Annotated in this window: 52 protein-coding genes (2 of these 52 only partly in view); 24 read left to right on the forward strand and 28 right to left on the reverse strand. The window is 68.3% G+C overall.

Annotated elements, in window-relative coordinates; translation table 11 throughout:
* Positions 1-216 carry the 3' portion of a DUF2164 domain-containing protein gene (locus tag AC1Q6E_RS17550; RefSeq protein WP_152798438.1) on the forward strand. Its footprint begins 63 nt before the window's first position, so the window shows 216 of its 279 coding nt (coding positions 64-279); its start codon lies off the left edge, out of view; it ends in the stop codon at positions 214-216.
* A gap of 9 nt (positions 217-225) precedes the next feature.
* Here the strand turns inward: AC1Q6E_RS17550 and AC1Q6E_RS17555 are convergent, their stop codons facing one another.
* From AC1Q6E_RS17555 to dnaA, 4 genes are all read right to left on the reverse strand, one after another.
* Complete coding sequence (locus AC1Q6E_RS17555; RefSeq protein WP_152798439.1) at positions 226-477, reverse strand: hypothetical protein; 252 nt, start codon at positions 475-477, stop codon at positions 226-228.
* Positions 478-632: 155 nt separating this feature from the next.
* Positions 633-3,083 (reverse strand): DNA topoisomerase (ATP-hydrolyzing) subunit B, encoded by a 2,451-nt coding sequence (gyrB, locus tag AC1Q6E_RS17560; RefSeq protein ID WP_492573211.1) that lies wholly within the window; start codon positions 3,081-3,083, stop codon positions 633-635.
* A 275-nt stretch (positions 3,084-3,358) separates the two neighbouring features.
* Complete coding sequence (dnaN, locus tag AC1Q6E_RS17565; protein WP_296559384.1) at positions 3,359-4,465, reverse strand: DNA polymerase III subunit beta; 1,107 nt, start codon at positions 4,463-4,465, stop codon at positions 3,359-3,361.
* Positions 4,466-4,707: 242 nt separating this feature from the next.
* Complete coding sequence (gene dnaA / locus AC1Q6E_RS17570; protein ID WP_296559386.1) at positions 4,708-6,228, reverse strand: chromosomal replication initiator protein DnaA; 1,521 nt, start codon at positions 6,226-6,228, stop codon at positions 4,708-4,710.
* Between the two features lie 371 nt (positions 6,229-6,599).
* Between dnaA and rpmH the strand changes: the two genes are divergently transcribed.
* From rpmH to AC1Q6E_RS17600, 6 genes are all read left to right on the forward strand, one after another.
* Entirely contained in the window at positions 6,600-6,734 is a 135-nt protein-coding gene (gene rpmH / locus AC1Q6E_RS17575; RefSeq protein ID WP_124077582.1) for a 50S ribosomal protein L34, read from the forward strand.
* A 46-nt stretch (positions 6,735-6,780) separates the two neighbouring features.
* Entirely contained in the window at positions 6,781-7,149 is a 369-nt protein-coding gene (locus AC1Q6E_RS17580; protein ID WP_152792592.1) for a ribonuclease P protein component, read from the forward strand.
* 43 nt (positions 7,150-7,192) lie between these two features.
* Positions 7,193-7,498 (forward strand): membrane protein insertion efficiency factor YidD, encoded by a 306-nt coding sequence (yidD, locus tag AC1Q6E_RS17585; protein WP_296559392.1) that lies wholly within the window; start codon positions 7,193-7,195, stop codon positions 7,496-7,498.
* Between the two features lie 165 nt (positions 7,499-7,663).
* Positions 7,664-9,328 (forward strand): membrane protein insertase YidC, encoded by a 1,665-nt coding sequence (yidC, locus tag AC1Q6E_RS17590; RefSeq protein ID WP_296559393.1) that lies wholly within the window; start codon positions 7,664-7,666, stop codon positions 9,326-9,328.
* A gap of 192 nt (positions 9,329-9,520) precedes the next feature.
* Positions 9,521-10,891 (forward strand): tRNA uridine-5-carboxymethylaminomethyl(34) synthesis GTPase MnmE, encoded by a 1,371-nt coding sequence (gene mnmE / locus AC1Q6E_RS17595; protein ID WP_492573212.1) that lies wholly within the window; start codon positions 9,521-9,523, stop codon positions 10,889-10,891.
* A gap of 205 nt (positions 10,892-11,096) precedes the next feature.
* Complete coding sequence (locus AC1Q6E_RS17600) at positions 11,097-11,576, forward strand: YaiI/YqxD family protein (RefSeq protein WP_152794463.1); 480 nt, start codon at positions 11,097-11,099, stop codon at positions 11,574-11,576.
* Here the strand turns inward: AC1Q6E_RS17600 and AC1Q6E_RS17605 are convergent.
* Positions 11,568-12,803: an MFS transporter gene (locus AC1Q6E_RS17605; RefSeq protein WP_492573186.1), complete on the reverse strand. Its 1,236-nt coding sequence runs from the start codon at positions 12,801-12,803 to the stop codon at positions 11,568-11,570. The two genes, AC1Q6E_RS17600 and AC1Q6E_RS17605, sit on opposite strands and share 9 nt — an antisense overlap.
* Before the next feature lie 199 nt (positions 12,804-13,002).
* On the opposite strand from AC1Q6E_RS17605, the gene AC1Q6E_RS17610 reads away from it, so the two are divergent.
* On the forward strand, positions 13,003-13,581 hold the full coding sequence (locus AC1Q6E_RS17610) for an HD-GYP domain-containing protein (RefSeq protein WP_152792588.1): 579 nt from the start codon (positions 13,003-13,005) through the stop codon (positions 13,579-13,581).
* Positions 13,582-13,591: 10 nt separating this feature from the next.
* On the opposite strand, the gene AC1Q6E_RS17615 is transcribed toward AC1Q6E_RS17610, so the two are convergent.
* Both AC1Q6E_RS17615 and AC1Q6E_RS17620 read right to left on the reverse strand, forming a co-directional pair.
* Positions 13,592-14,179: a YiiX/YebB-like N1pC/P60 family cysteine hydrolase gene (locus AC1Q6E_RS17615; protein WP_296559408.1), complete on the reverse strand. Its 588-nt coding sequence runs from the start codon at positions 14,177-14,179 to the stop codon at positions 13,592-13,594.
* On the reverse strand, positions 14,176-14,580 hold the full coding sequence (locus tag AC1Q6E_RS17620) for a DUF4878 domain-containing protein (RefSeq protein ID WP_152792587.1): 405 nt from the start codon (positions 14,578-14,580) through the stop codon (positions 14,176-14,178). Before AC1Q6E_RS17620 ends, AC1Q6E_RS17615 begins: the two co-directional genes overlap by 4 nt.
* A 194-nt stretch (positions 14,581-14,774) precedes the next feature.
* Between AC1Q6E_RS17620 and AC1Q6E_RS17625 the strand changes: the two genes are divergently transcribed.
* The gene (locus AC1Q6E_RS17625; protein ID WP_492573187.1) at positions 14,775-16,106 is read left to right on the forward strand and encodes an NTP/NDP exchange transporter; all 1,332 of its coding nucleotides are present in this window, start codon (positions 14,775-14,777) and stop codon (positions 16,104-16,106) included.
* A complete protein-coding gene (locus tag AC1Q6E_RS17630; RefSeq protein ID WP_152792585.1) occupies positions 16,103-17,029 on the forward strand; it encodes an aldo/keto reductase in 927 nt (308 codons plus the stop codon). Before AC1Q6E_RS17625 ends, AC1Q6E_RS17630 begins: the two co-directional genes overlap by 4 nt.
* A gap of 13 nt (positions 17,030-17,042) precedes the next feature.
* Here the strand turns inward: AC1Q6E_RS17630 and AC1Q6E_RS17635 are convergent, their stop codons facing one another.
* Positions 17,043-17,678, reverse strand: coding sequence for an XRE family transcriptional regulator (locus tag AC1Q6E_RS17635; RefSeq protein ID WP_152792584.1), 636 nt, complete (start codon positions 17,676-17,678; stop codon positions 17,043-17,045).
* Positions 17,679-17,830: 152 nt separating this feature from the next.
* On the opposite strand from AC1Q6E_RS17635, the gene AC1Q6E_RS17640 reads away from it, so the two are divergent.
* The 3 genes from AC1Q6E_RS17640 to AC1Q6E_RS17650 are packed head-to-tail and all read left to right on the forward strand — an operon-like array spanning position 17,831 to position 20,787.
* The gene (locus tag AC1Q6E_RS17640; protein ID WP_152792583.1) at positions 17,831-18,802 is read left to right on the forward strand and encodes a tripartite tricarboxylate transporter substrate binding protein; all 972 of its coding nucleotides are present in this window, start codon (positions 17,831-17,833) and stop codon (positions 18,800-18,802) included.
* Between the two features lie 34 nt (positions 18,803-18,836).
* Complete coding sequence (locus AC1Q6E_RS17645; RefSeq protein ID WP_492573188.1) at positions 18,837-19,616, forward strand: aldolase; 780 nt, start codon at positions 18,837-18,839, stop codon at positions 19,614-19,616.
* Positions 19,617-19,635: 19 nt separating this feature from the next.
* Positions 19,636-20,787 carry a winged helix-turn-helix domain-containing protein gene (locus AC1Q6E_RS17650; protein WP_492573189.1) on the forward strand — a complete coding sequence of 384 codons (1,152 nt, stop codon included), beginning with the start codon at positions 19,636-19,638 and terminating at the stop codon, positions 20,785-20,787.
* Here AC1Q6E_RS17650 and AC1Q6E_RS17655 read toward each other — a convergent pair.
* Complete coding sequence (locus tag AC1Q6E_RS17655) at positions 20,784-21,728, reverse strand: LysR family transcriptional regulator (protein ID WP_492573190.1); 945 nt, start codon at positions 21,726-21,728, stop codon at positions 20,784-20,786. The two genes, AC1Q6E_RS17650 and AC1Q6E_RS17655, sit on opposite strands and share 4 nt — an antisense overlap.
* Positions 21,729-21,853: 125 nt before the next feature.
* On the opposite strand from AC1Q6E_RS17655, the gene AC1Q6E_RS17660 reads away from it, so the two are divergent.
* From AC1Q6E_RS17660 to AC1Q6E_RS17680, 5 genes are all read left to right on the forward strand, one after another.
* The gene (locus AC1Q6E_RS17660; RefSeq protein ID WP_296559433.1) at positions 21,854-22,843 is read left to right on the forward strand and encodes a Bug family tripartite tricarboxylate transporter substrate binding protein; all 990 of its coding nucleotides are present in this window, start codon (positions 21,854-21,856) and stop codon (positions 22,841-22,843) included.
* Positions 22,844-22,853: 10 nt separating this feature from the next.
* Entirely contained in the window at positions 22,854-23,975 is a 1,122-nt protein-coding gene (locus tag AC1Q6E_RS17665; protein ID WP_152792572.1) for a mandelate racemase/muconate lactonizing enzyme family protein, read from the forward strand.
* 23 nt (positions 23,976-23,998) lie between these two features.
* Positions 23,999-25,174, forward strand: coding sequence for a fumarylacetoacetate hydrolase family protein (locus AC1Q6E_RS17670; protein ID WP_492573192.1), 1,176 nt, complete (start codon positions 23,999-24,001; stop codon positions 25,172-25,174).
* A 204-nt stretch (positions 25,175-25,378) separates the two neighbouring features.
* Positions 25,379-26,368 carry a Bug family tripartite tricarboxylate transporter substrate binding protein gene (locus AC1Q6E_RS17675; RefSeq protein WP_492573193.1) on the forward strand — a complete coding sequence of 330 codons (990 nt, stop codon included), beginning with the start codon at positions 25,379-25,381 and terminating at the stop codon, positions 26,366-26,368.
* A gap of 26 nt (positions 26,369-26,394) precedes the next feature.
* Complete coding sequence (locus AC1Q6E_RS17680) at positions 26,395-27,363, forward strand: substrate-binding domain-containing protein (protein ID WP_152792569.1); 969 nt, start codon at positions 26,395-26,397, stop codon at positions 27,361-27,363.
* 8 nt (positions 27,364-27,371) lie between these two features.
* On the opposite strand, the gene AC1Q6E_RS17685 is transcribed toward AC1Q6E_RS17680, so the two are convergent.
* Genes AC1Q6E_RS17685 through AC1Q6E_RS17695 form a run of 3 tightly spaced genes read right to left on the reverse strand, consistent with a single transcriptional unit; the run spans position 27,372 to position 30,299 of the window.
* The gene (locus AC1Q6E_RS17685; protein WP_296559441.1) at positions 27,372-28,346 is read right to left on the reverse strand and encodes a Bug family tripartite tricarboxylate transporter substrate binding protein; all 975 of its coding nucleotides are present in this window, start codon (positions 28,344-28,346) and stop codon (positions 27,372-27,374) included.
* 34 nt (positions 28,347-28,380) lie between these two features.
* Complete coding sequence (locus AC1Q6E_RS17690; protein WP_492573194.1) at positions 28,381-29,160, reverse strand: SDR family NAD(P)-dependent oxidoreductase; 780 nt, start codon at positions 29,158-29,160, stop codon at positions 28,381-28,383.
* Positions 29,161-29,168: 8 nt separating this feature from the next.
* Positions 29,169-30,299, reverse strand: coding sequence for a Rieske 2Fe-2S domain-containing protein (locus AC1Q6E_RS17695; RefSeq protein ID WP_296559445.1), 1,131 nt, complete (start codon positions 30,297-30,299; stop codon positions 29,169-29,171).
* Between the two features lie 186 nt (positions 30,300-30,485).
* Here AC1Q6E_RS17695 and AC1Q6E_RS17700 point away from each other — a divergent pair, with 186 nt between their 5' ends.
* Complete coding sequence (locus AC1Q6E_RS17700; protein ID WP_152792565.1) at positions 30,486-31,028, forward strand: MarR family winged helix-turn-helix transcriptional regulator; 543 nt, start codon at positions 30,486-30,488, stop codon at positions 31,026-31,028.
* A 39-nt stretch (positions 31,029-31,067) separates the two neighbouring features.
* On the opposite strand, the gene AC1Q6E_RS17705 is transcribed toward AC1Q6E_RS17700, so the two are convergent.
* The 7 genes from AC1Q6E_RS17705 to AC1Q6E_RS17735 all read right to left on the reverse strand — a co-directional run bounded on the left by AC1Q6E_RS17705 (position 31,068) and on the right by AC1Q6E_RS17735 (position 39,007).
* Positions 31,068-32,045 (reverse strand): Bug family tripartite tricarboxylate transporter substrate binding protein, encoded by a 978-nt coding sequence (locus AC1Q6E_RS17705; protein WP_296559448.1) that lies wholly within the window; start codon positions 32,043-32,045, stop codon positions 31,068-31,070.
* Positions 32,046-32,083: 38 nt separating this feature from the next.
* The gene (locus tag AC1Q6E_RS17710; RefSeq protein WP_492573195.1) at positions 32,084-33,070 is read right to left on the reverse strand and encodes an ornithine cyclodeaminase family protein; all 987 of its coding nucleotides are present in this window, start codon (positions 33,068-33,070) and stop codon (positions 32,084-32,086) included.
* 29 nt (positions 33,071-33,099) lie between these two features.
* Positions 33,100-34,242 (reverse strand): M24 family metallopeptidase, encoded by a 1,143-nt coding sequence (locus AC1Q6E_RS17715; protein ID WP_152792562.1) that lies wholly within the window; start codon positions 34,240-34,242, stop codon positions 33,100-33,102.
* 20 nt (positions 34,243-34,262) lie between these two features.
* Positions 34,263-35,852: a gamma-glutamyltransferase family protein gene (locus tag AC1Q6E_RS17720; protein WP_492573196.1), complete on the reverse strand. Its 1,590-nt coding sequence runs from the start codon at positions 35,850-35,852 to the stop codon at positions 34,263-34,265.
* Between the two features lie 5 nt (positions 35,853-35,857).
* Positions 35,858-36,787, reverse strand: coding sequence for a branched-chain amino acid transaminase (locus tag AC1Q6E_RS17725; RefSeq protein ID WP_152792560.1), 930 nt, complete (start codon positions 36,785-36,787; stop codon positions 35,858-35,860).
* A gap of 55 nt (positions 36,788-36,842) precedes the next feature.
* On the reverse strand, positions 36,843-37,355 hold the full coding sequence (locus tag AC1Q6E_RS17730) for a MarR family winged helix-turn-helix transcriptional regulator (RefSeq protein ID WP_124692106.1): 513 nt from the start codon (positions 37,353-37,355) through the stop codon (positions 36,843-36,845).
* A 440-nt stretch (positions 37,356-37,795) separates the two neighbouring features.
* The gene (locus AC1Q6E_RS17735; RefSeq protein ID WP_492573198.1) at positions 37,796-39,007 is read right to left on the reverse strand and encodes an MFS transporter; all 1,212 of its coding nucleotides are present in this window, start codon (positions 39,005-39,007) and stop codon (positions 37,796-37,798) included.
* Positions 39,008-39,105: 98 nt separating this feature from the next.
* Between AC1Q6E_RS17735 and AC1Q6E_RS17740 the strand changes: the two genes are divergently transcribed.
* The gene (locus tag AC1Q6E_RS17740; RefSeq protein ID WP_152800061.1) at positions 39,106-40,050 is read left to right on the forward strand and encodes a LysR family transcriptional regulator; all 945 of its coding nucleotides are present in this window, start codon (positions 39,106-39,108) and stop codon (positions 40,048-40,050) included.
* Here the strand turns inward: AC1Q6E_RS17740 and AC1Q6E_RS17745 are convergent.
* From AC1Q6E_RS17745 to AC1Q6E_RS17765, 5 genes are read right to left on the reverse strand one after another with little or no spacing between them, the layout of a single operon-like run.
* Positions 40,037-41,002 (reverse strand): Bug family tripartite tricarboxylate transporter substrate binding protein, encoded by a 966-nt coding sequence (locus AC1Q6E_RS17745; RefSeq protein ID WP_152800059.1) that lies wholly within the window; start codon positions 41,000-41,002, stop codon positions 40,037-40,039. The two genes, AC1Q6E_RS17740 and AC1Q6E_RS17745, sit on opposite strands and share 14 nt — an antisense overlap.
* 32 nt (positions 41,003-41,034) lie before the next feature.
* Positions 41,035-42,075, reverse strand: coding sequence for a CobW family GTP-binding protein (locus AC1Q6E_RS17750; protein WP_492573199.1), 1,041 nt, complete (start codon positions 42,073-42,075; stop codon positions 41,035-41,037).
* Complete coding sequence (locus AC1Q6E_RS17755) at positions 42,072-42,449, reverse strand: hypothetical protein (protein ID WP_296554786.1); 378 nt, start codon at positions 42,447-42,449, stop codon at positions 42,072-42,074. Before AC1Q6E_RS17755 ends, AC1Q6E_RS17750 begins: the two co-directional genes overlap by 4 nt.
* Complete coding sequence (locus AC1Q6E_RS17760) at positions 42,439-44,190, reverse strand: hydantoinase B/oxoprolinase family protein (protein WP_492573200.1); 1,752 nt, start codon at positions 44,188-44,190, stop codon at positions 42,439-42,441. The genes AC1Q6E_RS17755 and AC1Q6E_RS17760 overlap by 11 nt, the downstream gene beginning before the upstream one ends.
* Complete coding sequence (locus tag AC1Q6E_RS17765) at positions 44,190-46,283, reverse strand: hydantoinase/oxoprolinase family protein (protein ID WP_152800053.1); 2,094 nt, start codon at positions 46,281-46,283, stop codon at positions 44,190-44,192. The genes AC1Q6E_RS17760 and AC1Q6E_RS17765 overlap by 1 nt, the downstream gene beginning before the upstream one ends.
* A 129-nt stretch (positions 46,284-46,412) precedes the next feature.
* Here AC1Q6E_RS17765 and AC1Q6E_RS17770 point away from each other — a divergent pair, with 129 nt between their 5' ends.
* Entirely contained in the window at positions 46,413-47,405 is a 993-nt protein-coding gene (locus AC1Q6E_RS17770) for a LysR family transcriptional regulator (protein ID WP_152800086.1), read from the forward strand.
* On the opposite strand, the gene AC1Q6E_RS17775 is transcribed toward AC1Q6E_RS17770, so the two are convergent.
* From AC1Q6E_RS17775 to AC1Q6E_RS17785, 3 genes are all read right to left on the reverse strand, one after another.
* Positions 47,311-48,498, reverse strand: a complete 1,188-nt coding sequence (locus AC1Q6E_RS17775) for a YeeE/YedE family protein (RefSeq protein WP_152800051.1) — start codon at positions 48,496-48,498, stop codon at positions 47,311-47,313. The genes AC1Q6E_RS17770 and AC1Q6E_RS17775 overlap by 95 nt on opposite strands.
* Positions 48,495-49,415 carry a sulfurtransferase gene (locus AC1Q6E_RS17780; protein WP_152800049.1) on the reverse strand — a complete coding sequence of 307 codons (921 nt, stop codon included), beginning with the start codon at positions 49,413-49,415 and terminating at the stop codon, positions 48,495-48,497. The genes AC1Q6E_RS17775 and AC1Q6E_RS17780 overlap by 4 nt, the downstream gene beginning before the upstream one ends.
* 117 nt (positions 49,416-49,532) lie before the next feature.
* Complete coding sequence (locus AC1Q6E_RS17785) at positions 49,533-50,444, reverse strand: LysR family transcriptional regulator (RefSeq protein WP_296554782.1); 912 nt, start codon at positions 50,442-50,444, stop codon at positions 49,533-49,535.
* Between the two features lie 106 nt (positions 50,445-50,550).
* Between AC1Q6E_RS17785 and AC1Q6E_RS17790 the strand changes: the two genes are divergently transcribed.
* Both AC1Q6E_RS17790 and AC1Q6E_RS17795 read left to right on the forward strand, forming a co-directional pair.
* A complete protein-coding gene (locus tag AC1Q6E_RS17790) occupies positions 50,551-51,507 on the forward strand; it encodes a Bug family tripartite tricarboxylate transporter substrate binding protein (protein ID WP_492573202.1) in 957 nt (318 codons plus the stop codon).
* Entirely contained in the window at positions 51,504-52,925 is a 1,422-nt protein-coding gene (locus AC1Q6E_RS17795; protein WP_296554780.1) for an MmgE/PrpD family protein, read from the forward strand. Before AC1Q6E_RS17790 ends, AC1Q6E_RS17795 begins: the two co-directional genes overlap by 4 nt.
* Here AC1Q6E_RS17795 and AC1Q6E_RS17800 read toward each other — a convergent pair.
* Positions 52,922-53,854 carry a LysR family transcriptional regulator gene (locus AC1Q6E_RS17800; protein ID WP_152800041.1) on the reverse strand — a complete coding sequence of 311 codons (933 nt, stop codon included), beginning with the start codon at positions 53,852-53,854 and terminating at the stop codon, positions 52,922-52,924. The genes AC1Q6E_RS17795 and AC1Q6E_RS17800 overlap by 4 nt on opposite strands.
* A gap of 171 nt (positions 53,855-54,025) precedes the next feature.
* Between AC1Q6E_RS17800 and AC1Q6E_RS17805 the strand changes: the two genes are divergently transcribed.
* Positions 54,026-55,267 carry the 5' portion of an amidohydrolase family protein gene (locus AC1Q6E_RS17805; RefSeq protein ID WP_296554779.1) on the forward strand. It continues 180 nt past the right edge of the window, so 1,242 of the gene's 1,422 nt are visible here — the first part of the coding sequence; the start codon lies at positions 54,026-54,028; the stop codon falls past the right edge of the window.

The following is a 55,267-nucleotide window of genomic DNA, read 5'->3' on the forward strand; positions in this document are numbered from 1 at the left end:
GACCAGAACATGGAGGAGTCCATCGGCAACGTCGCCGCCGGCGGGCTGCTCGCCTTCTTCATCGAAGAGATCGGGCCCGCGATCTACAACCGGGCGGTCGCCGACGTGCAGGAACGATTGCAGCTGCGCCTCTCGGAGATCGATCTCGAAGTCCACGAGGAAGAGTTCGCCTACTGGCGCAAGTACGACCAGGCTGGCAAAGGGCGTCGAAGCTAGGCGCGCGCGTCACCCACGGCGCGCTCGCCACCACAACGCCCAGGCCGCCAGCGCCGGAATGCCGAACAACGCCACGTGGATCGGCAGTTCTTCGGCCAGGGTGTAGCCGTGGGACAGCCCGGTGCGCAGGTTCCAGATGGACACGCCCAGCCAGGCCAGCGTGAAGAGGCTCGCGGTCCGGGTGCGATGCGGCGAGGGGGCCAGGCGCAGCAGCGCGATGGCCAGGATCAGTCCGACGGCGATGAAGATCAGGGTGCGCATGGGGGCCTCGCTGGGGGACCTCCAGCATAAGGCAAGCGGTGCGTCGGATAAACCCCGGCGGGAGAAACGGCGCGCGCCCCGCTGGAGGCGTTGCGGCGCGGAATGGACAAGGCGCGGGCGCCGGGCTGAACGCGCCGGCGCCCGGGGGCGCCACCTCAAACGTCGATATTCCCCGCCATCAACGCATGCGTCTCGATGAACGCCCGGCGCGGCTCGACGTGGTCGCCCATCAGCGTCGTGAAGATCTCGTCCGCCGAAATCGCGTCCTCGATCTGCACCCGCAGCAGGCGGCGCACGGTGGGATCCATGGTGGTTTCCCAGAGCTGCCCGGGGTTCATTTCGCCCAGGCCCTTGTAGCGCTGCTTGGACAATGAACGCTCGGCCTCGGCGCGCATCCAGTGCATGGCTTCGCGGAAATCGGCCACCGGCAGTTCCTTGCGCTTGTCGCCTTCGCCGCGCTCGATCTTGGCGCCCGGGCCGATCAGGCCCTGGAAGGTCTGGGCGGCGTTGCGCAGCACGCTGTAATCCGGACCCTCGACGAAATGCCGGTCGATCACGCTGACGCGGATGTTGCCGTGGTGGTTGCGATGGATTTCCAGCTTGGGCTGCTGGGTTTCCTCGTCCACCGAGACCTTGACCTGCACCACGCCGGGCATGGACGGGTCTTCCAGTTCGGCCTGCAGGCGCTGGCGCGACAACCCGGCCTGGTCCACGGAAGACAAGTCCGCTTCGAAGCCGCGCACGACGGCCGACAAGGTGGCGAGGTCGACGAAACGCGACAGGCGCTCGATCACGGCGTCGGCCAGGTTGTACTGGCGCGCCAGTTCCTTCAGCGCATCGCCGGCGATGGGCTGGGCGTCGGCCGACGGGACCAGGCGGGCATCCTTGAGCGACAGCTCCAGCATGAAGGCGGCCTCTTCCGTGTCGTCCTTCAGGTAGCGCTCGTCGCGGCCGACCTTGACCTTGTACAGCGGCGGCTGGGCGATGTAGACGTAGCCGTGCTCGATCAGCTGCGGCATCTGGCGATAGAACAGCGTCAGCAGCAGCGTACGGATGTGCGCGCCGTCCACGTCCGCGTCGGTCATGATGATGATGCGGTGGTAGCGCAGCTTGTCGATGTTGAAATCGGGGCCGATGCTGGTGCCCAGCGCGGTGATCAGCGTGGTGATCTGCTCGCTGCTGATCAGCTTGTCGAAACGCGCCTTCTCGACGTTCAGCACCTTGCCGCGCAGCGGCAGGATGGCCTGGAACTTGCGGTCTCGGCCCTGTTTGGCCGAACCGCCGGCGGAGTCGCCCTCGACGATGTAGATCTCGGACTTCGCCGGATCCTTTTCCTGGCAGTCGGCCAGCTTGCCCGGCAGCCCCGCGCCTTCCAGCACGCCCTTGCGGCGCGTCATCTCGCGCGCCTTGCGCGCGGCCTCGCGGGCGCGGGCGGCCTCGACGATCTTGCCGCACAAGGCCTTGGCGTCGCTGGGGTTCTCGAGCAGCCAGCTCTCCAGGCTGCGCGCCACGGCATCCTCGACCGAGGGACGCACTTCGCTGGAAACCAGCTTGTCCTTGGTCTGGCTGCTGAACTTGGGCTCGGGCACCTTCACCGACAGCACGCAGGTCAGTCCCTCGCGCATGTCATCGCCGGTGGTTTCCACCTTGGCCTTCTTGGCCAGCTCGTTCTCGTCGATGTACTTGTTGATGATGCGCGTCATCGCCGCGCGCAGGCCGGTCAGGTGGGTGCCGCCGTCGCGCTGCGGGATATTGTTGGTGAAGCACAGCACGCTTTCGGTGTAGCTGTCGTTCCATTGCATGGCCACTTCCACGCCCACCAACGCACCGCCGGCCGACGACTCGGTGGCCACCGCGAAGACGTTGGGATGCAACACGGTCTTGGCCCGGTTGATGTACTCGACGAAGCCCTTGACGCCGCCGCTGAAGGCGAAGTCCTCTTCCTTGCCCTGGCGCTCGTCCACCAACTTGATGCGCACGCCGTTGTTCAGGAACGAGAGCTCGCGCAACCGCTTGGACAGGATCTCGTAGTGGTACTCGACGTTGGAGAAGATCTGCGAGTCCGCCAGGTACTGCACCCGGGTGCCGCGCTTGTCGGTCTTGCCCACGACCTTCAGCGGCTCGACGCGCTCGCCGCGGCGGAACTCCATCTGGTGCAGCTCGCCGTTGCGGCGGATGCTCAGACGGAGCCATTCGGACAGCGCGTTCACGCAGGACACGCCCACGCCGTGCAGGCCGCCCGAGACCTTGTACGAGTTCTGGTCGAACTTGCCGCCCGCGTGCAGCTCGGTCATCACGATTTCCGCGGCGCTGCGCTGGAATTCGTCGTCCTTGTGCACGGCGGTCGGAATGCCCCGGCCGTTGTCGGAGACCGAGATCGAGTTGTCGGCATGGATCGTGACCACGATCTCGTCGCAATAGCCGGCCAGCGCTTCGTCGATGGCGTTGTCGACAACCTCGAACACCATGTGGTGCAGGCCGGTGCCATCGGAGGTATCGCCGATGTACATGCCCGGCCGCTTGCGCACGGCCTCCAGCCCCTTGAGCATCTTGATGGAGTCGGCGCCGTAGCTGTCCGACGAACCGGACGCCGGGCCTGCGGCCATCGCATTGCCAGCAAGAGTGCTATCGATCTCGCCCGTATCGGGCGCGGTATTCTGTTCGGTCATGAGTATGCAACCATCCACACTGCGCGGGCATGACTTCCACCCTGCAGGAAAAAACTAGAAAAGAACAATCCACCCCATCAGGGGCAGCACCGGCACCAGCACCGGCGTAACAAACCAAGCCCCTTTCTCCCAGACCCAGGATGCGGTGGATCCGGCTTTGCCGGTCCACCCGCATCGCCCCTGGGGGCGCGCGTAAGCGCGTAGGGGGGGCCCTAAATCCGCATGGGCATCACGACATACTTGAAGTCCGAGTTGTCAGGCAGGGTGATCAGCGCCGAGGAGTTGGCGTCGCCCACGCTCCACTGCACCGTCTCGGCCTTCAGGTTGCCCAGCACGTCCAGCAGATAGCTGACGTTGAAGCCGATGTCCAGGGGTTCGAAACCGAAGTCGATCTCGAGTTCTTCCTGGGCCTCTTCCTGTTCGGCGTTGCTGGCGGAGATCTTCAGTACATGATCGGCCATCTGCATCCGCACACCCTTGAATTTGTCGGTGGTCAGGATGGCGGCGCGCTGCAGGCTGCGCTGCAGCGCCTCGCGGGCGATCGGGAAATGCTTGGTATAGCCGTTCGGGATCACGCGCTGGTAGTCCGGGAACTTGCCCTCGACCAGCTTGGAGATCAGCTCGACGTCGCCGAAGCGGAAACGGATCTGGTTGGCCGCCACCGAGATCTCGATGGGCTCTTCGCTGTCGTCCAGCAGGCGCAGCAGTTCCAGCACCGTCTTGCGCGGCACGATCACTTCCTGCTTGGGCGCATCGGCATCGATGGCGACCGCGCAATAGGCGAGGCGGTGGCCGTCGGTGGCGACGCAGCGCACGTTGCTGCCGTCCAGGACCAGCAGCATGCCGTTCAGGTAGTAGCGGATGTCCTGCTGCGCCATCGCGAAGTGCACCATGTTCATCAGGTGCTTGAACGACTTCTGCGTCATGGTCAGCGAAGCGTTCCACGAGGCCGGCTGGGCCACGGTGGGAAACTCCTCGGCCGCCAGGGTCTGCAGCGCGAAGCGGCTCTTGCCGGACTGCACCGACAACTTCTTGTTGGCGAGTGACAGGGCCACGTCACCGGTATCGGGAAGAGCGCGCAGGATATCGAGCAGCTTGCGGGCTGCCACGGTGGTGGATTCAGACGCATCACCCACGCCGAAGTCGGCATGGGTGGTGATCTGAACCTCGATGTCGGTAGACACGAACGACACGCGGCTGCCTTCCTTGCGCAACAGGATGTTGGCCAGGATGGGCAGGGTATGCCGCCGTTCCACGATGCCTGAAACGGTCGCGAGCGGCTTCAGCAATGCATCGCGTGAGGCTTTGACCAATTGCATATCCAATCCTTCTTTGGGTTGGTAGTTAATAGGACCCTGTGGACAACTGGAATTTCTTCAAAAAACTATTATAAATCAAGAACTTGTCCAGTTTTTTGGCGAGTGGGGAACTGGCCTGGAGAATAGCGCACAACCATGAACAACTTTCGATCGAAAAAAACGGCGCCGGGTTGTCCAGAAATGCTCCACGGTTTTTCCACAGTCAAGCGCACAAGGTCCCGGATGGGGTTCGTCGCGGTTCGTCATCCTTTCAGGGTTTGCTCGAGCACGTGCAGCGAATGATTCAACTCCGCCTGCTTGGCCCGGGATTCCGAAATCTTGCGTACCGCGTGCAACACCGTGGTGTGGTCGCGGCCCCCGAAAAGCTCGCCGATCTCGGGCAGGCTCTTCTGGGTGAGTTCTTTCGCCAGATACATCGCGATCTGGCGCGGCAAAGCGATATTGGCGGGCCGCCGCTTGGAATACATGTCGGCGACCTTGATCTTGTAGAAGTCCGCCACCGTCTTCTGGATGTTCTCGACGGTGATCTGGCCATTGGACACGGACAGCAGGTCCTTCAGGGCATCCTTGCAGACGTCCACCGTGATGGCGCGGCCATGGAACTTGGCATAGGCCAGGACCTTGCGCAGCGCGCCCTCCAGCTCGCGCACGTTGCTGCGCAGGTGCTTGGCGATGAAGAAGGCCACTTCCTCGGGCAGGTGCACGCCCTCGGTCTCCGCCTTCTTCAACAGGATCGCGACCCGCATTTCCAGCTCGGGCGGCTCGATGGCGCAGGTCAGGCCCGAGTCGAAGCGGGAGATGAGCCGGTCGTCGATGCCGGACAATTCCTTCGGATAGGTGTCGCTGGTGATGATGATCTGCTTGCGCAGCGCCACCAGGGCCTCGAAGGCGTAGAAGAATTCTTCCTGCGTGCGGTTCTTGCCCGAGAAGAACTGGATGTCGTCGATCAGCAGCAGGTCCAGCGAGTGGTAGTAGCGCTTGAAATCGTCGAAGGCCTTGCGCTGGTAGGACTTGACCACGTCGGACACGAATTGCTCGGCGTGGATGTAACGGACCCGCGCGGCAGCGTTCTCGGCCATCATGGAATTGCCGATGGCATGGATCAGGTGGGTCTTGCCCAGCCCCACGCCGCCATACAGGAACAGCGGGTTGTACGAGGTGCCCGGATTCTCGGCCACCTGCAGCGCCGCGGCGCGGGCCAGCTGGTTGGCCTTGCCGGTGACGAAGTTCTCGAAGGTCAGCTCGACGTTCAGCCGCGACCGTTCATAGATGCCCGTGGCTTCGTTGATCTCGGGCTTGGCCGGAGCGGCGCGCTGCACCGGACGGGGAGCGTCGGTCGCCCGCTGGGCCGCGCGGGCGGCGGCGGAATTGACCGCGGCGACCGGATCGCCGGGAAAACCCAGCGGCGCCTGCGGAGCCGGCCGCGGCGCGGCATGGCCGTTGCCGATGGGTCCATGGCCGTTGCCGGCCGCGGGGGCGGGGCTGGGTGCGGGCGGCCGCAGCGGGGCGGCCATGCGGGGGGCATCCAGTTCGAACTTGACCTGCACCGGGCGCTGGAACCACTGCGCCGCCAGAGATTCGATACGGCCGGAAAAATTGCTGCGCACCCAGTCGAGCTTGAAACGATTGGGCGCCGCGACCCGCAACACCGCCTCGGCTTCATCGAAGGCGAGGGGGACGAGGGGACGTATCCAGGCGCTGTACTGCTGAGGAGTGAGTTCCTGCTCTAGCGTCTGGGCGCAGGTTTGCCAAAAATCTTCCATGAATCTCGCTAATAGGATCGGTGCGCCCACGCAGGACAGGGGGCGCGAAGGATGTTCTTGGTGGCCGATCCCGAAACCCCCGATTCTACTCCTCCGGGCGAAAGTTATCCACAGGCGGGCCAGCGCGCTCATGGGGGCGCCGTGCCTAACTGATTGACAACATTGAATTTATTTGACACCATGGAGGGCTTTCCGAATTTCACGAAGGAATTCGGGCTGAATCCAAGACCCTGGGTTGGCAGTCTTTCCAAGGATGCATGTTGGGCCTTGTGCGCGCTTGATCGTTCAAGCTTCGCCGGGCAACAGGCAGACCGGGACTGCGCAAGCTTCCGGGGCGGCTTTCATACCCATACCGGAACCCAGGAACTGTCATGAAACGTACTTACCAACCTTCCGTCACCCGCCGCAAGCGTACCCACGGTTTCCGCGTGCGCATGAAGACCCGCGCCGGCCGCGCCATCATCAACGCCCGCCGCGCCAAGGGCCGCAAGCGCTTGGCCATCTGACGGCAGTGCCGGTTGTTGCACAGGCCGGCTTAGCAGCGTTGCAGCATTGAATCCGCGCGCGTCGTTTCCCGGCACCGCGCGGTTGCGCAGTCCGGCGGAGTTCGCCCCTGCGCTGAAAGGGCGCCGCCTTGCGAGAGGGGCGCTTTTTGTTTTGAGCATGGCGCCGTCGGCCCAGCCCCGGCTGGGCCTCGTGGTGGGCAAGCGCTACGCTCCGCTGTCGGTCAGCCGCGCCGCCCTGAAACGCGTCGCGCGCGAAGCCTTCCGGCTGCGGCGCACGGAACTGCCGGCCGGCGATTATGTCTTCAGATTGCATGCCCGCATTCCTTCGTGCTCGCTGACCGAGCTCAAGCGCCAGGCCAGGCAGGAAATCGACGCCCACCTGGCCCGGGCAACGAAGGCGAACCGCCCCGGCTAGACCAGACGGCCGAAGCGGGTTTTTCCCGCAACAGGGGCCCATCGTGACGGAAACCCATAGCAACGCGCTGCCAACCGGCTCGACGCTCCCGCGCCGCCTGCTGATATGGCCCATCCGTTTCTACCGTTACTTCCTGAGCCCCTGGATCGGCCAGTCCTGCCGCTTCACCCCCACCTGCTCCGCCTACACCATCGAAGCCATCGACCGCCACGGCCCCGCCCGCGGCACCTATCTGGGCCTGCGCCGCATCTGCCGCTGCCATCCTTACGCCAACGGCGGCCTGGACCCGGTGCCGCCGGCAGGCCGGCACGGCAAAAATCGATCGACTGGCACAGAACCTCAACAATGACCCCCGATACTCTCCCCGGCACCCTGTCAGCCCGACCCAGGATGCGGTGGATCCGGCTTTGCCGGTCCACCCGCATCGCCCCCTGGGGGACGCGCGTAAGCGCGTAGGGGGGGGCCTTGCTACACTAGCGGACTTTGCCGCGACGACGATTGGAACTATCCGTCCATGGACATGCAACGCACCATCCTCTGGATGATCTTCTCGCTATCCCTGCTTTTCCTGTGGGATGGCTGGCAGAAGTACAACGGACATCCCTCGATGTTCGGCTCCGCCCCCGCCAAGACGGCGACGGCACAGGCGCCACAGGCCCAGCCCGACCAGGCCGGCGTGCCCTCAGCGACGCCGGCGGCCACGCCCGTTGCCGGCACCGACGGCGTCCCCGGTAGCGCGCCCCAGGCCCTGCAGGCCTCGCCCGCGGAAAAGATCGTCGTCACGACCGACGTGCTGCGCCTGACCTTCGACACCGTGGGCGCGCAGATCGTCAAGGCCGAGCTGCTCAAGCACGCCGACATCGAAAACCGCGAGCACCCCACCGTGCTGCTGGACGATTCCGCGCAGCGCGTCTACCTCGCGCAAAGCGGCGTCATCGGCGCCCCCAACGGCGCGTCCTTCCCCACGCACCGCACGCCGTTCCACGTCACCACCCCCGCGCGCGAACTGACCGGCGACAAGCTGGAGATCTCGTTCGAGGCCGAGAGCGACGGCGTCAAGCTGACCAAGACCTACACGCTGCACAAGGGCCAGTACGCCATCGACGTGCGCCACAACCTGGCCAACGTCGGCACCGAGCCCGTCTCGCCTTCGCTGTATTTCCAACTGACCCGCGACGGCAACAAGCCGCCCGGCGAAAGCCATTTCTACAGCACCTTCACCGGCCCGGCCATCTATACCGCCGAAAGCAAGTTCCAGAAGGTCACGTTCTCGGACATCGAGAAGGGCAAGGCCTCGTTCAACAAGTCGGCCAACGACGGCTGGCTGGGCATGATCCAGCACTACTTCGCCGTGGCCTGGGTGCCGCCCGAAGGCGTGGCCCGCACCTACGACATGTCCAAGGTCGGCAACAACCTGTACGCGGTGCGCGCCATCGAGCCGGTCGGCTCGCTGGCCCCCGGGACCGGCAACACGGTCGATGCCAAGCTGTGGATCGGCCCGCAGGACCAGTCCGCCATGGCGGCCGTGGCCCAGGGCCTGGACCTGGTGGTGGACTACGGCTGGCTGACCATCATCGCCAAGCCGCTGTTCCTCTTGATGACCTGGCTGCACAAGATGCTGGGCAACTGGGGCTGGACCATCGTCGCCCTGACCGTCGTCATCAAGGCGGTGTTCTTCCCGTTGTCGGCCGCGGGCTACAAGTCCATGGCGCGGATGAAGAAGGTCGCCCCGCGCATGCAGGCGCTGAAAGAGAAGTTCGGCGACGACCGCCAGAAGCTCAACATGGCGATGATGGAGCTGTACCGCACCGAGAAGATCAACCCCGTGGGCGGCTGCCTGCCGATGATCGTCCAGGTGCCGGTGTTCATCGCGCTGTACTGGGTGCTGCTGGCCAGCGTGGAAATGCGCAGCGCGCCCTGGATCCTGTGGGTGCACGACCTGGCCTCGCCCGACCCCTGGTTCATCCTGCCGGCCCTGATGATGGCCACCATGTTCCTGCAGATGAAGCTCAACCCCACGCCGCCCGATCCCGTGCAGGCCAAGGTCATGATGATCATGCCCCTGGTGTTCGGCGGCATGATGTTCTTCTTCCCCGCGGGCCTGGTGCTGTACTGGGTGGTGAACAACTGCCTGTCCATTGCCCAGCAATGGTTCATCACCAAGCAGGCAACTAGATAACCCCCCTACGCGCTTGCGCGCGCCCCTCCGGGGGCGGCACTGGCGGACCGGCAAAGCCGGATCCGCGGTGCCACTGGGTCGAGTGGCTGGCAGTAGGGCCGTTTCGGGGAACCGGGGCGGCCTTTTGTTTTACAGTGCGGGGACCGGGTTGCCCCCGATGCGCTTCACCGCCTTTTCCGAACTTCGCCCATGATTTCCGACCAGGATCCGATAGCCGCCATCGCCACCGCCGCCGGACGCGGCGGGATCGGTGTCGTACGCGTGTCGTCGCGCCAGCCGCTCGATGGACTGATGCATGCGCTGCTGGGCCGCGCGCTGGCGCCCCGCCATGCGCACTACCTGCCTTTCCGCGACGGCGACGGCGGGATCATCGACGAAGGTATCGCGCTGTCCTTCCCTGCACCGAATTCCTACACCGGCGAACACGTGCTGGAATTGCAGGGCCACGGCGGTCCGGTAGTGCTGCGGCGCCTGCTGGCGCGCTGCCTGCGGGCGGGCATGGAGATGGGCCTGCGGCTGGCCGAACCCGGCGAATTCACCCGCCGCGCGTTCCTGAACGACCGCATGGACCTGGCCCAGGCCGAGGCCGTGGCCGACCTGATCGACGCGTCGTCCGAGGCCGCCGCCCGCAGCGCGGCGGCCTCGATGACGGGCGTGTTCTCGGCCGAGGTCAACGGCCTGGCCGACCGCATCGTGCACCTGCGCATGCTGGTCGAGGCCACGCTGGATTTCCCCGAAGAAGAGATCGAGTTCCTGGAGAAATACCAGGCGCGCGAGACCCTGGCCGTCATCCAGGCCGATCTGGCGCGCCTGCTGTCGCAGGCGCGCCAGGGCGCCATCCTGCGCGAGGGCCTGCATGTCGTGCTGGCCGGCCAGCCCAACGTCGGCAAATCCAGCCTGCTCAACGCGCTGGCGGGCTTCGATGCCGCCATCGTCACCCCCATCGCCGGCACCACGCGCGACAAGGTCGTCCAGCAGATCGACATCGACGGCGTGCCCCTGCACGTGGTCGACACCGCCGGCCTGCGCGAGACCGAGGACACCGTCGAGCGCATCGGCATCGAGCGCACCTGGGCCGAGATCGGCAAGGCCGACGTCATCGTGCACCTGCTCGACGCCACGCGTCCGGGCCCCGAACTCGACGCCGCCATCACCTCGCGGCTGCCGCCCCGCACCCCGGTGCTGGAAGTCGTGAACAAAATGGACTTGGTCGAGGACGGCCAGATCGGACAGGCCCAGGCCGCCGGCGCGAAACGGCTGCCCGTGTCGGCCAGGACCGGGCAGGGACTGGACGGGTTGAGGCGCGAACTGCTGGCGATCGCGGGGTGGAATCCCTCGGCGGAGTCCCCCTATCTGGCTCGCGAGCGCCATATCCACGCGCTGCTGACGACGGCGAATCACCTGGAACTGGCGGCCGGGCATGCGGCGCAGAGCGACCGGGTGCTGGACCTGTTCGCCGAGGAGTTGCGGCTGGCGCACGAGGCGTTGACGTCGATTACCGGGGAGTTCAGCAGCGATGACCTGCTGGGGGTGATTTTTTCGCGCTTCTGCATCGGGAAGTGAGCGCCGCGGCTCAGCGCGGCGCATGCCTGGTCCCGCTGCCCCCCATGCTGCATCGGATGGCCGTGCTCACGCGCGAATTCGGCGGTCCGCAACGCCGACCTGTCGACCCCATCCATTACCGCACCCATTTACACCCATTCGGTGGAAAATGAGATCATCGCAAGACCATCGGAATCACCCCATCATCAACGACATCATGAATCCCCTGCGCATCTGGGTCGACGCCGATGCCTGCCCCGCGGTCGTCAAGGACATCCTGTTCCGCGCCGCCGACCGCTGCGCCGTCCAGGTGACCCTGGTCGCCAACCAGATGCTGCGCACGCCGCCGTCGCGCTGGGTGAACGCGGTCCAGGTGCCGCGCGGTTTCGACGTGGCCGACGCCTATATCGTCGAGCAGGCGGCAACCGGCGATCTCGTGATCACGGGCGACATCCCGCTGGCGGCCGAGGTGCTGAAGAAGGGCGCGGCGGTCCTGAACCCGCGCGGCGAGCGCTATACCGAGGCGACCATAGGCGAGCGCCTGACCATGCGGGACATGCTGGAGGAACTGCGGTCCGGCGGCGTGGCGACCGGAGGGCCGGCGGCGTTCAACCAGGCGGACCGGCGGGCGTTCGGCAATGCCCTTGATCGGTTCCTGCAGGGCGCCCTGGCAGGCCGGCCTCGCGCGACACCCGACCTACCGTAGCGGCGATGCCGCCATGGTCCGCCGCATCCACCGGAACTGCAACGCGACCAGCGTGGCCAGCAGCACCAGGTTGGCCAGGTTGCTCAACACGCCGGTCAAGAACGCCGGATCGTACGAGGCGTACTGGTCGTACATGTACCCCGCCAGCCATCCGCCCACCGCCATGCCGGAGCCGCTCATCAGCATCAGCGACGGCACCCGCCAGTAGGCTTCCCTGGCGGGGAATGCCTCGCGCACGGCCAGGACATAGGCCGGGATCAGGGCGCTGAAACCCAGCCCGAAAGCGATCGAGACGGTAAACAGCCCGAACTGTTCGGTCACGTACAGGTAGCCCGAGACGGCGGCGGCCTGCATCACGGAGCTGATCAGCGCCGTGCGCAGCCCGCCGATGCGGTCGGCGACGAGTCCCCAGGCCTGCCGGCTGATGAAGGCCGCGGCCAGCAGGACCGAGAGCATGGCGGCGCCCACGGCCGCCGGCAGGCCGCGATCGGAGCACAACGCGACGAGGTGGCTCTGGGGCATGGCCATGGGAATGCAGCAGAGGAAAGCGGCAACCGCCAGCATGACGAAGACGGTATTGGGACGCAGGCCGAACACGGTGGACCGCCCGCCGCCGCCGCGGTCCGCCGCGCGGACGGACGTGTCGACGGCGGGCCGCAGGAAACGCATCGCCAGCACGAGGACCACCGAGGCTTCGAGCACGCCGTAGCCCATCATGGTCGCGCGCCAGCCCCAGGTGGCGATGGTGTGTTCGAACACCAGGGGCCAGACGACGCCGGCGATATAGCTCCCGCTGGACAGCAAGGCCAGCGCGGAGCCGCGCCGGCGCTCGAACCACTGGCTGACATAGACGTACAGCGGCGCGTTCAGCCCCCCCATGCCAAGGAATCCGATGAACACGCCATGGCCGAGATACAGCAGCCAGGGCTCGCCCAGGGTGGAGATGAACAGCCCCAGGCAGACCGATACGGAACCAGCCATCACCGTCCAGCGTACGCCGAAGCGGTGCGCGAGCCGTCCCATCATCACGCCGCCGAGCGCGGACCCCAGCCAGGCCAGCGAGCCTCCCAATGCGGGCACGGAGCGGGCGCCTCCCATTTCGCCGGCGATGGCCTTGAGCCCGACCGTGGCGATGAGCGGCGCACCGAAGGTCATGCCCAGGCAACAGAGGGCGGCGATGGTGATGATCCAGGACGCCCTGGAGTCGACCAGTGAAGGGGAAGCCATATCGTCAGACACCCATGCTCGGCCCCGCGCGGCAGGCGCAAGGACTACGGCCTATCGGAAGGCCTTCGATGGGCTTCCGTCTCCCCCCAGGCTCCGGGCCGGGCGGGCGAGCGCCAGGGTACCACGGTGGCGCGGCGCGGTGGTCCCGACGGCTGGCGCCTGGCAGTAGAATGCGCACGGGTTTTTTTGCAATCGACCGATGTCCGACGCCATTCCCGAACACCCCACTCTCGATCCCCTCTTCGTCGCGCTGAGCGAGCGCTGTGCCGAGACCCACGAGCATTGCGACCGCGTGAGCCAGTTGGCCTGGATGCTGGGCAGCGCCTGCGGCCTGCCCGCGGGCGAGCTCCGGCTGCTGGCCGCGGCCGCGCGTTTCCACGACATCGGCAAGATCGGCATTCCCGACGCCGTCCTGCACAAGCCGGGCCGCCTGGACGCCGACGAGCGCGAACTGATGATGACCCATTCCGAGCGCGGCGAGCGCATCTTCGCCGCCGTCCCCTGCGACGAGGCGAGCGCCGTCGCCACGGCCATCCGCCATCACCACGAATGGTTCGACGGCGCCGGCTATCCCGACGGCCTGCACGGCGAGCAGATCCCGCTCCTGTCGCGCATCGTGAGCCTGGCCGACAGCTATGACGCGATGGCCTCGACGCGGCCCTACCAGCGGCCGCGCACGCACGAGGACATCATACGGATCATGCGGGAGGAACGAGGACGCAAGAGCGACCCTCGGCTGTACGACCTGTTCGAACAGCTGACGCAAGGGCAGGCATAGCGCCGAGCCGTCAGGAACCGTCCGGCGCCAGCGGCCGGATACGGGGCGATGCCAGCAGGTCGCCCGGCAGCAGATAGCGCCCCGGCAGCAAGGGCAGCGCCAGCGAGGTGAACCGCACGTCCAGGTCCAGCCCGGCGTCGCGCCAGGCCTTCCAGACCAGCTCCGTGCAATACGTACCCGCCGGGTCGGCGATGCGGAACGGCCGTCCCTGCATGGACAACGCCAGCGCAACGGCGCGCTGGCGCGCTTCGTCGCCGGCCTCGACATGGTAGACCGCATGCCGCCTGGACCGCCGGGGATCGGTGAAGAACGCCAGGGCGTCGATCACGACGCCGTCGGGACGGCCTCGCACCTCGGAGGGCGAGGCGTGCACGACCAGCCAGCTTCCGGGCCGCCCCACCAGCATGCCGACGTGGCTGAACGCCCCGCGGTCGACCGCCATGACCGCGGCGCTGACGGCTTCGGTGCCCTCGCGGAAGATCAGGTCTCCTTCCCGCGCCCCCGGCGCAAGCGTATCCGCCGCCTGCGCGGCGGCGCCGAGCAGCGCCAGCACCAGCGCGCCGCCCAGCAGGCGCAGCGCGGCGTGGGCCTGTTTCACTTCAGCAGGATCTTCCAGGTGCCGTCTTCGTTGACCAGCTTGTGGACCTGGGTCTGGTCCTTGCCGTTCTTGTATTTGATGCGCGCGCGCACCTGGGCGGTCTTGCCGGCCTCGTCGACGGTGACCTGTTCCATCTCGATCTTGTCCAGGCCGTCGTTGGCCTTGATGCGGTTCTGCATTTCGCCCACGATCATCTGGACCTTGCCCTTGGCCTGCACCATCTGCGCGGCGGGAACCTGGGCGAAGGAGATCTGCTCGGTGGCCTTCTCGACGTCGCCCTTGGCGGCCGCTCGGTAGAAAGCCTCGATGGCGGACTCGGGCTTGCCGCCGGAGCAGGCCGCGAGCACCAGCGCGAACAGGGCGAGCAGGAAGATCGAGCAGGGGCGGGAGGCGAGACGCATGGCGTTCCTTGTTCTTCGAAATACGATCGGGGATCCGGGAGATTCGCAATGATAGCGCGTGATTATCGACAGTAACCGCACACTTTCAATGATCGTTCACCATGCCCTGGACGCTTCATGGCTCGAAACGGCCAAAACCCGATATGCTTGTCCCGACCGGCGCGGGGGCCGGCCACCACGAACCGGAACCGCTCATGAAGCCCGACCTTCCGAGTCTGTTCAACATCCGCCGCGGCGAGGCCCTGCCCGTTTCGCTGGCAGTCGGATTTTTCTTCTGCGTACTGACCGCGCTGATGATGCTGCGCCCCGCCCGCGAGGCCCTGGGCATGCGCGGCGGGCTGGACGCCGTGCGCTGGCTGTTCGTGGGCACCGCCGTGGTCACGCTGCTGGTCAATCCGGTGTTCGGCGTGCTGGTCAGCCGGTTCCGGCGCATGCAGTTCATCGGCGCCACCTATCTGTTCTTCGCCGCCAGCCTGGCCGGCTTCTACCTGCTGCTGGCCTGGGCACCCGAAGCCGTGGGCACGGCCAGCGGACAGGTGTTCTACGTCTGGTTCAGCGTGTTCAACCTGTTCTCGACCATGGTGTTCTGGGCGCTCATGGCCGACCGCTTCACGCTGGAGCAGGGCAAGCGCTTCTTCGGCCTGATCTCGGTGGGCGGCACGCTGGGCGCGATCTTCGGACCATGGCTGGCGTCGGTACTGGCGCGGCCCGTGGGCACGGCGGGCCTGTTGCTGGTGTCCTCGGGCTTTCTGCTGCTGGCGCTGGCGCTGGGCTGGGGCATCGCGCGCCAGCCATCCGCCGCGGATCCCGCCGCACGCGCGGCCCACGACACGGACCGCATCGGCGGCGGTGCCTGGGAAGGCGTCAAGGCACTGGCGCGGTCGCCCTACCTGACCGGCATCGCGGCCTACGTCGTCATCCTGGCGGTGATGGCGACCTTCCTGTATTTCACGCGGCTGCAGATGGTGGCCGCGCTGGGGCACGAACTGGACGGCCGCACGGCGCTGTTCGCCCGCATCGACATGCTGACCCAGATCGCCACGCTGGCGATCCAGCTCGTGCTGGCCGGCCACCTGATGAAGCGGCTGGGCGTGGCCGTCACGCTGGCCCTGCTGCCGCTGACCACCGCGCTGGGCTTCGTCGGCCTGGCCCTGGTGGGATCGCTGGCGGCGCTGATCGCCTTCGAGGCCGCGTTCCGCGCGGTGCAGCGGGCCATCATGCGGCCCGCCCGCGAAACGCTGTTCACCGTGCTCGACCGCAAAGACAAGTACAAGGCCAAGGCCTTCATCGACACCTTCGTCTATCGCTTCGGCGACGTGGCCGGCGCCCAGCTCGAAGGCGCGCTGGGCAGGCTGGCGATGGGGCTCTACGCGATCGCCGGCGTGGCCGTGCCGCTGGCCTTCGTCTGGATCGGCCTGGCGCTGTGGCTGGGCCGCGCCCAGCAGCGCATGGCGTCGACCGTGCCCGGCAAGGAGCCGGCGGCCTCTCCCGTCTTTCCCACTCTGCAGAAGGGGACCGAGTCATGATTTCCCGCCGCACGTCGCTGAAACTCGCGCTGGCCGCCACGGCCGCGCCCGCGTGGTCATGGGCGGGCGATGCCCCCGCTCCCGTCATCACCCGGCCCATTCCCCGCTCCGGCGAACGCCTGCCCGTGGTCGGCCTGGGCAGCTCGGCCACCTTTTCGGCCACCGCGGCGGGCGACGAGAAACAACGGCTGCGCGAGGTCTTCGCCGCCCTGATCGAGCAGGGTGCTACGGTGTTCGACACAGCCCCGGGCTACGGCGCCTCCGAAGAAGTGGCCGGGCAGATCGTGCGCGAGGCCGGCATGGCCGGCAAATTGTTCTGGGCCACCAAGCTGAACGTGGCCCAGGGCGGACGGGCCGACCTGGAGCGGGCGCGAGCGCAGGTCGAGGCCTCGTTCCAGCGGGTCGGCAAACCCGTGATCGACCTGATCCAGGTCCACAACATGGGCGACGTCGCCACCCAGTTCGGCCTGCTCAAGGAACTGCGCGACCAGAAGCGCATCCGCTATGCCGGTGTCACCACGACCTTCCCCCGGCAGTACGACCAGTTGGAGCAGGCCATGCGGGACGAACCGCTGGACTTCATCGGCGTGGACTACGCCATCGACAACCGCACGATGGAAGAACGCATCCTGCCGCTGGCGGCCGACCGCGGCATCGCCGTGCTGGCCTACGCGCCGTTCGGCCGCACGCGGCTGTGGGACAAGGTACGCGGCCACGACGTGCCGCCGTGGGCGGCCGAGATCGGCATACGGTCGTGGGCGCAGTTCTTCCTGAAGTTCGTGATCGCCCATCCCGCGGTCACCTGCGCCACGCCGGCCACCAGCCGCGCCTCCAACGCCATCGACAACCTGGGCGCGGCGCGCGGCGAGTTGCCCGACCGCCCGATGCGCGAGCGCATGGCCGCGCACATCGAGAAACTGTAGCGCGGCGGCCGGCCTACTCCCGCCGGGAGGGGTCGCTGACGACCACCAACGCCTGCGCCGGTGTCTTGCCTATCGATCGGGAGCGATGCGGAATGGACGCATTGAAATAGACCGAGTCACCCGCCTCCATCAGGACGCGGCGGTCGGCGAACACGATCTCCATCTTCCCAGAGATCAGGAAGATCAGTTCTTCTCCCGCATGGCTGACCAGGTCCTGGGGGTCGTCCACGGCATGCGGGGGACGCATGATGAACGGCACCATGGCCTTGTTCTGCCGTGACGCGGCAATGGCTTCATACGTGTAGCCGTCCCTTTCGTTGGATCGGCTGAACGGCACCCGGTCGGCCGCCTTGACCACGACCACGTCGCCGCCGTCGTGATGGTCGCCGATCAGCCGGTCGGTCTCGACCCCCAGCGCGCGGGCGAGCCGGAGCAGCGTGCCGATGGTGGGCGAGGACAGGCCCCGCTCCAGCTTGGACAGATAGCTCTTGGTGGTTTCCGCCCGGATCGCGAGTTGCTCCAGGGTGAGCCCGTTCAATTTGCGCAGGGCCGCCAGCCGCGCGCCCAGCCGGCGGGGGTCGCCCGGCTGCGCGTCGTCGGCCGCTCCGGCGCCCGGGTTGCGTGCGGTTCTGGATGGAGAGGACGGCATGAAAGCGGCGTTCTGTCGCGTAAAGATGACGTTTTCATTGTAGGGGAAGGCCTCGAGAAAAACCCGTACCGCGCCGGCCATATCTTGCGCTCAGGAAACTTAAGTGTCATTATCGACACTCAAGTTTCCAACAACTCTCGCAAGGAGCAGCCATGGATACGCATCGCCTTCACCGGTTCCTGGTCGGCCTGGCCGCCTTCTGCTGCGCCGCGGCGGCCGGCGCGGCTTCCTATCCCGCCAAGCCCATCACGCTGGTCGTGCCGTTCGGCGCGGGCGGCATCACCGACCTGGTCGCGCGGGCGACGGGCAAGGCTCTCGCCCAACAGCTCGGGCAACCCGTCATCATCGAGAACAAGCCCGGCGCCGGCGGCAACATCGCGGCCGAGTACCTGAAACATGCGCAGCCCGACGGCTACACGCTGATGTTCACCACCATGGGCGTCGTGGCCGTCAATCCCCACACCATGAAGGTGCCGTTCGACAGCTTCCGGGACTTCACCTACGTTTCCTCCGTCGCCTCCACGCCCCACGTCGTCGCGGTCAATCCGTCGGTGCCCGCCAAGACCCTGGCGGACCTCGTCGCCCTGGCGCGCCAGAAGCCGGAAAGCCTGAGTTTCGGCACGGCCGGCGTCGGCAGCTCGCCCTACCAGGGGATGAAGATCATGGAAGGGTCGACCGGCGTCACCTTCCTGCACGTGCCGTTCAAGAGCGGCGCGGAATCGGTGACCAGCGTGGTGGGCAACCAGGTCAACCTGACCTTCGAGGCGACCCCGGTGGTGATGCCCTTCGTCAAGTCCGGTAAGCTGCGGGCGCTGGCGCTGGCCAATCCCGAGCGCATCCCCGGCGCGCCGGATCTGCCATCCACCGCCGAGCTGGGTTATCCGGACCTGATCTCCGGCTCGATCTCGGGCGTGATCGGACCGGCCGCCCTGCCCCCGGAGATCGTCGACAGCCTGAACCAGGCGATCCAGCGGGCGTTGAAGGACGACCAGTTCAAGGCCCTGCTGGCCGGACAGGGAACCGCGACCGCCAGCTCGACCCCGGACCAGTTCCGCAAGGCGGTCGTCGCGGAATACGACCGATGGGCGCGGATCATGAAAGCATCGACGCTGGTCAAGAATTGAGCGGAATCCGCCATCACAGCAAGAGGAACCCGGAATGGCAATGAACACCATGCAGCTCGGCAAGACCGAGATCGTCCAGTCGGCGCTCGACGACATGGAAACCCACCTGCGCACCCAGCAGCTCCCCATCCGCGAGGCCGTGGCGCAGACCTGCCGCATCCTGTTCGCGTTCGGCCACGACTCCGGCCTGTCGGGCCAGATCACCGCGCGCGCCGAGCGCGAGGGCACCTACTGGACGCAGCGCCTGGGGCTGGGCTTTGACGAGATCAAGCCCGACAACCTGCTGCTGGTCGACGAGGACCTGAACGTGATGGAAGGCGGCGGCATGCCCAACCCGGCCAACCGCTTCCACTCCTGGCTGTACCGGACGCGGCCCGACATCCGGTGTATCGTTCATTCCCACGCCCCGCACGTCTCGGCGCTGGCCATGCTGGAAGTGCCGCTGGCGGTATCGCACATGGATACCTGCGTGCTGTACGACCAGTGCGCGTTCCTGAAGAAGTGGCCCGGCATCCCGGTGGGCAACGAGGAAGGCGAGATCATCTCGGCCGCGCTGGGCGACAAGAAGGCGGTCCTGCTCGCCCACCATGGCCTGGTCGTGACCGGCGCCACCGTCGAGGAAGCCTGCGTGCTGGGCGTCATGTTCGAACGCGCGGCGCGCCTGCAACTGCTGGCCATGGCCGCGGGCGAGATCCAGCCCATACCGCCCGAACTCGGAGAAGAAGCCCAGAGATGGACCAGCACGCCGCGCCGCCACGAAGCCACGTTTGCCTACTATGCCCGACGGGCGGACCGGATCCTGCATCCGTTCTGACAGCGCGGGGGGCCTGAGCATGGCCCCTGTTTCCTTCGAATTGCCCGCCGCGCGGGCCCGCGCGATCTGGCTGCGCGCGCAGCGGCTGGATACGCCCACGCCCTTCGGCGCCGGTCCCGGGGCGGTGGGCCGGGCCATCGAACATCTGGGCTACGTGCAGATCGACACCATCAACGTGATCGAACGCTGCCACCATCACATCCTGTATTCCCGCATTCCCGGCTATCGCCCCGCCGACCTCGAACAGGCCCAGTCGGCGGACAAGAGCGTGTTCGAATACTGGACCCACGCGCTGGCCTACGTGCCCACGGCCGACTACCGCCAGTTCGTCGCCGCCATGGACGCGCGCCGCGCCCGGCCCGGCCCCTGGATCGCGGGCGTGGACGAGGCCGACTATGCGGCGCTGCTGCGGCGCATCCGCGACGAAGGCGCGCTGTCCATCCGCGACATCGACGAGGCCCTGGTCGAGAAGACCCACCCCTGGGGCAGCCGCAAGCCCTCCAAGCGCGCGCTGCGGCTGGGATTCTTCGTGGGCGACCTGACGGTCAGCAAGCGCACGGGCATGCTCAAGACCTACGAGCTGTCCAGGCGCCACTTCGGCTGGGCGCGCCGCCCCCGGCCGGTGGCCGAGGCGAAATACGCCGAATACCTGCTGCGGCGCGCGCTGCGCTCGCAGGGCGTGGTCGGGCTGGATTCGATCTGCTATGGCGATGCCGCCGCCAAGCCCGCGGTGCGCGCCCTGATCGAGTCCCTGGTGAAGAAGAAGGGACTGGTTCCCGTGCACATCGCGGGGCAGGCCAGGACCCAGCACTGGATCGAGCCCGCCGCGCTGGACACGCCGGCGACGCCGGCCACCGCCACGCACATCCTGTCGCCCTTCGACCCCCTGGTCATCCAGCGCAAGCGGCTGCACGCCTTCTTCGGCTACGAGCATCGCTTCGAGGCCTACGTGCCGCCCGAGAAACGCGTGCTGGGGTATTTCGCGCTGCCGGTGCTGGTGGGCGACCAGGTCGTGGCCGCGCTGGACCTGAAGATGGATCGCCAGGCCGGCCGCCTGCTGATGCAGAAATGGACCTGGATCGGGGCGAAGCGGCCAGCGTGGAAGGCGGCCATCGACGAGGCGCTGCACGGGTTCGAGCGCTTCCAGCGGGGGTGGGGGGCGGGCGCCTAGGCCTTCTGCCCCAGCGCTTCGCGCAGCCTCAGCACCCCCGGCAACCCGGTGTTCTGGACCGGCGTGAACAGCGATAGCTGGACCCTGCCCAGGTCCAGTTCGCCGCCCCGCAGCGCCACGACCCTGCCGCTTTGCGCGTAGGTCGCCAGCAGGCGGTCGGGGGCCAGGCCGATCATGTCGGTGTGCGCGACGATCTGGATGGCGGTATGGATGGATGGGCACGCCACGGACACCGGCGGCGGCGCCATGCCTTGTTGCAGGAACAGCCGCTGGAACGTCGCATGCGTGCGCGAGCCCCGCTTGTGCATGACCCAGCGTTCGCCCGCCAGGTCGGCGACGGCGACCCGCGCCCGGCGGGCCAGGGGATGGCCCGCCGCCGCCACGACTTTCATGTGGCTGCGCCAGAGCGGCTCCACCACGATCCGGTCCAGGTCTATGGTGCCGACCACGGCCTCGTCCATCCAGCCGATCACGCAGTCCAGCTCCCCCGCCACCAGGCTTTGCAGCAACTCGGCCGCGGTGCCTTCCTCGATTTGCAGGCGGCACGCCTCGGCCGGGGTGATCCGTGCCAGCGCGCGCGGCAGCGCATCGACGCTCGCGAGCTGCACGCACCCGAGCCGCACGATGGGCTCGTCCACGGGCGGCGCCACCGCCTCCAGCGCCATGTTCAGCGAGGCCAGCGCCACCCGCAGCCGCTCCAGCGCCCGCAGGCCCGCCGGGGTCAGCCGGCCGCCGCGCGCGCCGCGCGAGACCAGCGGCACGCCGAAGTTCTCCTCCAGTTCCTGGAGCAGCAGGGTCACCGCGGGTTGGCTGAGGTTCAACTCGCGCGCGGCACCGCCCAGCGATCCCGTCCGGTGGATGATGTCCAGCAGCCGCAGGTGGCGCACCCGCAGCCGCTCGAACCGGTAGCCGGGCAGGAAGGGCGGGCTCGCGTCGGTCATACGGTTTTCTTATGCATCGATCGGAACTCCATAATTGTGCCTGAATGCTGACGACTCGATAATCTTCCGGCCGAACCCGGTCGACGCCGTCCGGGGCACCCCCCGCCAGAACCCGAGGACACCACATGTGGACCCATCGCAGCAGGATCGCCCGGCTCGTGCTGGCCGGATGCGCCGCGGCAGCGTGCGCGACACTCTCCCCCGCCAGCGCCGCCTACCCGGAAAAACCCATCCGCCTGGTCGTGCCCTTCCCGCCCGGCGGCGCGGTCGACGGCTATGCCCGCATCGTGCAGCCTGCCCTGTCGCGGGAACTGGGGCAGACCGTGGTCGTGGAGAACCGCACCGGCGCGAGCGGCATGATCGGTTCGGAAGCCGTGGCGCGCGCGCCCGCCGACGGCTACACGCTGCTGCTGGGCAACATCGCCACCTTCGCCATCAATGTGGGCATCTACAAGAAGATGCCGTATGACCCGATACGCGACCTGGCTCCCATCGCCAAGACCGTCGCCGTCAACTACGTGCTGGTGGTCAACCCCAAGGTGCCCGCCCGCAACGCGGCCGAGCTGGTCGCCTATGCGAAGGCCCATCCGGGCAAGCTGACCTACGGTTCGTCCGGCAGCGGCAGCGCGCAGCATATGGCGGCGGAACTGTTCAAGGCCCGCACCGGCACCCAGATCCTGCACATCCCCTACAAGGGAACCGGCGAGCTGATCGCCGACCTGCTGGCCGGCCACGTGGACATGATCTTCGCGGACCAGGGCACGATGATGCAGCAGGTCTCCGCGGGCAAGCTGCGCGTGCTGGGCGTATGCGGCCCGCAGCGGTCGGCCGACTATCCCGACATTCCCACGGTCGCGGAAGCGGCCGGCATCCCCGGCTTCGAGGTGGTGGCCTGGCAGGGGCTCGCCGCGCCCGCCGGAACCTCTGCGGACGTCGTGCGGCGCATCAACGCCGCGATCAACAAGATACAGGCCGACCCCGCCATCCGCAGGCAGATCAACCAGGCGGGACTCACGCCCGACAGCGGCACGCCCGAGGAATTCCGGCGCTACGTCGAAGCGGAGATCGGCAAGTGGAGCAAGCTGGCCCGGGACGTGGGCGCGACCGTCGATTGACCACCCGCCAATGACGATCTCACGCATCGATGCCTGGGTATTCCGCGCCCCCATCGACCGGCCGGTGCGAGCCGCGGTCGGAACGCTGCGCGACCGGCCGGCCTTGTTCATCCGGCTGACGGACGACGATGGCGCCACCGGCTGGGGGGAAGTGTTCTGCAATTTCCCGCAGGTGGGCGCGGAACACCGCGCGCGCCTGATCGACAGCGTGGTGGGTCCGCTGCTGGTGGGACGGCCCGCGGCGGATCCTCCCCTGCTGCACGCCGGACTGGCCGCGGCGCTGCGCCGGCTGGCGATCCAGTGCGGCGAACCGGGCCCGTTCGCACAGATACTGGGCGCCATCGACCAGGCCGCCTGGGACCTGCTGGCCCGGCGGCGGCGGTTGCCGCTCTGGCGCGTGCTGGGCGGCGCGTCGGCCAGCCGGTCGGTCCGTGTCTACGCCAGCGGCCTGGGGCCGCAGGGCGTGGCCGAGATGGCCGGAAGCAAGCGGGACCAGGGCTTTCGCGCCTTCAAGCTGAAGGTCGGCTTCGATCCTGGCACCGACCTCGACAACGCGCGCCAGTTGCGCGACGCGATAGGAAACGACGCGCTGCTGATGCTGGATGCCAACCAGGCGTGGGACGCGGCGCAGGCCGTGGATCGGCTGCGGGAGCTGTCCGCCTTCGCGCCGGTGTGGGCCGAGGAGCCGCTGGCCGCCGACGAACCGCTCGAGGCGTGGACGCGCGTCGCGCGCGAAGGCGGCATCCCCCTGGCGGCGGGCGAGAACATGCTGGGCGAGGCCGCGTTCGCGGAAGCTCTGGCGAGCGGACATCTGCGCTACATCCAGCCCGACGTGGGCAAATGGGGAGGGCTGTCCGGCAGCCTGCGCATCGCCCGCCTGGCCGCGGCGCACGACGCGACGCTGTGTCCGCACTGGCTGGGCGGCGGCATCGGCCTGGCGGCATCGATGCACCTGCGCGCGGCGCTGGGCGACGACGGATTCGTCGAGGTCGACTCGAATCCGAATCCGCTGCGCGAAGGGGTATTCGGTCCGATGCCGCTGCGCGAGGGACGCTACGAACTATCGGACGCCAGCGGCCTCGGTATCGAGCCCGACCTGGCCGCCCTGTCTGCTTTTCTCATCCGGCACTGAGGCACCGCCGGACCGGGACCCCCATGGAGCCCATCATCGAATCCATTCCGAACCTCCTGCCCGCCGACCACGAACGCGCCGCGCTGGCCGGCCGCGCCTGGGTGCCCGGCATCGGCCCCTGCCTGGCCGCGGTGCGCGATGGCCGGCTGGTGGACATCACCGCCCATGGGCCGACCATGGCCGACCTGCTCGAACGGCCGGACCGGGTGGCGCGGGTACGCGACGCGCCCGGCGCCGATCTGGGTCCCGTCGCGCCGCTGGCGCGGGCCGCCGGCGCGGCCGGCCCGGACGTTCTCCATTTGCTGGCCCCCTGCGACCTGCAGGCCATCAAGGCCTGCGGCGTCACGTTCGCCGCCAGCCTGCTCGAACGCCTGGTCGAGGAACGGGCCAAGGGCGACCCCGCGCGCGCGCCGGCCCTGCGCGCGGCCTTGCAGGCCCAGCTCGGAACGGATTTGTCCGCCGTCCGGCCGGGCTCGCCCGAGGCCGCTCGCTTGCGCACGCAGCTTTGCGCCACCGGCGAATGGTCGCAATACATGGAAGTGGGCCTGGGCAAGGACGCCGAGATCTTCACCAAGGCCCAACCCATGTCCGCCGTCGGCCACGGCGCCGACATCGGCATCCTGCCCGATTCGGCCTGGAACAATCCCGAGCCGGAAATCGTCCTGGCGGTGGACAGCCAGGGCCGGCCGGTCGGCGCCAGCCTGGGCAACGACGTCAACCTGCGGGACTTCGAGGGCCGCAGCGCGCTGCTGCTGGGACGGGCCAAGGACAACAACGCCTCGTGCGCCATCGGCCCGTTCATCCGGTTGTTCGACGACGGCTTCGGCCTGGACGACATCCGCCGGGCCGTCGTCCATCTGGACATCGATGGCGCCCGGGACGGGTTCGCGCTACGCGACGCGAGCCGGATGGACCTGATCAGCCGCGATCCGCTCGACCTGGCCCGGCAGGCCATGGGGCCTCATCACCAGTATCCGGACGGCCTCATGCTGTTCCTGGGCACGATGTTCTCGCCCGTCCAGGACCGGTACGAAGCCGGGCACGGCTTCACCCATGCCGTCGGCGACCGGGTGACGATCTCGTCGCCACGGCTGGGAGCGCTGGGGAACCGGGTCGTCCACGCGGCCGACGCCGCGCCATGGACGTTCGGAACGCGCGCGCTGATGGCGAACCTGCACGCGCGCGGCCTGCTCGCATGACCGGCAGGCTGCCGCCCGGGGCGATGGATGGATCTCCATGATCAGGTTTTATTTAAGTGTACGTATAACTGTACTTATTATTAATTCCTTTAAAATCATCTACTTATAAATTATATTGCCTATATATTTCTGTATTGATATAGTCGCCCCACGTTTTCATGACACGGACCCCAGCCGGTCCGCACATCGTTCAGGGGCCCTCTCATGCGTTACCTTCGCCGTCTTGCCCTCGTCGCCGCCGCGGCCTGTCTGCTGCCCTGGGTGGCCCACGCCCAGGGCGAAGCCTGGCCCGCCCGGCCCTTGACCCTGATCGTCTCGTCCGGGCCCGGGGCGGGGGTCGATACCTTCGCCCGCGTCCTGGCCGAGCGGCTGCAGCCGCGCCTGGGCCAGAGCGTCATCGTCGAGAACCGGCCCGGCGCCTCGGGCATGATCGCGGCGCGCCAGGCCGCGCGCTCCGCGCCCGACGGCTACACGCTGTTCCTGATGCCCAACACGCTGGTCATCGCGCCCTACGTGCTGGCGCAGAACGCCGCCACGGTCAGCGTCACGAAGGAACTGGCGCCGGTGGTGATGCCGGTCTCGACCATGATGGTCATGGCCGTCAACGGCAAGTTCGCCGACAGCCACGGCATCAAGACGGTGAAGGACTTCATCGCCGTGGCGAAGAAGGCGCCCGGCTTTGCCTACTCCGGCGGCGACAACGGTTCGCCCATGAACGTGATGGGCGAGCAATTCCACAAGGAGTCCGGGCTGGAGCTGACCAGCGTGCCGTACGGCGGCGTGGCCAAGATGGTGACGGCGCTGCTGGGCGGGCAGATCAACATGGCCTGGATGCCCACCTCGGGCAACACCCAGTACTTCCGCGACGGCCTGCTGCGCGCGCTGGCCACGTCCTCGCCCCGGCGCGCGCCACAGATGCCGGAGGTGCCGGCCATGACCGAGCTGGGTTATCGCGACGTGCAGGCCACCGCCTGGTTCGGCATCCTGGCGCCGCTGGGCACGCCGGCGCCCATCATCACCCGGCTCAACCAGGACATCAACGCCGTGCTGAAGGATCCAGCCATGCGCGCCCGGCTGGACCAGCTCGGCTATGAGCCGGAGGGCGGGCCGCCCGAGGCGCTGACCCGGCAGATGCGCGAGGACGATGAACGCTATCGCCGCCTGACCGCCGACCTGAAGATCCGCGCAAACTGACAGCCTCGCAGCAAGGAGTCCCGCCGTTGTCCGCGCCCCCTCTGAAACTCAGCATGACCTGCGGTCCCTACGACCGCGCCCAGGCCCTGATCGACGGCACCGTGCGCGCGCGGGGCATCGAACTCGACATCACCGTCAACGACGACGACGTCAGCCGTCAGTCGCAAAGCGCGCGCGGCATGTTCGACATCGCCGAATTCTTCACCGGCACCTACATCGCCGACCTGCCGCGCCGCACCCTGGGCTTCACCGCGCTGCCGATCTTCGTCAAGCGCATGTTCCGGCACTCGTACATCTACATCAACCGGCGCAGCGGCATCGCCAGGCCTTCGGACCTGAACGGCCGCCGCGTGGGCGTGCAGACCTGGGCCACCAGCGCCGCGCTGTGGGCCAAGGGCATCCTGGAAGAAGACTACGGCGTCGACCTGTCGTCCATCACCTGGGTCGCCTGGCAGCCGGTGCGGCTGCCGGACTGGACGCCGCCGCCCTGGCTGAAGATGGAAATCGCGCCGGCCGGGTCCTCGCAATACGACCTGCTGGCCTTGAACGCCATCGACGCGGGCATCACCACCGAAGCGTGGGCGCCCGGCGTCCATCCCGACATCGATTTCCTGTTTCCCGACCACGGCGCCGAGGAACGCGCCTATTTCGCCCGCACGCGCTGCTTTCCCATCATGCACACGCTGCTGGTGCGCACGGCCATCCTCGAAGCCCATCCCTGGGTGGCGCAAAGCCTGTACGACGCCTGGGAGGCGTCCAAGCAGGCCTGCTACCGCAAACAGGAAGAATGGTCACGCCTCCACACCACCTCGCTGTGGTATCGCGCGCTGTGGGAAGAGGAACGCCGCGCGGCGGGGCCCGACATCTACCCCTGGGGCTTCGCCAAGACCCGCCACGAGGTGGACCGCATGCTGGCCTACGCCTACAGGCAAGGCCTGACGCCGCGCAAGTACGAGCCGGAAGAAATGTTCTGGCCCTCCATGCTCGCGACCTGACCTGACCCCTAGTCCGCCGTGATGCCGGCGCTGCGGACGATGGGCGCGTAGGTGTCCAGGTCGCGCTTGACCACCTTGGCCAGCGTCGCCGGCGGTCCGCCGACCAGGATCTGGCTGGCGCCTTCCAGCCTTTGCTTGACGTCGGGCAAGGCCAGGATCGCATTGATCTCGCGGTTGAGCTTGTCGACGACGGGAGCCGGCGTGCCGCGCGGCGCGAACAGCCCCGTCCACACGCCGACCACCATGCGCGGATAGCCTTGCTCGCGCAGCGGCACGATCTCGGGCGCCGACGCCAGGCGTTCCTCGTCCAGGCCGCCCAGCACGGTCAGCGCGCCGGCCTTCACGTGCTGCGCGACGTTGCCGTAGGGCACGAAGATCAGGTCCACGTGTCCGCCCAGCGTGTCGTTCAGCGCCGGCGCCAGCCCCTTGTACGACACGAAGGACATGTCGATGCCGGCCATCTGCTTGAGCATTTCGCCGGCCACGTGCTGGGGCGAGCCGTTGGCCGAACCGGTGTAGGTCAGGCCGGGACGGGCCTTGGCGTAGGCAACCAGCTCCGGCAGGTTCTTGACGCCCAGGCGCGGATGCGCCGCCAGCACCATCAACGTCTTGGCCGGCAGGATCACCGGCGCGAAATCGGCCTGCACGTCGAAGGTCACGACGCCCTTGGGCAGCACCAGCGGCGACAGCACGAAGGTGTTGGGCGTCATCATCAGCGTGTGGCCATCGGGCGCCGCGCGCGCCACGTGCGCCGCGCCTATGGTGCCGCTGGCGCCGGGGCGGTTCTCGACCACGACGGTCTGGCCCAGGCGCTGGCCCAGCTTGTCGCCGATCACGCGGGCCAGCATGTCCGGACTGCCGCCAGGCGGGAAGGGAACGACGATGGTGATGGGCCGCGACGGGTAGTCGGCGTCGGCCCCGTGGGCGGCCGCCATCGGCAGGCAGGCGGCACAGGACAGCAGGAGTGCGGCAAGGGTCTTCATGGGGAGCATCCTGAACAAGAGTGGAAACGCCGCGCTAGGCGACGCGCGTACCGCTGGCCGACACCCCGCCGTCCACGGGCAGCACGGCGCCCGTGATGAACGAGGCTTCGTCGGAAGCCAGCCACAACACCGGCGCCGCGATCTCGGCCGGCTCGCCCCAGCGGGCAATGGGTGCCGGCACGAAACCGTGGTCTTTCAACTCGGCCTCGGACAGGCCGCGCGCGGCGGCGCGGCCCAGCGTGAACCCGGTCAGCACCGACCCCGGGCACACGGCATTGGCGCGCACGCCATGCCGCGCTTCCTCGATGGCCAGCACCCGGGTGGCCGCGACCATCGCCGCCTTGGTGGCGTCGTACTGGCCCATGCCGGCGCGGCCGCAGATGCCGAAGGTGGACGCGACGTTGACCACCGCGCCGCGCCCCGACTGGCGCAGCCAGGGCAGGGCCAGCGCGGTGACCAGGCTGGCGCCGATCACGTTGACCGCCAGGATGCGCTGCCATGACGCGGCATCGGCATCGGCCAGGCGGTGGTATTCGCGCGTGGCGGCGTTGTTGACCAGGATGTCGAGCGCATCGCCGCCTGCCCGGATGGCATCGCCCAGGCGCGCCACCTGGGCTTCGTCGGCGATGTCGCAGGTCGCGGCGACGATGCGATCGCTCCCCAGGCGCGCCACGGCGGCCGCCAGCGCATCGGCGTCGCGGTCCGCCAGGATCACGCGCGCGCCTTCATCGGCGAACAATGCGGCAATGGCCTGGCCGATGCCGCCCGCGCCGCCGGTGACCAGCGCGGTCCTGCCTTCGAGCCTGTGTCCCATGCGCGCTCCTAGGCGGGATAGGCCAGCGAACCGGCCGGGTTGTCGATGCGTTCGCCGTGCTCGGCCTGCGACACGAAAGCGGTGCGCAGCAGCCGGCGCACCTTGATCACGTCCTCGTCGGGCGCCAGCAGGTATTCGCGCGAGCGTGCCTCGATCAGGTCGCCCTGCGCCTCGGCGGCGAAAGCGTCCTCGGCATTGACCAGCTCCAGCCGCGGCAACGCGACCTCGTTGAACAGGCGCGTGGCGGTAGCGCGCTCGGCCTCGGTCCGGGCACGCCAGGACAGGAAGCGGACCACCGTCGTGTGCCGGGCATCCTGCGGGAATTGCCACAGCCGCGACGCATAGGGCGCGGCGCCCGGCGCCGGCATGATGGGATTGGTGGTCAGACAGGGCAGGCAGAAGCGCTGGCCCTTGACGTCCACGGTGAAGTGACCGTGGTTGATCGGTTCGCCTTCCAGGTCGACCGACACGCCGCGTACGCCGTGCGAGGTGCGGATGATCTTGATGCGGCGGTCCTCCAGCGGAATCTCGTTGCTGCCCGGCTTGCGTTCGGCGCGGTGCACGGCCTGCGAGTCGGTGTGCAGCACGACGGCATGGAAGCCGTCGCTGCCGTCGATGGCCAGCAGCCAGTTGGCTTTCCAGGTGGACGTGGGCAGCCTGAAGCAGATGAACTCGTCGGGCTTGAGCAGTTCCTCGGGAACCTGGGTTTCGAGCGGCGGCGGCGGAAAGCGGACCGGGTCGCCCAGGTAGGCCCAGATATAGCCTCCCAGTTCCCGCGCCGGATACGCGGGCACGCCCAGCCGGTCGTGGTGGGGGGTATGCGCGGTTTCCCACGGGATGAGCGTGCAGCGGCCTTCGCCGTTGAAACGCAACCCATGCATCAGGCATTGCAGGTCCCCATCCATGACACGGCCGACCGACAGCCGGATGCTGCGATGCGGGCAGCGATCGCGCACGACGTTCGGCTGGCCATCGGCGCCGCGCCAGGCGGCGAGATTCTCGCCCAGCACCTTCAGTCCGACGGGTTTGTCGGCGGGTAGTTCTTCCGTTTGCAGGATCGGGTACCAATAGTTGCGCAGGCCGGTCGGCAGGCCTTCCGGAATCAACTGGACCAGTTCCTTGACTGCGGTGTCACTCATTTCCATCCCCTGGGTTCTAGCATGGGGACACTATAAGAAGATGGAAATAACATGTCAAATAATGAATTCAATAATTCTATAACTATTTGTTTTGTATAGAATTATTAATTTGTACACGTATAAGCATGCATATAATTTGGCAAGCTTTGCGGATGGGTGTGGTAACGTTGCCGCCGAGGAGAATCCATGCAGCCCGAACCCGACCACGAACTGCCGGCCAGCGCCGGCTCTCCGCGCGACGAGCCCGACCCGCTGCTGGTCATGTACAGCATGCCCGGGCACCTGATCCGGCGCGCCAAGCAGAAGACCACGCTGGCCTTCGCGCCCATCACCCGGCGCTTCAATCTCACGCCCATCCAGTACGTCGTGCTCAAGACGATCTCGATACGGCCCGGTGTGGACCAGGCCGAACTGGGCGACATCGTGGGGCTCGATACCTCGACCACCGGACAGGTGGCCGCGCGGCTGGAGCAACGTTCCCTGATCGTGCGCCGGCCCGACGGCCGGCGCCAGCGCGTGGAAGCCTCGGCCGAGGGCCTGGCGCTGCTCGAACAGCTGGGGCCGATGCTGGAGGACATCCAGGATGAGGTCGTCCAGCCCCTGACGGCCAAGGAAAGACAGCAGCTGCTGCGGCTGCTGTCCAAGATGCTGGGCGTGGCCACGCTTTACTACCGGCCCAAGCCACGCGGACGGCGGCGCGCGCCGCGCGACCCGGACACGGCAGGCTGATGCGCCGCGATGCCCCCGCCCGGGGTCATCGCATGGCCGTCACTCTATCGTCACGCCCGTCCGGGTGATGATGTCCTTCCAGGCCCGCGCTTCGTCCCGCAGGCGGTCGGCGAACCGCGCGGGCGAATTGGCGACCGGCAGCGTGCCCTGCTCGACAAACTTGCGCTGCACGTCCGGATCGCCCACCGCCGCGCGAAAGGCGGCGGCCAGGCGCTCGACGATGGCCGGATCGGTGCCGCGCGGCGCCGCGATGCCCCACCAGTTGGCCAGTATGACGCCCGGCGGCAGGCCGACCTCGGCCGTGGTGGGCACCTGCGGCAGGGCCGGCAGCCGCTGGTCGGCGGCCACCGCCACGGCGCGGATGCGGCCCGCCGCGATCTGTCCGGCGACGATGCCGTAGCTGGCGATCAGCAGTTGCACGTCGTTGGCGACCAGCGCCTGGACCCCGGGCTGCGAGCCCTTGTACGGCACATGGACCATGCGCGCGCCCAACTGATCGGACAGCATCAGCGCGGACACGTGGGGCACGGTGCCCGCGCCCGGCGATCCGTAGTTCAGCTTGCCCGGATGGGCCTTGGCATAGTCGGCGAAGCCGGCGTAGTCGCGGGCCGGCAATGCGCCCGTGATCGTGACCAGATAGGGCTGCTCGACCAGCAGGCTGACCGGCGTCAGCGCCGCCAGCGGATCGAAGCCCATCTTCGGAAACAGGAACTGGTTGATGACGAAGTTGTTCGTCGGCCCCATCAATAGCGTATAGCCGTCGGGCGCGGCGTTGACCACGTCCAGCGTGCCGATGTTGCCCGCCGCGCCGGCCTTGTAGTCGACGATGACGGGCTGCCCGAGCTGTTTCTCCAGGGCCTGCTGGAGGTTGCGCAGCACCAGGTCCCCGCCGCCGCCGGGGGGATAGGGCAGGATGATCTTGACCGGCCGCTCGGGATAGGCGGCGAAAGCGGCGGCGGTGAACAACAGGCTGGCGACCGCCAGGACCAAACGGCATCCACTGCATGGCTTGCTCATAAGAACTCCCATGAACGTCAGGAAACCCTGGCCGGCACCTACGCCAGGTCGAAGCGCTGTCCCCGTTTCTGCTCGTCGGCGCGGCGATAGATGTCCCACGCCACGGCCACGTCTATGCTGCCTATGCCGGTCATGAAGGCCATGACCCGGTCCGTCGCGGCGGTCCGTCCCAAGGCACGGCCGCTGACGATGTCCTGCATGCCCACGCCGCGCGCATCGTCGATGGCCAGCCCCGGCCGGTAGCGCTCGAAGGCGCGCGCCAGGTTGTCCCGGTGGTCGCACACCAGGCGGTCGGCCCGTTCATAAGTGGCGTCGTCCCACGAGCCGGTGATGTCGAGCGGGATCAGCACAGTGCCCGGCGACCACCACCGCGCCACGATGGGATGCGTCTGGAGCTTGGGCACGGAAGAGATCACGATGTCCATGTCCTGCACGGCCTGCCGGACCTCGTCCACCGGCGTGATCGTCCACGGCCCCTGGTCCGCCATCCGCGCGCAGAAGTTCTCTCGCGAAGCGGGGCGCTGCGAGGCCACGAACACTTCCGAGATCGACGGGAACACCGCAGCCAGGCAACGCAGGGACCACTCGCCCAGCCCGCCGCAGCCGACCAGGCCGACGCGGCGCGGCATCGGGTTCGCGCAATACTTGGCCGCCAGCGCGGCGCACGCGCCGGTGCGGGCGTAGGTGATCCACATTCCTTCCATGATGGCCACCGGCACGCCGGTGAGCGGATCGTTCAGCACGATCAGCGCGCTGGAATCCGGCGCGCCCTGTTCGGCATTGCCCGGAAAGAACGACACCCACTTCATGCCCAGCGCCTGCCGGCCGGCCACCCAGGCGGGCATGGCATGCAGGAAGCTCGACGGCCCGTGCGGATGCAGCGCGACCTTGGCCGGCACCTCGACCTCGCCCGCCGCGTCGCGGCGATAGGTGTCCTCGACGACATCGATGATGTCGGCCAGCGGCGGCGCGCAGTGCGCGACGTCGGCGGCGGACAGCAGGAGCGGGCGTAGGGCGGCGGGCATGTCGGTCTCCATCGAGGCCAGCGGGATCGCTAGGAAATGGTGTGCAGCCGCCAGTCCAGGGAGCCCGAGATGATCTCGCACCCCTGCGCGCGCACGATCACGTGCTCTTCCGCGTTCAGCAGCCCTTCCTGTGTCTCGATCTTGGGTTCCGGCGTGATGCTCATGCCTTCCTGGAACACGTGCGTATCGAACGCGTTGATGTAGGGCGGTTCGTTGACCAGCCCGATGCCGTGGCCGATGCGCTTGGCGGGATGGTCCGAGTAGTTGGTCCAGCCGGTCCGGGCCAGCAGCGACTGCGAATACGCGAACACCGACGCGGTCGTGACGCCGGGCCGGATCTTCTCCATCACCTGGAAAAGGATCTCCCACATGCCGTCGTGCTCGCCCTGCTGGCGCGCGCTGGGCGCCCCGAACACCGCGCGCCGCGTGATGTCCATCTTGTAGCCGTTGACGCTGCAGCCGCCGTCCAGGTAAAGGATGTCCCCGCGCTGGAAGGCGCCGCCAGGCCCCGTGGCGCCCAGCGCCACCGGCGGCCCCGAGTCCAGGTCCGCGCCCAGCTCGGCGTAGAAGGCCATGATGCGCTGCTGGACCGCGCGCTGCGTCACGCCCTCGTCCAGGGATTCCAGGCATTGCCCCCAGGCCCGCGATCCGATCGCGCACGCCTGCCGGAGCTGCTCGATCTCCCAGTCGGACTTGATCATGCGGCAGGCCCAGATCACCGGCGAGGCATCGGCCCAGCGTATGCCGGGCAGCTCGCTTCGCAGGCGGTCGAGATCCGCCAGCGCCAGGCCCAGCCGGGGTTCGTTGCCCAGTTCGATGCCCACGCGCGCGGCATGCAGCCCGCGTTCGGCCAGGATGTCGCGCAGCCCCCAGTCGGTGGCCGGTTCCCGGTCGAACGGCACTTCGGGATAGATGCGCCGGTCGGCCACGCAGGGTTGGCCCGGCCGGCGGTACAGCCGCGCGAACATGTCCGGGCCGCTCCAGTTCACCAGGGCCGGTTCGCCCCCGGCCGGCAGCACGAAAGCGGCCGGCCGGCCGGGACTGGCCTTCTCGCCGGTGAAGTAATAGAAACCCACCGGATCGGTGACCACCAACCCGTCCATGCCGGCACGCGCCATTTCCGCGCGCGCGCGGGCCATCCTCGATTCGAACTCCTGCCGTGGCACGCTCACTGTCTACCCCTCCGCGGTGGTCAAAAGCCGACGGCCGCGCCGTCCTTGCGATGGTCCGATCCCGCCACATAGCCGTCGTCGCCACGCAGGATCAACTGCGCGCCGCCGAACGCGAAGGCGGCCTGCGGCGACTCCTGCCGCAGCTCGTGGCCGCGCGCCAGCAGCCCCGACACGATGGATTCCGGCATGCCGGCCTCCACCAGCACCTTGCGTCCCGACACCACCTGCCAGCGCGGCGCATCGGACGCCGCCTGCGGATTCTGGCCGTACAGCTGCGTGCGCACGGCCAGTTGCAGATGCCCTTGCGCCTGCATCGGCCCGCCCATCACGCCAAAACTCATCGCGGGCTTGTCCGCGCGCATCGCGAAGCCGGGAATGATGGTGTGCAGCGGCAACCGCCGCGACCCCACCAGATTGGGATGCCCGGGCCGCAGCGAGAAACCCATGCCCCGGTTCTGCAGGCTGATGCCGGTGCCGGGCACCACCACGCCCGACCCGAAGCCCTCGTAGTTGGACTGGATGAACGAGACCATCATGCCCGCCGCGTCGGCCGCGGCCAGGTAGACCGTGCCGCCCTGGCGCGGCGCGCCCGCGCCGAAATCGCCCGCGTGCGCCGGATCGATCAGCGCCGCGCGCGCATCCAGGTAGTCGTCCGCCAGCAGCGCGCGCGGGTCGACCCGCATCGCGTCGGGATCGCCGACGAAGGCCTCGACGTCGGCGAACGCCAGCTTCATCGCCTCGATCTGCAAATGCATGGCCTCGACACTGTCCACCGCGTGCCGGCACAGGTCGTGGCGGGCCAGGATGCCCAGCGCGATCAGCGTGGCGATGCCCTGCGTATTGGGCGGGATCTCGTGCACGTCGACGTCGCCGATGCGCTGCGACAGCGTGCCGCACCAGTGCGCCTGGTGCGCCGCCAGGTCGTCCCGCGTCATCGCGCCGCCATGGCGCGCAGCATGCGCGACCAGCGCCTCGGCCAGCACGCCCCGGTAGAAGGCCTCGCCGCCGGTGGCGGCGATGGACTCCAGCGTGCCGGCCAGCGGCGCGTTGCGGAAGATCTCGCCGGCGGCCGGCGCGCGCCCCTCTGGCAGAAAGGCTTCGGCGAAGCCCGGTTGGTCGGCGTAGTTGGGCGCGATGCGCTGCCACAGCGCGGCGATCAGCGGGCTGACCGCGAACCCGCGCCGCGCATAGTCCACGGCCGGCTCGAACAGGCGCTCGAAAGGCAGCGCGCCGAAGCGCCGGCTCAGCGCCACCCACGACGACACCACGCCCGGCACCGTGACGCTGTCCCAGCCGCGGCGCGGCATGGTGCCGGCGCCGGCAAATCGCGCGGCATCCCAGGCGGCCGGCGCGCGGCCGCTGGCATTCAGGCCATGCAAGTCCGTGCCGTCCCAGACCACCGCGAAGGCATCGCTGCCCACGCCGTTGGCAGTGGGCTCGACCACGGTCGAGGCAATGGCGGCCGCGACCGCCGCATCGACGGCGTTGCCGCCTTGCAGCAACATGCGCAGCCCGGCCTGCGCCGCCAGCGGCTGCGAGGCGCACACCACATTGCGCGCCAGCACCGGCGAACGCTGCGACGGATAGGGCAATGCGTAATCGAGATCCATGGCGTTCAGGCGGGAACGCCAGCGACCGGGGTGACCCAATGCGCGTAGCGCTCGTCGCGCCCGCGCACGGCGTCGAAGTACAGCGATTGCAGGCGCCGCGTCACCGGTCCCGGCACGCCCTCGCCGATGGCCCGGTCGTCCAGCGCCACCACCGGCGTGACCTCGGCGCCGGTGCCGACGAAAAAGGCCTCGTCGGCGATATACATGGCGTCGCGCGTGAAGAACTCTTCGCGCACCACCAGGCCCGCGCCGCGCGCGAGCTGGATGATGGCGTCGCGGGTGATGCCGTCCAGGATGTAGGTCAGCGGCGGCGTGATCAGTTGCCCGTCGCGCACGATGAAGACGTTCTCCACCGAGCCTTCGGCCACGTGCCCTTCGGCATCCAGCAGCAGCGCCTCGTCGTAGCCGCCGCGCAGCGCGTCGGTGCGCGCCATCTGGAACAGCATGTAGTTGCCGCAGGCCTTGGCCTTGGACATGTTCGAATTGATGTGGTGCCGCGTATAGGACGAAGTCTTGACGCGCGTGCCCTGCTCCAGCTTGCCCTGGCCCAGGTACTCGCCCCAGAACCAGACCGCGATGCCCACGCTGACCTTGCAGCCCGTGTAGTTCAGCCCCATGCCGCCGTAGCCGATGTAGGCCACCGGCCGCAGATAGCACTGCGAATGGCCGCTGGCCGCGACGGTCTCGCGGCAGGCTTCGACAATGGTCTCTCGGGTGTAGGGAATGTCCAGCCCGATGATCTTGGCCGACTTGAACAGCCGGTCGATGTGGGCGTCGAGCCGGAATATGGAGGTTCCCTGCTCGCCGTCATAGGCGCGTATGCCTTCGAATACCCCGAATCCATACTGGAAACTGTTGCTGACGAAATGGACGGACGCATCCGCCCAAGCGACCAGCTTGCCATCGATCCAGATGGGTGAACCCTGCTCTTCCATGACCGCCTCCTTCCAGGAAAGGCCGACCGCAAGAACTGCTTGAAGGGATTGCCGCTTACTTGATGGGAGAAATCTTCAGGTTGCGCAGCATGCGCTGCAGCGTGGTGCGCAGGATCTCCAGGTCCGCCGGCGGCACGTCGTGCACCGACCACTCGTACTGCGCCGACACCGCGGGCAGCATCGCGTCGAGCAGATCGCGCCCGGCCTGGGTGATGGAGATGATGACCGCGCGGCCATCGTCGTCGTCCTGTTCGACCGTGACCAACTCCTGCGCCTCCATCCGGCCGATGGTGCGGCTGAGCGTGGACGACTCGACCAGCGTCAGCTCGATCAGGTCGCGCATGCGGGCATGGTCGCGGCGGGTAAGGGCGATCAGCACCCGGTACACGCTGGCGGTCTGGTTGAAGGGGCGCAGCGCCTCGGTCAGGCTGATGGCCAGCCGTTCGGACACCTGGCGCAGCAGGTAGGCCGTTTTCTTTTCGCTGCGCTGGTCCGAGAAGGCATCCGGCTCGTCGTCGACCGGATCGACCGGCTTGCGGCGGGAGGAACGCGTCGAGCTGGAGGCCATGGCGGAGGAACCGTGATGGTTGCGATGGCCTATTTACTCACAAATAAACTTGCATATGCAAGTTTATTTACAAGTATTTTTTCTGATGTTTTTGCGGATAAATAGCGAAGAGAAGATGAACCCGGCCCCTCATCAGGGCCGCCGAGCAGGAAAACCGGCTCGGGTTGTGGACGATTGAAGAGATTGAGCGTCAGGACAATACGGTTCTTCGCTCAAGGCGTGCCGCCGCGCTCGATGAAGGCATCCGCACCAACATGGAACCGCTCGACCAATGCGGCAATCTGCCGGGCGTTGAACATCCTGCGGCCTGCCAGGATTTCGGAAATCACACTCCGGCTTCCCACCTCGGGCAGGTCGGATTGGGTCCGGAATCGCTTCAATCAGCGCCAGGGCACGGTCGTAGTCCGCCTCATTGCGGATCGCGCCCCCGCCGTCCACCACTAGCCCTCCACGCGCCCCATCCTCACCCCCAGCGCCCCCAGCGCCGTTGCCGTGGCCAGCCCCACCACGCCCAGCCACCCCGCATGCGCCCACACCAGGCTGCCCAGCCCCGCGCCAGCGGCCATGCCAATGAACATCCCGGCCACCAGCAAAGCGTTCAGCCGGCTGCGCGCCGCGGGCTCCAGTCCGTAGACCTGGGTCTGGCTGGCCACCAGCGAGGCCTGCACGCCGAAGTCGAAACCGATGGCGCTGGCCACCAGCAGGGCGAGCTGCAACTGCGCCGGCAGCACTTCGGTCAGCGCCAGGCTGGCGAACGAGACCGCCGCGACGATCGTGGCGATGCGGGCCACGCCGTCGGAGCCGCGGCGGTCGGCCAGCCGGCCCGCGAAGGGCGCGGCCAAGGCCCCCGCCGCGCCGGCCAGGCCGAAGGCGCCGGCCGCCGTGCTGCCCAGGTGGAAGCGGTCATGCAGCATCACGGCCAGCGTGCACCAGAAGGCGCTGAACCCCACCGCCAGCAGCCCCTGCGCGTAGACCGCCCGGCGCAACGCCCCATGGCGGCGCCACAACTGCGCCATGGAAACCAGCAGCGCGCCGTATCCCAGCCGCGCGGTGGGCGCGAAGCGCGGCAGGCTGCGCGCCGCCACCACGCCCACGCCGGCGATGGATACCGCGGCCACCAGGAACATGGCGCGCCAGTTCCAGTATTCCGCCACGAAGCCGCTGACCACGCGCGACAGCAGGATGCCCAGCAGCAGGCCGGTCATGACGGTGCCCACGGCCTTGCCGCGCTGCGCGTCGGGCGCCAGCGTCGCGGCCGCCGGCACGATGTCCTGGGCCAGCGTGGCGGCCAGCCCCACCGCCAGGCTGGCGGCCAGCAGCCAGCCCACGCCCGGCGCCAGGCCGCTCAGCAACAGGGCCAGCGCCAGCACCGCCGACTTGCCGACGATGATGCGGCGCCGGTCGTAGCGGTCGCCCAGCGGCGCCAGCAGCAGGATGCCGGCCGCATAGCCCAGCTGGGTCAGGGTGGGCACCAGGCCCACGGTGCCTTCGCCCGCCCCCAGGTCCTGGCCCAGCAACCCCAGCATGGGCTGGCTGTAATAGATGGAAGCGACGCTCAGCCCCGCCCCGGCGGCCAGCAGGCCGACCAGGGAAGGGGTCAGCCTGGAGGCGGGAGACAGACCGGTTCCATGCGCGATTTGTATGGATGACATGCTCGTAAACCCGTAATCGTTCAACAGGACGGGATTCTGCATGGCGGCGGTTACGACGTGTAGCCCCTTTGGACGCAGATTCGTCATACGCTTGACGCATGAAAACCGGCGCCTCCCCCTCCATCGACCGCATCGAACTCATGCAGACCTTCGTCCGGATCGTCGAAGCCGGGAGCCTGTCCGCCGCCGCCGTACAACTGGGCACCACGCAGCCCACGGTCAGCCGCAGGCTGCAAACCTTGGAACGCCTCCTGGGGCTGCGCCTGTTGCAGCGCTCCACGCATGGCATGGCGCTGACCAGCGACGGTGAACGCTGCTATGCCCACGCGAAGGAGCTGGGCGCGACCTGGGACGCCATGGAGGCGGACCTGCGCGGCGCCCACGACGAGCCGCGCGGCACGCTGCGCGTGCTGGTACCGCATGCCTTCGGCCAGGACCAGATGGTGGCGCCGCTGGCCGACTACCTGCGGCGCTATCCCGAGGCCTCGGTCGAATGGCTGCTGCAGGACCGCCACGCCGACTTCATCGCCGAAGGACTGGACTGCGCGATCCAGGTCGGCGCGGTGAACGACCCGGACGTGGTCGCCATCCTGCTGGCCGAAGTGCCCCGCATCGTCGTGGCCGCGCCTTCCCTGCTGCCGGACGGCGCGCCGGCGGACGAGATCGCGGTGCTGGAAACACTGCCCTGGGTGGCGCTGAACATGTACTACCGCGACGAGGTGGTCCTGACGCGCGGCGCCGACGGCCTCGGCCACCGCTTCCCCATTCGCCCGCGCATGAGCACCGACAGCCTGTACGCGCTGCGCACCGCCATGCTGGACGGCGTGGGCGCCGGCATCGCGTCGGCCTGGGTGGTCGCCGACGACCTGCGCCAGGGCCGGCTGCGCCATGTCGCCCCCCTGTGGCGCGCCGCCTCGTTGCCGGTGTACCTGATCTATCCATACGCCCGCTACTACCCGGCCAAGCTGCGCGCCTTCATCGACATGATGCGCGCTTCGATGCCGACCATGGCGGGCGTGGCGCCCGCACTCACTCGATACTGATGCTGGCCGCCTTGATCAGCTTGGCATACTTGGCGCTTTCGGCACGGACATAGTCCGCGAACGCCTGGGGCGACGATCCCTTGCCGACGAACGCCTGTTCGCTCAGCGTCTGCCTGACCCGCGGCGAATCGATGGCCTGGCGCACGGCATCGTGGAGCCTCGCCACCACGTCGGCGGGCAGCCCCGCCGGCCCCCACAGGCCATACCAGGACACCATCTCGAATCCTCGCAGGCCCGACTCGGCCACCGTGGGCACATCGGGCAGCGACGGCAGGCGCTGGGCGCTGGTGACCGCCAGCGCCTTGGTGCGGCCGGCCTTGACCGGCGGCAGCGATGACGGCACGGCGTCGATGACGGCGCTGATGTGGCCGCCCATGAGGTCGGTCAGCGCCGGGCCGGTGCCCTTGTACAGCACCACGGGGATGTCGGCCTTGGCCTCGTAGCTGATGGCCGCTTCGGCCAGGTGGCTGGCCGAGCCGGCGGCGGAGGCGCCGAAGAAATACTTGCCGGGCGCCTGGTGCGCCAGCGCGATGAATGCCTTGAGGTCTTTCGCCGGCACGCCGGGGTTGGCGGTGACCAGCAGCGGCACTTCGCCCAGGTTGGTGATGGGGGTGAAGTCCTTGTGGATATCGTAGGGCAGGGCCTTGAGCAGCCACGGCCCGGCCGCGAAGGTCGAGGCATTGACCAGCAGGGTGTAGCCATCGGCCGGCGCGCGCGCCACGGCCTCGCTGCCGATCGACCCGCTGGCGCCGGCGCGGTTCTCGACCACGAAGGTCTGGCCCAGCTGGTGGCCCAGGCTGTCGGCGAACACGCGCGCCACCGCGTCCACCGTGCCGCCCGGCGGATAGGGCACGATGACGCGGACGGGCCGCTGGGGATAGGCCTGCGCGCTGGCGGCCGCGGTGGCGGCGCAGGCCAGCAGGCCGGCGAGATATCGGATGAAAGGCTTCATGTCGGTCTCCTTGTCGTTGTGATGAGGCGGGGCTAGGCTTGTCGGTGCTCGAAGATCCTCAGGGTGTCGTCGACCAGATCGCGCTCGACGTCCCGGGTGATGAAGACGATGCGGGTGCGGCGGTCATCGTCGGGCCAGGCAGGCAGGAAGGAATGGGGATGGAACACGTGCTGCACCCCGTGGATGACCACTGGCCTGCCAGGGTGCTCGATCACGTTGACGATGCCCTTCACGCGCAGCAGATCGGGGCCGCGCAGCGTGGACAGCATGGCCAGCCAGCGCTGCACGCCGGCCCATGACACGGGTTCGTCGCGGGTCACCACGTACGACCGAATCCGGTCGCCGTGGCGGGTGCGGTCGTGGTCGTGGGTATGGCCGTGATCATGGGCAGGATGCCCGCGCGCGTCGTCATGCGCCTCGTGCGCCTCGGCGCGCAGCCAGCGGCGCACGTCCGGCGGCCGTCCGCGGGGTGCCGCCAGCCAATCGCCATCGTCCTTGCCGGCGCGGACCGCGTCGGCGCCGGGATTGATCTCCCGCAGCCGGCGCAGCAGGGCCTCGGCCTGGCCGGCGGACACGAGATCGGTCTTGGTCAGCACCAGCAGATCCGCCACCGCCACCTGCTTGACCGCCTCCTCCTGCCGGTCCAGCGTATCGGCGCCGTTGCAGGCATCGACGGTGGTGGCCACGTGGTCCAGCCGATAACGGCGGGCAACCGCCGGCTCGCTCATCAGCGTATGCAGGATGGGGGCCGGATCGGCCAGGCCGGTGGTCTCGATCACCACGCGCCGCAGCGGCGCGGCCTGGCCCGCCAGCCGCCGGTCCAGCCGGTCGAAGGCCTCGACCAGGTCGCCGCGGATGGTGCAGCAGATGCAGCCGTTGGACAGCAGCACCATGTCCTCGGCGCTTTGTTCGAGCAGGTGGTGGTCCAGCCCGACCTCGCCGAACTCGTTGATGATGACCGCCGTGTCGCGCAGGGCCGGCCGCGCCAGCAGGCGGTTCAGCAGCGTGGTCTTCCCGCTTCCCAGGAAGCCGGTCAATACCGTGACCGGTATGCGGTCGTCCGTCTCTATCATGGCAAGGCTCCGGAACGCGCGCCGCCGTGCAGGCGGGCGAAGGAACTCAGGGTGCGGTCCAGCCGGCCCAGCAGCCACGCCGCACCGGCGGCGGGGGCACCGCCCGCGGGATCGGCCAACGCCGCCAGCACGGCCACCATGCCCCCCTCGTGTCCGGCGGGGGCATGGCATGCCAGCAGGGCGTGGGCCTCGGCCTCGCCCAGGCGGCCGGCATCGTCGCGCAGGTAGTCCAGGATGTCGCGCTCGAAATCCTGCAGCCGCAGTGTCACGCCGCCCATGCCGCACGCGCAGGCACCGCCCATGGAGACGTGCTGCAGCGCCACGTCATTCCACAGGCGCAGCAACGCGGCGGCGCGGGCGGCATCAGGCCGCACGGCGGCTCCGCAGCGCCTCGGTGGCGGCGCGGTCCACCGCGCCGTCGGCGGTCATCGCCACGCCATAGACCTCGCGTGCCGCCCCCGCGCTGACATAGCCCTCGCGCACATCCTCGGCCACCGTCTCGGGGTCGCGCCCGCGCGGATCGCCGAAGCCGCCGCCGCCGCCCGACAACATCTTGTAGGCATCGCCGCGCTCCAGCCGCACGTTGAAGATCTTGGCATTGGGCATGCCGTCGTCCCATTCGCCCTTGCGGCGGATGGCGATGCCGTTGCCCGCGGCCTCGTGCCCGCCCTCCAGTCCCCAGGGCTTGCAGTGCATGCGGTCGATGCGCGTGGTCACGGCGAAGGGGGACAGGGCCTGCACCACCATCTCCGCGCCCAGCCCGCCGCGATACGTGCCGGCGCCGCCGCTGTCGGCGCGGATGGCATAGCGCTCGACCAGCACCGGATACTTGGCTTCGAGCTGCTCGGTAGGACTGTTGTGGGTATCGCCATCGTTGATGCACACCGTGACCGACACCCCGTCCTCGCGCGACTTCGCGCCCCAGCCTCCGCCCAGCGGGCCGATGCCCACGATGAACAGGCGCCCGTCCTCGGGCGAGATGCCGTGGATGTTGGGAAACACCAGGTCGGCATGGTGGCCGGCGATGGCGCGGTCGGGTATGGCCGGCGCCAGCGCCTTGAAGATGGTGTCGATGACGGTCATGGGGAAGGTCATCCAGACCCGCATCGGGAACGGGCGCTCGGCGCTGATGACGGTGCCCATGGGCATGACTACCTTCAGCGGCCGGAAGCTGCCGTCGTTGACCGGATAGTCGGTGGGCGTGGTCAGGCACTTGAAGGCCACCTGCGCGCAGGCGATGCCGGTGGTGAAGCCGGAGTTGTAGAAGCCGCGCACCTGCCGGCTCACGTCCGACAGGTCGATGGTCATCTCGTCGCCCTGCTTGATCACCTTGACCCGGATGGGAATGCGCCGCCCCACGTCCACGCCATCGTCGTCCATGTAGGACTCGGCCTCGTAGGTGCCGTCGGGAATGCTGAGCGTATTCAGCCGCGCGACCGCTTCCGACTGGTCCATGATCTGCGCGATCGAGGCATGCACGGCATCGGCGCCGTAGCGCTGGACCAGTTCCAGGAAGCGCCGCTCGCCGGTGGTGATGGCGGTGATCTGCGCGCGCAGGTCTCCCAGCGCCCGCTCGGGCAGGCGCACGTTCATCGCGACGATGTCGACCAGGTCCTGGTTGACCACGCCCGCGCGGCGGTATTTGACGATGGGGATCTGTATCCCTTCGGAGAAGATGTCGGTCGTGACCTGCCCCAGCGTGCCGCCGACGTCCAGCCAATGCGCCATGCAGCAGGTGAAGGCGACGATGCGGCCCTCGTGGAACACCGGCATGGTGAAGGTGAAATGGTTCAGGTGGCTGCCGGTGACGTAGGCATCATTGGTGACCAGGATGTCGCCGGGATGGATGTTCTCCAATCCGAAGTGGCGGATCTTGGCCTTGACGGTCTCGGACATCCCGCGGATGAACATGGGCAGGCCCAGGCCGATCGACACCGTGTCGCCTTCCGGCGTGAACAGGCCCACCGTGAAATCCAGCGCCTCATAGATGATGAGGTTGTAGGCGGTCCTCATCAGGTTGGTCTTCATTTCCTCCGTCACGGCCAGGAGGCCGTTGCGGATGATCTCCACCGTCACGGGATCGACGGCGTGCTGTTTCGTTTCTCGCGCGTTCATCAGCGTTCGCTCCCGATGGCCACATGCAGGTTGCCGCAGTCGTCCACGGTCAATTCGTCGCCCGGCTGGACGACGGTCGTGGAGGCGTGTTCTTCGATCAGGGCCGGGCCCGGGACGCGGTTGCCGGCCAGCAGGGCATCGCGGCGGTACACCGGCGTCGGCACCTGGCCGTGCGAACGGAAGTACACCGGCTTGGTCGCGCGCAGCGCGCCCTCGGGCGGCGTCTGCCCGCCGGCCTGCACGACATGCCGGGGCGGCTTGCGCATCGCGCCCAGCACGGTCACGCGCAAGCTGACGATGTCGGCCGGCTCGGCCGGTGCGCTGGTGCCGTAGCGGATGGCGTGGACGTCGTCGAAATGGCGCTTGATCGCGTCGCGGTCCTGGCGCTCGAAGTACACGCGGGGCAGCTCCACCGTGACCGCGTGTTCCTGGCCGACGTAGCGCATGTCGGCCGAGCGCTCGATGACGATCTCGTCCGGCCGCACCGCCGAGGCCGCGACCGCCGCCCGCCCCTCCTCTTCCATCGACGCGTACAACGACTCGATCTCGTCGAACGACAGATCGTCCAGGTGGCGGAACACCGATCGCACGTAGTCATAGCGCAGGTCGCTGAACAACATGCCGTAGGCCGAGAAATATCCCGGCGCGTAGGGAATCAGCACGCGGCGGATGCCGAGCTCGCGCGCGATGGCCGAGGCATGCAACGGTCCCGCGCCGCCGTAGACCACCATGGTGAAGCTGCCGGCGTCCAGGCCGCGCTCGGTGGTGACGGCCTTGACCGCGTGCGACATCGCGGTCACCGCGATGCGCAGGATGCCGTCCGCGGCCTCGACCGTTTCCAGCCCCAGTGGCGCGGCGATGCGCGCAAGCATCGCCGCGCGCGCGCCCTCCAGGTCCAGCGACATCTCGCCGCCCAGGAAATGCCCGGCATCCAGGCGGCCCAGGACCAGGTTGGCATCGGTCACGGTGGGCTCGGTGCCGCCCCGTGCATAGCAGACCGGACCGGGCATCGACCCGGCGCTGCGCGGCCCCACGCGCAGCGCATTGCCCAACTCGACGCGCGCGATGCTGCCGCCGCCGGTGCCGACCTCGAAGATGTCCATCATGGGAATCTGGATGGGCAGCGCCTGCTCGTAGCCTCCGACCAGCGCACTGCCGGTGGTAAGCGGCCGGCCCTCGCTGATCACCCCCGCCTTGGCCGTCGTGCCGCCCATGTCGAAAGCGATGGCATCGGGCAATCCCAGTTGCGCGCAGATCGCCTGGGCGCCGATGACCCCGGCGGCGGGACCCGACTCCAGCATGCGCACACATTCGCGGCGCGCATGCTCCAGCGGGAACAACCCGCCGGTGGACTGCACCGCATAGAAATCGCCGCCGAAGCCGCGCTCGCCCAGGTGCGCCTCCAGTTGGCCCAGATAAGCCGACACGCGCGGTCCCACGTAGGCATTGGCGACGGCGGTCGACACGCGTTCGAACTCGCGGTATTCCTGCGACAGCTCATGCGAGGCGGTGACAAAGGCGTGCGGCAGTTCCTCGAGCAGGATTTCCTTCACGCGCTTCTCGTGGTCGGGCTTGCGATAGGAATGCAGCAGCAGCACCGCGGCGGCCTCCACGCCCTGCGCCTTCAGTTCCCGCGCGACCTCGCGCACCCGCGTCTCGTCCAGGGGCTTGTGGACGCTGCCGTCCGCGCGCAGCCGCTCCTCGACTTCGTAGCGCAGCGAGCGCTTGACCAGCGGCGTGTGCTTGGTGAAAAAAAGGTTGTAGGCATCGGGGCGGTTGACGCGGCCGATCTCGTAGATGTCGCGGAATCCCTCGGTGATCAGCAGCGCCGTCTTCGCGCCATTGCGTTCGAGCAGCGTGTTGATCGCGATGGTCGAGCCATGCAGGAAAAGATAGCCGTTGCGCAGGTCGATGCCCGCGCCGTCCAGCGTGTGCTGGATGCCTTCGACCAGGCGTCCGTGCGTGGACAGGGCCTTGCCGAAAAGCAGGGTACCGGCGCTTTCGTCGAACGCGGCCATGTCGGTGAACGTGCCGCCGATGTCCACGGCGATGCGCAGGGGCGCCGATGCGGGCGCCAGGTTGGATGCGGTCATGGTGATGGGCGCGATGCGCGCGATGTCGTGACGGCTCGCAGTGTAGGAATCCCTCGGATATCTTCCTAGACTTGGATCAGAGATTTCAGACATGCCAAAATAGAGATGTCTTCACCCACGGGCCATCCCATGAACCAGGCCGATCTGAAGCTGTTCGTCGAAGTGGCCGAAAGCGGCAGCTTCACCAAGGTCGCGGCCGCGCGCATGACCGTGCAATCACACATCAGCCGCCAGATCGGCAACCTGGAGCGCGAGTGCGGCGGCAGGCTGTTCCGCCGCACCGGCCGGGGCGTGGTCCTGACCGAACTGGGCGAGCACATCATCGCCCGCGTGCGGACCTGGCTGGCCGACACCGACCAGTTGTTCCGCGAGATCCGCTCCACATCCCCGGTACCCATGGGCGAGGTCCGCCTGGGCATCCTGCCTTCGGCCGCCCATCCGCTCCTGACCACGCTGTTCGGCCGCGTGCGCGAACAGTACCCGCTGATCCGCCTGAACGTGCGCGAGGGGCAGGGCGGAGAACTCGACGCGCTGCTGGACGCGGGCCTGGTCGACATGGCCATCCTGTTCCGCTTCCACAAGCCGGCCAGCGCGGAGGAACGGCTGCTCGCCACCGGCCACACCTATCTCGTGGCGCGTCCGGGCGACGCGCTCACCCAGGCGCCTTCCGTCGACTTCGCCAGATTGCAGGACCTGCCCCTGGTGCTGCCCCGGCGGCCCGCCCATTGGCGCGCGATCCTGGACGAAACCGCGCGCAGCAAAGGCTTCGCGCTCCAGGCGGTGATCGAGGCCGACTCGCTGACCGCGCAAAAAGAACTGGCCGCCACCCAGTCGGTGTATGCCGTCCTCGGCCCTTATTCGATCATGCACGAACTGCGCCAGGGATCGCTGCAGGCCACCCGCCTCGTCAATCCCGACCTGCGCCGCTACGTCACCCTGGCCCTGCCGAAATCGGGCGTGATGACGCCGGCCTGCCGGGCCGTCTCGACCATGCTGCAGGACATCGTCGAACAATGGGGCGGCGACCTCAGTCCGCCCGGGACGCCAGCAGCCGCCAGCCCACCCACAGCCCGCCGCCGCAGGCCAGCGCGAACACCCAGCCGGACCCGGCCGCGGCCATGATGCCGGACAACAGCGTGCCCACCGTGCAGCCCAGGGCGACCAGGGCGCCCCAGCCCATCAGGACGCCGCCCAGCACGGCGCGGACGGCCTGGCCCGCGGACGGCAGCCGGGGGCGGAATTCGCCGGCCGCCAGCGCCGACGCCAGCGATGCCAGCACCAGCCCGCCCACGAATACGCCGTTGCGGGACAGAAGCGTTTCCTTGACCGCGGTGGCGCAGCCCGCGAAGGTATCCAGGCCCTCCAGCCGGGCCGGGAGCCACCCCTGCGCGGCACCCAGTGTGCGCGCCAGGCTGCCCAGCTCGGCGGTCACGCCCAGGGGCGCCACCCTCAGATAGGCCAGGACGCCGATCCCCGCCACCAGCGCTCCGCCGGCAAACCCCGGCCACCGCGCATCGAAGAACATCTCGGACAGGCGCCGGGATCGCATCGATCCGGCCGCCGCGGTCCCGGGCTGCCGGTGGCGGCGCAGCAACCACGCCGCCACGGCGGCCAGCACCGCCACTTGCAGCAGCAGCGATCCGCCATAGCCCAGGTAGTGGGGCAGCCACCATACCGGTGCCGCCTGGATGGCTTGCAGATAAAGGAAGTTCCACGAGGCGAAACCCAGGCCGAATCCCGCGACGGCGCCGAGCAAGGCCAGCACCGACGCCAACGAGCCCTCGCCCAGCCGGTACAGATGCGCGCTGATGCAGGAGCCGCTGACCGCCATGCCCAGGCCGAACACCGCGGCGCCGAGTACCAGCACCCAGCTGACGGGCCCGATATGCGCTCCCGCCGGCAATTGCCCGCCTTGCGGAACGGGCAGGAAGGCGCCGAACACGGCGTGGTAGCCGATCGTCCCCAGCGCCAGCGCCGTCACGATCCCCAGCAATCCCCGCGCATCGCGAACCTGCAGATAGTCCCGCGTGACGCAGTAGAAGCAGAACCGGGACCGCTGCAGGACCAGTCCGAAAAGCGCGCCGCTGGCCAGCGAAAAAGCCAGGATGCGGCCGTCGCCGGGCACCTCGGACAGGCTGAAGCCCGCCAATGCCAGCGCCGCGCCGATCAGGACGGCGGCCGCGCCCGGCAGGCGCGCGCGCAAGGCAACGGTCAAGTGCTGCCCCAGACCGTGCCGGCAGGATTGCTGATGGGCACGCCCACCGTATTGCCGTACTCGGTCCACGAGCCGTCATAGTTGCGGACGTCGTAGCCCAGCAGCTTGCGCAGGGCGAACCACGAATGGCTGGAACGTTCGCCGATGCGGCAATAGGTAATGATGGGCTTGCGGCCGTCGATGCCCGCATCCGCGTACAGCTTGCGGATCTCGGCAACGGGCTTGAAAGTGCCATCCTCGGCCACCAGCCGGCTCCACGTCACGTTGACCGCCCCTGGCACGTGGCCGGCGCGCACCGCCAGTTCAGGCACGCCCGGAGGCGCGAACACCTTGCCGTTGAACTCATCGGCGGAACGGATATCCACCAGCGCCACGTTGGCCTCCTTGCGCGCGGCCGCCACGACGTCGGCCAGGCGCGCCCGCAGCGCGGTATTGGCTGGCCGGATGGACACGTTGCCGGGGGCGGGCACGGTCGCGGCGGCCGCGAGCCGGCGCCCTTCGGCTTCCCACTTCTTGCGGCCGCCGTCCAGCAGCTTCACGTTGTCGATGCCATAGATATCGAATACCCAGGCCCCCCAGGCGGCGAACCAGTTGTTGTTGTCGCCGTAGAGCACGGTGATGCTGTCCTGGCTGACGCCGGACTGGCGCAGCAGCGCCTGGAAATGCTCCGGCTTGGCGATGTCCCGCTCGACCCGGTCGACCAGGTCGCTATGCCAACGGACATTCACCGCGCCCGGGATGTGGCCGCGCTCGTAGACCCCGGGGTTGACGCTGACCTCGATGACCCGCACCTTGGGATTGGACAGGTTCTTCTCCAGCCACTCGGTCGAAACCAGATGCGGACTGTCGGCATGAGCCGGCGCGACAGCGGCGGCAAGAGCGGCTAGGGCAGCCGCGAATAGCGTGCGTAGCGACATGGTGGCGATCTCCGTTGCGCCGTGGATGAGCACGAACCTTAGCGAGAGCCGCCAGCCGGACGAACGATTCCTTTTCTATATGTACATTTCCCGTTCAGTTTGTTGTCAGAAATGGCGTCACCCGCCAGAGGCGGCGTCCGGTCCCGGCAACAGGCAGGCCAGGATCCGGCCCAGCAACGGCGACACGCGATCGGGCAGCCAGGCCAGGCCCAGCACCAACTGGCCCTGGCTGCGCGGCAGCACCCGGCAGCGGGTGCCCGGCGCGAGATAGGACCGGTAGGTGCTGGGCATCAACGACACCCCCAAACCCGCTTCGACGTACCGGATCAGGCCATAGGCGTTGCGGACGCTGTGCCGGGCCAGCGGGATGAAGCCCGCGGCGCGGCAGCACGCCAGTTGCGCCGCGTGCAGCTGGCTGGCATGGACGGGCGAGAAACCGACAAAGGGCAGTGGACCCATGGCCTCGAGCAGGTTGTCGTCGGCAACGCCGTCGAGCGCCGCGAAATGGTCGGCGTAGATCAGCGCCAGCGGATCGGCCAACAGCGGGGCCACGGCGATGCCGCTGCCCTCGGCCGGCAACTGGATGATGCCGGCGTCGAGCGTGCCGTCCGCCAGGGCAAGCAGTTGCTCGCGCGTGGGCAGGTCCTGCACTTCCACATCGAGGCCGGGAATGGCGCCGCGCACGCGTGCCAGCACGGACGGCAACAGGCTTGCCTGCCCGCTGCTGACGCACCCGAGCCGCAACACGGAAGAACCCGCCGCCGCCGCGCGCTGGGTCTCGGCCACCGCGCGCGACAACCGGTGGAGGATCTCGGTGGCATGGGCAAGGAACACTTTGCCGGATTCGGTCACGCGCACGCCGGCCGCATCCCGGTCGAGCAGGCGCATGCCGAGCGTCTCTTCCAGTTGGCGCACCTGCACCGACAACGGCGGCTGCGAGATGTTCAGCGCTTCGGCCGCCTTGCGGAAACTGCCCGCTTGCGCGACGGCGACGTAGTACCTCAATTGGCGCAACTCGATCGCTCGCATATCCACCGTCCTTGATAGCGTTCCGCTAATGCCCGCTGACGACAAAGATATTGGACGCCCCGGCGGAGCCCGGCGGATCATGCCCCCACTTGAGGAGGAGGCATTCATGAAAATCACGACATTGGCCCTGTGCATCGCATGGGCAAACCTTTCCGCGGCCGCTCAGGCCGCGTGGCCCGAACGGCCCGTCCGGCTGGTGGTTCCCTACACGCCGGGCGGATCGGTCGATACGCTGGCCCGCCTGGTGGCCGATGAAATGGGTCGCAATCTATCACACCCCATCATCGTCGAGAACAAACCCGGCGCCTCGGGCATCGTCGCCTCGCAGCACGTGGCGCGCGCCACGCCCGATGGCCACACCCTGCTTTTCCACGCGTCGAGCCAGGTATCGCTGCCGCAGGTCGACGCGAACGCGAAGTACGACGCACTCAAGGATTTTTCCCACATCGCCTTCATCGGCGAAGTCCCGCTGGTCGTGGCCGTGCCGGCCAATTCGCCCTACAAGACCCTGCGCGACCTGCAGCAGGGGGCGCGCGCCGATTCGCGCCTGTCCTGGGGCACCTCGGGCATCGCCACGGCCAGCCACCTGGCCGAGGAACTGCTCAACCGCGACCTGGACATCAAGATGGAGGTCGTGGCCTATCGCGGCGCGGCGCAGCAGTTGACCGACATCATCGGCGGCCACGTCGCCGCCGGCGTCTCGCCGGTACCCGGCGCCTTCCCCTATCTCAAGGCCGAACGCCTGCGCGCGCTGGCCGTCACCAGTCCGCAACGGCTGAAGACGCTGCCTTCGGTGCCGACCGCGGCCGAAAGCGGCCTGCCCGGCTTCGAATTTTCGTCGTGGTACGGGTTATGGGGGCCGGCCGGCCTTCAGGATGCGCTCGTCCGCGACATCCACGCCGCCGTTCACAAGGCGCTTTCCAGCGACGCGATCCGGAAGAAATTCGACGAACTGATGGTCGAACGCGGCGACGACTCGCCCGCCGCCCTGCGCGCCAAGGTACAGACGGAATCCCGCCTGGTCGAGCAACTGGTCAAAGACAACAGGATCGTCATCCAATGAGCGCTTCGCCTTCCGACGCGGCCGACATCACCGGCGCGCTGAGCGCCTTCTCGGCGGAGCTGGACATCGCCCGGGCGCCCGCCGCCTGCCTGGACAAACTCAAGCTGTGCGTGCTGGACGCGGTCGCCTGCGTGGTACAGGGCAGCACCCTGCCCTGGTCGCGGACGGCGGCGGCCGTCATGACCGCGCAATCGGCCGCGGGTACCGCCCGCGTGTTCGCCTCGAACCGGACGGCCGACACGGCGGCGGCGGCTTTCGCCAACGCCACCGCGGGCCACGGATTCGAGCTCGACGACATCCACAAGGAATCCATCCTGCACCCGGGATCGCTGGCGGTGCCGGTCGCGCTGGCCTGCGCGCAATCGGAGCCGGCCTGCGGTCCCGACCGCTTCTATTCCGCGCTGCTCGCGGGCTACGAGACCGGCTGCCGCGTGGGCAGCGCGAGCGCCATGCCGCTGTTCTTCCGCGGCTTCCATCCGCAGGGCACCGCCGGCGCCTTCGTGACCGGCGCCACCGCGGCACGCTTCCTGGGACTCTCCGCCGAACAGACGCGCCACACGTTCGGCATCGCCGGTTCGCTTGGCGCCGGGTTGATGGCCTCGCAGGAAGGCGCCATGGTCAAGCGCGCGCACGCGGGCTGGGCCGCCTATGCGGGCGTGCTGGGCGCGCGCCTGGCGGGCAGCGGATTCACCGGCATACGCAACGTGGTCGAAGCGGAATACGGCGGCTTCCTGTCGGCGCACGGGGGAGTCGACGCCGACCGGTCGGTGCGCGACCTCGGACAGACCTGGGAAACCCTGGCGGTGGGCCACAAGCCCTATGCCTCGGTCACCAGCATCCACGCGGCGCTCGATGGCGTGCGCCGGACGCTGGCCGCCAGCGGCGCCGCGCCCGGGGACATCGAGCGCCTGCGCATAGGCGTCAGCGCGATGACGCTGGCCCATTGCGCATGGCCGTACCAATCACAAAGCGCGACGGCCGCGCAGATGAACATCTATTTCTGCGTCGCCAGCCTCGTGCTGTACGGCGATGTGTTCCTGCGCGCCTTTCTTCCCGACCGGCTGGCCGACCCCGCCATCCTGGCCTTCATGGAACGGATCGAGGTCTGCATCGACGACACGATCGAGCAGGGAGGGCCGCCGCTGCGCCACGGCGCGCGCGTGACGCTTGCCGCGCACGGGAAGACCTACGTACACGAGGAATTGCATCGCCGCGGCAGTCCGGAAAACCCGATGGGCACGAGCGCCTTGCGTGAAAAATTCCACCGGGTGCTGGGCGAAGTGCTCGCCGCCGACCTGGTCGAGGAACTCGGCGCGGCCATCCTCGCCTCCGACAGCGAGCGAGGATGGCGCGACATGCTGCGCGCGCTGGATGCGGCGGCCGCCATGGCGGCCGCGCGGCCCACCGTGGACATCTAGCGGCGATCCTGCTCCCCCAGCCGCCAGCGCGCATCCCGCTCGAAGCTCACCGACACGAACTCCACGAACTCGCGTATCTTCAGCGACGAATGCCGCGGCCTGGGATGGATGACGTATAGCGTGCGCGACGCCGGCGTCCAGCCGGGCAGCACCGGCACGAGCCGGCCTTCATCCAGGGCCTGGGCGATCATGAAGGTGGGCAGCATGGCCAGGCCCGAGCCGCCCAGCAGCGCATCCTTGAGCACCTGGCTGTTGTTGCTGCGGAAGCTGCCGCCCACGTGCACCATGCGTTCGGTCCCGCCGTCGGAGAAATGCCACTCGTCCGGGGCCGGCCCCCGATCGTAGATCAGGCAATCGTGCCGTTTCAGGTCCTGCGGCGCGCCGGGCGCCCCGCAGGCGGACAGGTAGCCGGGCGATGCCGCCACGGTGCGCGTCATGCGGGCGATGGCGCGGGTGGCATGCGTGGGATGGTTGACGTACTTCTGGTTGCTGCCCAGGGCCAGCGCGACGTCGAAACCCTCGTCGTCCAGGTCGACGAAGCGATCGTTCAGCGTCATCTCGACCTTGACGGCGGGGAACTGCCGCAGGAATTCGCCCACCATGCCCCCGAAGCCCGCGTAATCCAGCGACACCGGCGCGCGCACTTTCAACACGCCGCGCGGCATGGTCTGCATGGACGCGGCGGACCGCTCGACTTCCTCCAGGTCGTCCAGCAGCCGCGCGCATTGCGCGTAGTAGCTGCGCCCCGCCTCGGTCACGTTCAGGCGGCGCGTGGTGCGGGCCACCAGCGAGGTGCCCAGGTGCAGCTCCAGCCACGTCAGGTACTTGCTGACCGACCCCACCGACATGCCCAGCTGGCGCGCGGCCAGCGTGAAGCTTTCGTGCTCGACGACCTTGCGGAACACCGACATCGCCACGAACCGGTCCATATTTTTTCCGGATTGGAAAACAATTTTTTGATCCGACGATGTTTATCGCCCATGTGGAAAATGTCAACATGGGTTTCACGCAGTCGCGCGCGTCCTGCCTCCGCCAACCCGGCGACCCACGGCCAGCTGGCCCGGGTCCCGGGATCTCCGCCATCGCATCCGAGAGGACACATGAGCCGCACGCTGATCAGGAACGCTTCCATTCTTTCCATGGACCCCGCCGTGGGCGACCTCGCCCGGGCCGACATCCTCATCGACGGCGACAAGATCGCCGCCATCGGCCCCGGCCTCCAGGCGGCCGCCGACGAAGTGGTGGACGGCACCCACCGCATCGTCATGCCGGGCCTGGTCAACGCCCACATCCACACCTGGGAATTCCAGCTGCGCGGCATCGGCGCCGACTGGGTCGGCAGCCGCGACTACCACGCCAACCTGCACAAGAAGCTGGCTACTTACTACACCGCGCGCGACGTCTACCTGGGCAACCTGCTGGGCGCGCTGAACCAGCTGCGCAACGGCACCACCACCATCGTCGACTGGTGCCACATCCTGCGCGACGCGGAGATGACCGACGCCGCGATCGACGCGCTGGAAGAGTCGGGGATCCGCGCCGTGTTCGCGCGCGGCACGGTCAAGCCGCCCGAGCGCGAAGGCGCCGTTCCCTACTACAAGCAGCCTTTTCCCCGCGACGAGATCCATCGCCTGCGCACCGGCCGGCTGGGCACCGACGACGGCCTCGTCACACTGGCCATGGCCATCCTGGGCCCCGATTGGGGCGAGTACGACGTCGCCGTCCACGATATCCGCCTCGCTCGCGAGTACGGCCTGTTCAACTCCGCCCACACCTATGGCCGCAAAGGCAAGCGCGTGGTCGAGGACGGCTATCCGCGGCTGGCCCGCGAAGGCCTGCTGGGCCCGGACCACAACATCGGCCACGGCAACTGCTTCGACGACGCCGAACTGAAGATCGTGCTGGACGCCGGCTGTACCATCACGGCCACCAACCTGACCGAGATGTTGAACTACGAGAAACCCGCCATGCTGGGACGGCTGGTCAAGCACGGCGCCACGCCTTCGCTGGGGACCGACTGCGATCCCTACTTCAACAGCTCCATGCTCTGGGTCATGCGCCATGCGTTCCTGCACCAGCGCGAACTCGACAACCGCAGCCTGTTCGCCGAAGGCAACTGGCCGGCCAAGACCCAGCACTCCACCCAGACGCGCGATGCCATCCACTGGGCCACGCTGGGCGGGGCCAAGGCATTCGGCCTGGACAAGAAGACCGGTTCGTTGTCGCCGGGCAAACAGGCCGACCTGATCATGATCGACACCCGCGGCATGAACATCTTCCCCGCCAACGCCGGCGGCGATCCCGCCCACATCGTCGTCATGTACGCGGAAACCTCGGACATC

The organism is Pigmentiphaga sp. MLSB6-MA01 (assembly GCF_058793475.1).

What these genes read in the sequence shown, in the direction of transcription:
- AC1Q6E_RS17555 (WP_152798439.1), bottom strand. Translation starts at nt 477, where the DNA reads ATGCGCACCCTGATCTTCATCGCCGTCGGACTGATCCTGGCCATCGCG.
- gyrB (WP_492573211.1), bottom strand. Translation starts at nt 3,083, where the DNA reads ATGGCCGCAGGCCCGGCGTCCGGTTCGTCGGACAGCTACGGCGCCGAC.
- dnaN (WP_296559384.1), bottom strand. Translation starts at nt 4,465, where the DNA reads ATGCAATTGGTCAAAGCCTCACGCGATGCATTGCTGAAGCCGCTCGCG.
- dnaA (WP_296559386.1), bottom strand. Translation starts at nt 6,228, where the DNA reads ATGGAAGATTTTTGGCAAACCTGCGCCCAGACGCTAGAGCAGGAACTC.
- rpmH (WP_124077582.1), top strand. Translation starts at nt 6,600, where the DNA reads ATGAAACGTACTTACCAACCTTCCGTCACCCGCCGCAAGCGTACCCAC.
- yidC (WP_296559393.1), top strand. Translation starts at nt 7,664, where the DNA reads ATGGACATGCAACGCACCATCCTCTGGATGATCTTCTCGCTATCCCTG.
- AC1Q6E_RS17605 (WP_492573186.1), bottom strand. Translation starts at nt 12,803, where the DNA reads ATGGCTTCCCCTTCACTGGTCGACTCCAGGGCGTCCTGGATCATCACC.
- AC1Q6E_RS17610 (WP_152792588.1), top strand. Translation starts at nt 13,003, where the DNA reads ATGTCCGACGCCATTCCCGAACACCCCACTCTCGATCCCCTCTTCGTC.
- AC1Q6E_RS17620 (WP_152792587.1), bottom strand. Translation starts at nt 14,580, where the DNA reads ATGCGTCTCGCCTCCCGCCCCTGCTCGATCTTCCTGCTCGCCCTGTTC.
- AC1Q6E_RS17625 (WP_492573187.1), top strand. Translation starts at nt 14,775, where the DNA reads ATGAAGCCCGACCTTCCGAGTCTGTTCAACATCCGCCGCGGCGAGGCC.
- AC1Q6E_RS17630 (WP_152792585.1), top strand. Translation starts at nt 16,103, where the DNA reads ATGATTTCCCGCCGCACGTCGCTGAAACTCGCGCTGGCCGCCACGGCC.
- AC1Q6E_RS17635 (WP_152792584.1), bottom strand. Translation starts at nt 17,678, where the DNA reads ATGCCGTCCTCTCCATCCAGAACCGCACGCAACCCGGGCGCCGGAGCG.
- AC1Q6E_RS17640 (WP_152792583.1), top strand. Translation starts at nt 17,831, where the DNA reads ATGGATACGCATCGCCTTCACCGGTTCCTGGTCGGCCTGGCCGCCTTC.
- AC1Q6E_RS17645 (WP_492573188.1), top strand. Translation starts at nt 18,837, where the DNA reads ATGGCAATGAACACCATGCAGCTCGGCAAGACCGAGATCGTCCAGTCG.
- AC1Q6E_RS17650 (WP_492573189.1), top strand. Translation starts at nt 19,636, where the DNA reads ATGGCCCCTGTTTCCTTCGAATTGCCCGCCGCGCGGGCCCGCGCGATC.
- AC1Q6E_RS17655 (WP_492573190.1), bottom strand. Translation starts at nt 21,728, where the DNA reads ATGACCGACGCGAGCCCGCCCTTCCTGCCCGGCTACCGGTTCGAGCGG.
- AC1Q6E_RS17660 (WP_296559433.1), top strand. Translation starts at nt 21,854, where the DNA reads ATGTGGACCCATCGCAGCAGGATCGCCCGGCTCGTGCTGGCCGGATGC.
- AC1Q6E_RS17665 (WP_152792572.1), top strand. Translation starts at nt 22,854, where the DNA reads ATGACGATCTCACGCATCGATGCCTGGGTATTCCGCGCCCCCATCGAC.
- AC1Q6E_RS17670 (WP_492573192.1), top strand. Translation starts at nt 23,999, where the DNA reads ATGGAGCCCATCATCGAATCCATTCCGAACCTCCTGCCCGCCGACCAC.
- AC1Q6E_RS17675 (WP_492573193.1), top strand. Translation starts at nt 25,379, where the DNA reads ATGCGTTACCTTCGCCGTCTTGCCCTCGTCGCCGCCGCGGCCTGTCTG.
- AC1Q6E_RS17685 (WP_296559441.1), bottom strand. Translation starts at nt 28,346, where the DNA reads ATGAAGACCCTTGCCGCACTCCTGCTGTCCTGTGCCGCCTGCCTGCCG.
- AC1Q6E_RS17690 (WP_492573194.1), bottom strand. Translation starts at nt 29,160, where the DNA reads ATGGGACACAGGCTCGAAGGCAGGACCGCGCTGGTCACCGGCGGCGCG.
- AC1Q6E_RS17695 (WP_296559445.1), bottom strand. Translation starts at nt 30,299, where the DNA reads ATGAGTGACACCGCAGTCAAGGAACTGGTCCAGTTGATTCCGGAAGGC.
- AC1Q6E_RS17700 (WP_152792565.1), top strand. Translation starts at nt 30,486, where the DNA reads ATGCAGCCCGAACCCGACCACGAACTGCCGGCCAGCGCCGGCTCTCCG.
- AC1Q6E_RS17705 (WP_296559448.1), bottom strand. Translation starts at nt 32,045, where the DNA reads ATGAGCAAGCCATGCAGTGGATGCCGTTTGGTCCTGGCGGTCGCCAGC.
- AC1Q6E_RS17710 (WP_492573195.1), bottom strand. Translation starts at nt 33,070, where the DNA reads ATGCCCGCCGCCCTACGCCCGCTCCTGCTGTCCGCCGCCGACGTCGCG.
- AC1Q6E_RS17720 (WP_492573196.1), bottom strand. Translation starts at nt 35,852, where the DNA reads ATGGATCTCGATTACGCATTGCCCTATCCGTCGCAGCGTTCGCCGGTG.
- AC1Q6E_RS17725 (WP_152792560.1), bottom strand. Translation starts at nt 36,787, where the DNA reads ATGGAAGAGCAGGGTTCACCCATCTGGATCGATGGCAAGCTGGTCGCT.
- AC1Q6E_RS17730 (WP_124692106.1), bottom strand. Translation starts at nt 37,355, where the DNA reads ATGGCCTCCAGCTCGACGCGTTCCTCCCGCCGCAAGCCGGTCGATCCG.
- AC1Q6E_RS17735 (WP_492573198.1), bottom strand. Translation starts at nt 39,007, where the DNA reads ATGTCATCCATACAAATCGCGCATGGAACCGGTCTGTCTCCCGCCTCC.
- AC1Q6E_RS17740 (WP_152800061.1), top strand. Translation starts at nt 39,106, where the DNA reads ATGAAAACCGGCGCCTCCCCCTCCATCGACCGCATCGAACTCATGCAG.
- AC1Q6E_RS17745 (WP_152800059.1), bottom strand. Translation starts at nt 41,002, where the DNA reads ATGAAGCCTTTCATCCGATATCTCGCCGGCCTGCTGGCCTGCGCCGCC.
- AC1Q6E_RS17750 (WP_492573199.1), bottom strand. Translation starts at nt 42,075, where the DNA reads ATGATAGAGACGGACGACCGCATACCGGTCACGGTATTGACCGGCTTC.
- AC1Q6E_RS17760 (WP_492573200.1), bottom strand. Translation starts at nt 44,190, where the DNA reads ATGAACGCGCGAGAAACGAAACAGCACGCCGTCGATCCCGTGACGGTG.
- AC1Q6E_RS17765 (WP_152800053.1), bottom strand. Translation starts at nt 46,283, where the DNA reads ATGACCGCATCCAACCTGGCGCCCGCATCGGCGCCCCTGCGCATCGCC.
- AC1Q6E_RS17770 (WP_152800086.1), top strand. Translation starts at nt 46,413, where the DNA reads ATGAACCAGGCCGATCTGAAGCTGTTCGTCGAAGTGGCCGAAAGCGGC.
- AC1Q6E_RS17780 (WP_152800049.1), bottom strand. Translation starts at nt 49,415, where the DNA reads ATGTCGCTACGCACGCTATTCGCGGCTGCCCTAGCCGCTCTTGCCGCC.
- AC1Q6E_RS17785 (WP_296554782.1), bottom strand. Translation starts at nt 50,444, where the DNA reads ATGCGAGCGATCGAGTTGCGCCAATTGAGGTACTACGTCGCCGTCGCG.
- AC1Q6E_RS17790 (WP_492573202.1), top strand. Translation starts at nt 50,551, where the DNA reads ATGAAAATCACGACATTGGCCCTGTGCATCGCATGGGCAAACCTTTCC.
- AC1Q6E_RS17795 (WP_296554780.1), top strand. Translation starts at nt 51,504, where the DNA reads ATGAGCGCTTCGCCTTCCGACGCGGCCGACATCACCGGCGCGCTGAGC.
- AC1Q6E_RS17800 (WP_152800041.1), bottom strand. Translation starts at nt 53,854, where the DNA reads ATGGACCGGTTCGTGGCGATGTCGGTGTTCCGCAAGGTCGTCGAGCAC.